Annotated in this window: 46 protein-coding genes, 4 tRNA genes and 1 pseudogene (1 of these 51 cut by a window edge); 28 read left to right on the plus strand and 23 right to left on the minus strand. The window is 58.9% G+C overall.

The features are described from left to right. Window positions 1-139: 139 nt before the first annotated feature. Entirely contained in the window at window positions 140-766 is a 627-nt protein-coding gene (locus B071_RS19850; RefSeq protein WP_438829603.1) for a 4Fe-4S binding protein, read from the plus strand. Between the two features lie 4 nt (window positions 767-770). Here the strand turns inward: B071_RS19850 and B071_RS0105665 are convergent, their stop codons facing one another. Continuing rightward, window positions 771-2,162, minus strand: coding sequence for an MATE family efflux transporter (locus tag B071_RS0105665; RefSeq protein WP_018526138.1), 1,392 nt, complete (start codon window positions 2,160-2,162; stop codon window positions 771-773). 141 nt (window positions 2,163-2,303) lie between these two features. On the opposite strand from B071_RS0105665, the gene B071_RS0105670 reads away from it, so the two are divergent. Beyond that, window positions 2,304-3,428 carry a PQQ-dependent sugar dehydrogenase gene (locus B071_RS0105670; protein WP_018526139.1) on the plus strand — a complete coding sequence of 375 codons (1,125 nt, stop codon included), beginning with the start codon at window positions 2,304-2,306 and terminating at the stop codon, window positions 3,426-3,428. Here B071_RS0105670 and B071_RS18305 read toward each other — a convergent pair. The 3 genes from B071_RS18305 to B071_RS0105685 are packed head-to-tail and all read right to left on the minus strand — an operon-like array spanning window position 3,373 to window position 6,339. Further along, window positions 3,373-4,581, minus strand: coding sequence for a sensor histidine kinase (locus tag B071_RS18305; protein WP_157703047.1), 1,209 nt, complete (start codon window positions 4,579-4,581; stop codon window positions 3,373-3,375). The genes B071_RS0105670 and B071_RS18305 overlap by 56 nt on opposite strands. Then, window positions 4,578-5,255 (minus strand): cobalamin B12-binding domain-containing protein, encoded by a 678-nt coding sequence (locus B071_RS0105680; RefSeq protein WP_018526141.1) that lies wholly within the window; start codon window positions 5,253-5,255, stop codon window positions 4,578-4,580. Before B071_RS0105680 ends, B071_RS18305 begins: the two co-directional genes overlap by 4 nt. Then, entirely contained in the window at window positions 5,242-6,339 is a 1,098-nt protein-coding gene (locus tag B071_RS0105685) for an HD domain-containing phosphohydrolase (RefSeq protein ID WP_018526142.1), read from the minus strand. Before B071_RS0105685 ends, B071_RS0105680 begins: the two co-directional genes overlap by 14 nt. A 406-nt stretch (window positions 6,340-6,745) precedes the next feature. Here B071_RS0105685 and B071_RS16140 point away from each other — a divergent pair, with 406 nt between their 5' ends. Both B071_RS16140 and B071_RS0105695 read left to right on the plus strand, forming a co-directional pair. Then, entirely contained in the window at window positions 6,746-7,459 is a 714-nt protein-coding gene (locus B071_RS16140; RefSeq protein WP_018526143.1) for a CPBP family intramembrane glutamic endopeptidase, read from the plus strand. Between the two features lie 55 nt (window positions 7,460-7,514). Further along, entirely contained in the window at window positions 7,515-8,576 is a 1,062-nt protein-coding gene (locus B071_RS0105695; RefSeq protein WP_040587547.1) for an alcohol dehydrogenase family protein, read from the plus strand. 51 nt (window positions 8,577-8,627) lie between these two features. Here B071_RS0105695 and B071_RS0105700 read toward each other — a convergent pair whose 3' ends face one another. Then, complete coding sequence (locus B071_RS0105700) at window positions 8,628-9,806, minus strand: helix-turn-helix transcriptional regulator (protein ID WP_438829597.1); 1,179 nt, start codon at window positions 9,804-9,806, stop codon at window positions 8,628-8,630. On the opposite strand from B071_RS0105700, the gene B071_RS0105705 reads away from it, so the two are divergent. Further along, on the plus strand, window positions 9,764-10,399 hold the full coding sequence (locus B071_RS0105705; protein ID WP_018526146.1) for a hypothetical protein: 636 nt from the start codon (window positions 9,764-9,766) through the stop codon (window positions 10,397-10,399). The two genes, B071_RS0105700 and B071_RS0105705, sit on opposite strands and share 43 nt — an antisense overlap. A gap of 159 nt (window positions 10,400-10,558) precedes the next feature. Here the strand turns inward: B071_RS0105705 and B071_RS0105710 are convergent. The 3 genes from B071_RS0105710 to B071_RS16145 all read right to left on the minus strand — a co-directional run bounded on the left by B071_RS0105710 (window position 10,559) and on the right by B071_RS16145 (window position 11,741). After that, window positions 10,559-10,632: transfer RNA gene (locus tag B071_RS0105710), tRNA-Arg, on the minus strand. 15 nt (window positions 10,633-10,647) lie between these two features. After that, a tRNA-Pro gene (locus B071_RS0105715) sits at window positions 10,648-10,720 on the minus strand. Window positions 10,721-10,784: 64 nt separating this feature from the next. Further along, window positions 10,785-11,741, minus strand: a complete 957-nt coding sequence (locus B071_RS16145; RefSeq protein WP_083914546.1) for an ankyrin repeat domain-containing protein — start codon at window positions 11,739-11,741, stop codon at window positions 10,785-10,787. 153 nt (window positions 11,742-11,894) lie between these two features. On the opposite strand from B071_RS16145, the gene B071_RS0105725 reads away from it, so the two are divergent. The 3 genes from B071_RS0105725 (at window position 11,895) to B071_RS0105740 (ending at window position 16,566) form a co-directional block, all read left to right on the plus strand. Beyond that, entirely contained in the window at window positions 11,895-12,713 is an 819-nt protein-coding gene (locus B071_RS0105725; protein WP_018526148.1) for a Cof-type HAD-IIB family hydrolase, read from the plus strand. A gap of 1,238 nt (window positions 12,714-13,951) precedes the next feature. Then, window positions 13,952-15,595, plus strand: coding sequence for a histidine kinase dimerization/phosphoacceptor domain -containing protein (locus B071_RS0105735; protein ID WP_438829604.1), 1,644 nt, complete (start codon window positions 13,952-13,954; stop codon window positions 15,593-15,595). Between the two features lie 230 nt (window positions 15,596-15,825). Further along, the gene (locus B071_RS0105740) at window positions 15,826-16,566 is read left to right on the plus strand and encodes a hypothetical protein (protein ID WP_018526151.1); all 741 of its coding nucleotides are present in this window, start codon (window positions 15,826-15,828) and stop codon (window positions 16,564-16,566) included. A 97-nt stretch (window positions 16,567-16,663) separates the two neighbouring features. On the opposite strand, the gene B071_RS0105745 is transcribed toward B071_RS0105740, so the two are convergent. Further along, window positions 16,664-17,518 carry a M15 family metallopeptidase gene (locus B071_RS0105745; RefSeq protein ID WP_018526152.1) on the minus strand — a complete coding sequence of 285 codons (855 nt, stop codon included), beginning with the start codon at window positions 17,516-17,518 and terminating at the stop codon, window positions 16,664-16,666. A gap of 353 nt (window positions 17,519-17,871) precedes the next feature. Here B071_RS0105745 and B071_RS0105750 point away from each other — a divergent pair, with 353 nt between their 5' ends. After that, window positions 17,872-19,950 (plus strand): cation:proton antiporter domain-containing protein, encoded by a 2,079-nt coding sequence (locus B071_RS0105750; protein ID WP_438829605.1) that lies wholly within the window; start codon window positions 17,872-17,874, stop codon window positions 19,948-19,950. Here B071_RS0105750 and B071_RS0105755 read toward each other — a convergent pair. From B071_RS0105755 to B071_RS0105775, 3 genes are all read right to left on the minus strand, one after another. After that, window positions 19,947-20,957 carry a LacI family DNA-binding transcriptional regulator gene (locus B071_RS0105755; protein ID WP_018526154.1) on the minus strand — a complete coding sequence of 337 codons (1,011 nt, stop codon included), beginning with the start codon at window positions 20,955-20,957 and terminating at the stop codon, window positions 19,947-19,949. The two genes, B071_RS0105750 and B071_RS0105755, sit on opposite strands and share 4 nt — an antisense overlap. Before the next feature lie 1,836 nt (window positions 20,958-22,793). After that, a complete protein-coding gene (gene kbl / locus B071_RS0105770) occupies window positions 22,794-23,999 on the minus strand; it encodes a glycine C-acetyltransferase (protein WP_026245021.1) in 1,206 nt (401 codons plus the stop codon). Further along, the gene (locus B071_RS0105775) at window positions 23,977-24,957 is read right to left on the minus strand and encodes an NAD-dependent epimerase/dehydratase family protein (RefSeq protein WP_026245022.1); all 981 of its coding nucleotides are present in this window, start codon (window positions 24,955-24,957) and stop codon (window positions 23,977-23,979) included. The genes kbl and B071_RS0105775 overlap by 23 nt, the downstream gene beginning before the upstream one ends. 123 nt (window positions 24,958-25,080) lie before the next feature. Here B071_RS0105775 and B071_RS0105780 point away from each other — a divergent pair, with 123 nt between their 5' ends. Both B071_RS0105780 and B071_RS0105785 read left to right on the plus strand, forming a co-directional pair. Further along, window positions 25,081-25,677, plus strand: a complete 597-nt coding sequence (locus B071_RS0105780; RefSeq protein WP_018526159.1) for a helix-turn-helix domain-containing protein — start codon at window positions 25,081-25,083, stop codon at window positions 25,675-25,677. 51 nt (window positions 25,678-25,728) lie between these two features. Then, window positions 25,729-26,172 (plus strand): PTS sugar transporter subunit IIA, encoded by a 444-nt coding sequence (locus B071_RS0105785; RefSeq protein WP_018526160.1) that lies wholly within the window; start codon window positions 25,729-25,731, stop codon window positions 26,170-26,172. Between the two features lie 33 nt (window positions 26,173-26,205). Here the strand turns inward: B071_RS0105785 and B071_RS16150 are convergent, their stop codons facing one another. Together B071_RS16150 and B071_RS16155 are read right to left on the minus strand one after the other, a co-directional pair. After that, the gene (locus B071_RS16150; protein ID WP_018526161.1) at window positions 26,206-27,813 is read right to left on the minus strand and encodes a putative glycoside hydrolase; all 1,608 of its coding nucleotides are present in this window, start codon (window positions 27,811-27,813) and stop codon (window positions 26,206-26,208) included. 74 nt (window positions 27,814-27,887) lie between these two features. Next, window positions 27,888-29,210 (minus strand): class I SAM-dependent rRNA methyltransferase, encoded by a 1,323-nt coding sequence (locus B071_RS16155; RefSeq protein WP_018526162.1) that lies wholly within the window; start codon window positions 29,208-29,210, stop codon window positions 27,888-27,890. Window positions 29,211-29,250: 40 nt separating this feature from the next. On the opposite strand from B071_RS16155, the gene B071_RS0105800 reads away from it, so the two are divergent. Together B071_RS0105800 and B071_RS0105805 are read left to right on the plus strand one after the other, a co-directional pair. Then, entirely contained in the window at window positions 29,251-29,775 is a 525-nt protein-coding gene (locus B071_RS0105800) for a YfcE family phosphodiesterase (protein WP_018526163.1), read from the plus strand. Beyond that, on the plus strand, window positions 29,772-31,322 hold the full coding sequence (locus tag B071_RS0105805; protein WP_018526164.1) for a DUF5312 family protein: 1,551 nt from the start codon (window positions 29,772-29,774) through the stop codon (window positions 31,320-31,322). The genes B071_RS0105800 and B071_RS0105805 overlap by 4 nt, the downstream gene beginning before the upstream one ends. A gap of 57 nt (window positions 31,323-31,379) precedes the next feature. On the opposite strand, the gene B071_RS18310 is transcribed toward B071_RS0105805, so the two are convergent. Next, complete coding sequence (locus tag B071_RS18310) at window positions 31,380-32,003, minus strand: metal-dependent transcriptional regulator (RefSeq protein WP_018526165.1); 624 nt, start codon at window positions 32,001-32,003, stop codon at window positions 31,380-31,382. 255 nt (window positions 32,004-32,258) lie between these two features. On the opposite strand from B071_RS18310, the gene B071_RS0105815 reads away from it, so the two are divergent. The 9 genes and pseudogenes from B071_RS0105815 to B071_RS0105855 all read left to right on the plus strand — a co-directional run bounded on the left by B071_RS0105815 (window position 32,259) and on the right by B071_RS0105855 (window position 37,822). Beyond that, a complete protein-coding gene (locus B071_RS0105815) occupies window positions 32,259-32,486 on the plus strand; it encodes a DUF3783 domain-containing protein (RefSeq protein ID WP_018526166.1) in 228 nt (75 codons plus the stop codon). A gap of 31 nt (window positions 32,487-32,517) precedes the next feature. Continuing rightward, window positions 32,518-33,606, plus strand: a complete 1,089-nt coding sequence (gene hisC / locus B071_RS16165; RefSeq protein WP_018526167.1) for a histidinol-phosphate transaminase — start codon at window positions 32,518-32,520, stop codon at window positions 33,604-33,606. Window positions 33,607-33,610: 4 nt separating this feature from the next. Continuing rightward, window positions 33,611-34,177 (plus strand): PrsW family glutamic-type intramembrane protease, encoded by a 567-nt coding sequence (locus B071_RS0105825; protein WP_018526168.1) that lies wholly within the window; start codon window positions 33,611-33,613, stop codon window positions 34,175-34,177. Window positions 34,178-34,195: 18 nt separating this feature from the next. Continuing rightward, window positions 34,196-34,268 (plus strand) — tRNA-Met (locus B071_RS0105830). 271 nt (window positions 34,269-34,539) lie between these two features. Then, window positions 34,540-34,761, plus strand: coding sequence for a transposase domain-containing protein (locus B071_RS16170; RefSeq protein ID WP_018526169.1), 222 nt, complete (start codon window positions 34,540-34,542; stop codon window positions 34,759-34,761). A gap of 697 nt (window positions 34,762-35,458) precedes the next feature. Continuing rightward, a complete protein-coding gene (locus tag B071_RS0105845) occupies window positions 35,459-35,767 on the plus strand; it encodes a hypothetical protein (protein ID WP_026245023.1) in 309 nt (102 codons plus the stop codon). 15 nt (window positions 35,768-35,782) lie between these two features. Beyond that, window positions 35,783-35,926, plus strand: a pseudogene (locus tag B071_RS18985) (IS3 family transposase); the annotation flags it as partial. 565 nt (window positions 35,927-36,491) lie between these two features. Beyond that, window positions 36,492-36,752 (plus strand): DUF3006 family protein, encoded by a 261-nt coding sequence (locus tag B071_RS19560; protein ID WP_157703048.1) that lies wholly within the window; start codon window positions 36,492-36,494, stop codon window positions 36,750-36,752. A gap of 2 nt (window positions 36,753-36,754) precedes the next feature. After that, window positions 36,755-37,822 carry an MBL fold metallo-hydrolase gene (locus B071_RS0105855; RefSeq protein WP_018526173.1) on the plus strand — a complete coding sequence of 356 codons (1,068 nt, stop codon included), beginning with the start codon at window positions 36,755-36,757 and terminating at the stop codon, window positions 37,820-37,822. Between the two features lie 9 nt (window positions 37,823-37,831). Here the strand turns inward: B071_RS0105855 and B071_RS0105860 are convergent, their stop codons facing one another. From B071_RS0105860 to B071_RS16180, 5 genes are all read right to left on the minus strand, one after another. After that, entirely contained in the window at window positions 37,832-39,802 is a 1,971-nt protein-coding gene (locus B071_RS0105860) for a TRAP transporter permease (protein WP_026245024.1), read from the minus strand. After that, on the minus strand, window positions 39,754-40,245 hold the full coding sequence (locus B071_RS20250; protein WP_018526175.1) for a DUF1850 domain-containing protein: 492 nt from the start codon (window positions 40,243-40,245) through the stop codon (window positions 39,754-39,756). Before B071_RS20250 ends, B071_RS0105860 begins: the two co-directional genes overlap by 49 nt. Window positions 40,246-40,366: 121 nt before the next feature. Then, entirely contained in the window at window positions 40,367-41,425 is a 1,059-nt protein-coding gene (locus B071_RS0105870) for a TAXI family TRAP transporter solute-binding subunit (RefSeq protein ID WP_438829598.1), read from the minus strand. Between the two features lie 89 nt (window positions 41,426-41,514). After that, window positions 41,515-42,090 (minus strand): NAD(P)H-dependent oxidoreductase, encoded by a 576-nt coding sequence (locus B071_RS0105875; RefSeq protein ID WP_018526177.1) that lies wholly within the window; start codon window positions 42,088-42,090, stop codon window positions 41,515-41,517. Then, complete coding sequence (locus B071_RS16180) at window positions 42,087-42,899, minus strand: AAC(3) family N-acetyltransferase (protein ID WP_157703049.1); 813 nt, start codon at window positions 42,897-42,899, stop codon at window positions 42,087-42,089. The genes B071_RS0105875 and B071_RS16180 overlap by 4 nt, the downstream gene beginning before the upstream one ends. Before the next feature lie 173 nt (window positions 42,900-43,072). On the opposite strand from B071_RS16180, the gene B071_RS16185 reads away from it, so the two are divergent. Together B071_RS16185 and B071_RS0105890 are read left to right on the plus strand one after the other, a co-directional pair. Further along, the gene (locus B071_RS16185) at window positions 43,073-45,121 is read left to right on the plus strand and encodes a methyl-accepting chemotaxis protein (RefSeq protein WP_018526179.1); all 2,049 of its coding nucleotides are present in this window, start codon (window positions 43,073-43,075) and stop codon (window positions 45,119-45,121) included. A 222-nt stretch (window positions 45,122-45,343) separates the two neighbouring features. Further along, window positions 45,344-47,014 carry a methyl-accepting chemotaxis protein gene (locus B071_RS0105890; RefSeq protein ID WP_018526180.1) on the plus strand — a complete coding sequence of 557 codons (1,671 nt, stop codon included), beginning with the start codon at window positions 45,344-45,346 and terminating at the stop codon, window positions 47,012-47,014. A gap of 572 nt (window positions 47,015-47,586) precedes the next feature. Here B071_RS0105890 and B071_RS0105900 read toward each other — a convergent pair. Then, a tRNA-Val gene (locus tag B071_RS0105900) sits at window positions 47,587-47,659 on the minus strand. A 182-nt stretch (window positions 47,660-47,841) separates the two neighbouring features. Here B071_RS0105900 and fusA (B071_RS0105905) point away from each other — a divergent pair. Next, entirely contained in the window at window positions 47,842-49,872 is a 2,031-nt protein-coding gene (fusA, locus tag B071_RS0105905) for an elongation factor G (RefSeq protein WP_018526182.1), read from the plus strand. Between the two features lie 119 nt (window positions 49,873-49,991). Next, on the plus strand, window positions 49,992-52,070 hold the full coding sequence (fusA, locus tag B071_RS0105910) for an elongation factor G (protein ID WP_026245025.1): 2,079 nt from the start codon (window positions 49,992-49,994) through the stop codon (window positions 52,068-52,070). A gap of 60 nt (window positions 52,071-52,130) precedes the next feature. Here the strand turns inward: fusA (B071_RS0105910) and trmB are convergent, their stop codons facing one another. Further along, complete coding sequence (gene trmB / locus B071_RS16190) at window positions 52,131-52,949, minus strand: tRNA (guanosine(46)-N7)-methyltransferase TrmB (protein ID WP_083914552.1); 819 nt, start codon at window positions 52,947-52,949, stop codon at window positions 52,131-52,133. A 73-nt stretch (window positions 52,950-53,022) separates the two neighbouring features. Next, on the minus strand, window positions 53,023-56,373 hold the full coding sequence (gene mfd, locus B071_RS0105920) for a transcription-repair coupling factor (RefSeq protein WP_018526185.1): 3,351 nt from the start codon (window positions 56,371-56,373) through the stop codon (window positions 53,023-53,025). A gap of 85 nt (window positions 56,374-56,458) precedes the next feature. Here mfd and B071_RS0105925 point away from each other — a divergent pair, with 85 nt between their 5' ends. Beyond that, window positions 56,459-57,421, plus strand: coding sequence for a hypothetical protein (locus B071_RS0105925; RefSeq protein ID WP_018526186.1), 963 nt, complete (start codon window positions 56,459-56,461; stop codon window positions 57,419-57,421). A 5-nt stretch (window positions 57,422-57,426) separates the two neighbouring features. Next, a protein-coding gene (locus tag B071_RS20600; protein ID WP_018526187.1) for a PilZ domain-containing protein crosses the window boundary here: on the plus strand, window positions 57,427-57,671 show its 5' end (the start). Its footprint extends 463 nt past the window's final position; only the first 245 of its 708 coding nucleotides appear in the window; it begins with the start codon at window positions 57,427-57,429; its stop codon lies beyond the right edge, outside the window.

Genomic DNA, 57,671 nt, shown 5'->3' on the forward strand with positions numbered 1-57,671 from the left:
GAGAACGGGGAAACCCCGATACCATATGAAGAAAAACCGGATTTTCTCACGCACCCGACGGGTGGCCTGGCTTCTGGTACCCATCCTCGCCCTGGGATCGCTCTATCAACCCCTGCTTGGCCTGGGCGTGGTGGGAATCATGATTATCATCGCCGGCACCGGCCTCTTCCGGGGAAGNTTTTTCTGCGGNCACCTCTGCCCCCACGGGAGCCTTTTCGACCGGTTCATGCTGCCCCTGTCGCTCAACAGAAAGTTTCCCTCCTTTCTGACCTCACCCGTGGCAAAGTGGGGATTTTTNACNCTTTATATGGTCATGTTTACCCTGCGGCTCGCCCGAATTCTGCCCTTCGTCGGGGACGGCCAGACNCTGGAACGCCTGGGAGCCCTCATGGGGATCCAGTATCTGGCGATGCCCACCGTTGTGGGCCTGACCCTCTCCTTTCTGAACCCCCGAACCTGGTGTACGGTCTGCCCCATGGGAACCTTTGGGGAAGTTCTTCACAAGACAGGAACAACCCTGGGAGCAAGNCGCACCCGGGACCGCCTGCTGACCATCACAGAGCCGGGAAAATGCATTTCCTGTGGAATCTGCGCGCGGGTCTGCCCTATGCAACTGACTCCCCACACCAACTTCAATCAGGCGGGTCAGTTCACCGATCCCGCCTNTATCCGCTGCGGCACCTGTGTTGCCCACTGCCCCCCGGGAATACTGACCTTCGCCAGCGAAGNTGATCTGACGCAGCTGAAAGAAGCTTCCCGGCCCTGACCGGTTACACCAGGCTCGGCATGGCGGGGTCAGTCAGGGCGTTCCGAACCTCAAGACGCTCTCTCAGCATCCTTCTGGCCCAGATGAGNCTGAACAAGGCTGCGCTCCAGTTAACCAGGACCAGCCCCCAGAAGACGCCCCCTTCCTCCATCCCCAGGACAAAGGCAAAAAGAGGAAAAACCAGGAAAGGGGCCGCCACCTGCCGATAGAGCGCAACCCAGACGATCATCCGGGGGCGCTTTAATCCCTGGAGCAGGGAATTACTCATGTTAATGAGNATNTAACTGAAAAAGGTAAGACCCTGTATGTAGAGGTAGGTACGACCGATCAGCAAGACCCTCTCGTGGTCTGTAAAGAGTCTCAGCAGGAAGGGGGCCAGGGCAAGAACCGGNGTGAGCACCCCCACGGTCACCACCAGGGAACAGCGAAGGGACCAGGAGAAGGCTTCCTGCACCCGCTCCAGATGCCCTGCGCCGTTGTTCTGGGCTACCACCGTGGCCAGGGCGATGTTGAGCCCGAGCAGGGGAAGCAGAGCGATCTGCTCTATACGCAGGGCAGCTCCGTAGGCAGCCAGGGGATCCCTGCCGAAGCGGGAGATAAAAAAGTTGATCACGAAGGAGCCCAGGGTCATGACCAGGAAGTTCAGCGTTGCGGGCAAGGCCTGTCTGACCAGATCTCCCAGAAGATCCCGGCGAGGCAGAAAGTCTTTTCCCGTGACGCCCTGAAACGTCCCCCACCTGCGGGCTTCGCGCAACAGATAGATCCCTCCCAGGCCGAAAAGCAGAACCGTCGCCAGAGCCGTCCCCGCTTCTTCAAGGCGGGGAACAACCCTGATTCCCCGCAGGTCCAGACCAAACATGAGGATTGGATCGAGAAGCAGATTTGCCAGGCTCATGCCGATCAGGAGATTTCGCCAGGACCGGGTATTTCCCCGAGCCTGGAGCCCGGCATTTACCGTATTTGCCAGAATGATCAGGAACGAACCTGCCACAATGACACGCATGTACCGGAGCCCTCCCTGGAGGACCCTTCCCTCGGCACCAAAAAAACCAAATATCAGGGGGAGCGTAAAGAACAGCGGCACTGCCACCAGGAGCGTGCTCGCCAGAGCCAGCACAACCGCCTGGGACTGGTACAAAACCGCCCGGGAGCGATCCCCCTCGCCCAGAGAATTGGCGATCAGAGCCGCACCGCCACTCTGAATACCGATAGCGAGACTCAGAATGATGAAATACACCGGGAAGGAGAGGGAAAGGGCGGCGAGAGAGTCCGTGGATAACCGGCCCGCGTAGAATGTGTCCACCACATTGAAAAGCGTATTGAAAAAGTATCCCAGGCTCGCCGNCACCGCGATTCGCCGGATGAGCCCCGGGATCGGGTCCCTTGTAATATCCACACACTCCTCCTGTTGCTAATCTATCCAAAAGAACCGTTGCCGGACCAGTGGAACCGGCACAGAAAAAAGGAGCGGAATGAAGGTGAAGCCTGTACGTTTGCGGAACATCTTTAGTACCCTCTATTTATGAGATTATTTGTAATGTTTTCTACAGCGGTGCTGTTATTCTACGGTCAGGTCGATCTTCCGGGCCAGAACCGGCAGCAGGGATCTCCCGGCGCGAGCGAGGAACACTCCTTCCATCTGGAGACGGTCGCCACGGGGCTGGAGCACCCCTGGGCCATTTCCTTTCTGCCCGACGGTTCTGCCATCGTAACAGAGCGACCGGGAAGGGCCTACCTCCTGGAGGGAAGCGATCTTCACCAGCTCTCGGGCCTCCCCCCCGTCCAGGCGGGAGGCCAGGGAGGGCTTCTGGATGTTCAGCCCCACCCGAACTTCCACGAGAACGGGCTGCTCTACTTCTCCTACGTTACAGCCGGACCAGGGGGTACAGGAACCGCCATCGGCCGGGGACGGCTCCAGGGGCTGGAGATCCGGGAGTGGGAGGAAATCTTCCGGATGAACCGCTTTTCCCGGGGAGGGAGACATTTTGGCTCACGCCTGGCCTTTCTTCCCGATGGAACGCTCCTGGCGACCCTGGGCGACCGGGGTGAGAGCGATCGGGCTCAAGACAGGGACGACCACGCCGGGAGCACCATTCGAATCGGGGAGGATGGATTAATCCCCGGAGATAACCCCTGGCCCGACACGCCGGGAGTACAGCCCGAGCTCTTCAGCTGGGGAAACAGAAACTCCCAGGGAATGGCTGTAGACAGCGCATCGGGACGAATCTGGCAGACCGAACACGGGCCGCGCGGGGGTGATGAGCTGAATCATATCCTGCCGGGACGAAACTACGGATGGCCCGTGATCAGCCACGGCGTAGACTATCGTACCGGCGAGCCTCCCGAGAAGGGAACCCGGCATCCCGGCATGGAACAGCCTCTTCTGCACTGGACCCCTGCCCTGGCACCCTCGGGGCTGGTTCTCTACACCGGCGAAGCCTTCCCTGCCTGGCAGGGAAACCTTTTCGCTGGAGGGCTGGCGGGCAGACAGATCCGCCGGATCGTTCTGGAGGGAGAGCGCATCATCGCCCAGGAGGTTCTTCTGCACGACCAGGCGGGGCGCATACGCGATCTGGCCCAGAGCCCCCAGGGGTTTCTGTACCTGGTTACCGATCATCGGAAGGGCTCGATTCTCCGCCTTGTTCCCCTTGAAGAAGAATAGGATCCAATGAGTCTTTGGGCGGGATAACCGGTGTCAGGGGGAGGGAAAAACAGAAGGAACTCCCCCCACCGTGGCGGGGCTCGTACCAGATCGTTCCCAGATGACCCAGGACTATTTTCTGGGCGATCGAGAGCCCCAGGCCCGTGCTGGTGGCGTTTTCGGGGAGTTGCACCGAGATTTTTGAAAAGGCCTTGAACAATTTGGAGCGATCCTTCTCGGGGACGCCCGGCCCCCGGTCGCTCACGGTAAAGACCACCTGGTCCGCACCACGGAGTGCAGCGATATCCACAGTTTCACCCCGGGGAGAAAACTTGACGGCGTTCGATATCAGGTTGTTCAGGACCTGCTCGATCTTGAGGGGGTCACAGGCGAGCGGGGGCAACTCATCGCAGGCGACGAGACGCAGGGCGACTTCTCTCTGGTCCGCCAGAATCTGATTCACCCTCACTATTTTCCGCAAGAACTGAGGAACCTCAACGGGTTCGATATCAAGGTTGAGTTTTCCCATCTCGATGCGGGCCAGGGTAAGAAGATCGTCCAGAAGACGCAGCATGAAATTGCTCGAAGCCTTGATCATATCCAGAAGCTCGTACTGATCCTGATTGAGGGCATCGACGGAATTATCCAGGAGGAAGGAACTCAGGCTGAAGATGGCGCTGATGGGGTTGCGGAGGTCGTGGGCGGCCATTCCCACGAACTGGTTTTTCAGATCGTTCAGCTTTTTCAGTTCGGCGTTCTTTTTATAGAGTTCCCTGTTCAGATTTGCGGCCTCGGCGTTCAGGCTGGTCAGACTTTCCTGCAAGTTCACCAGCTCTTCCACCGGGAACTCTCCCAGGAGGATCCAGCCCTGATCACCAAGATCCAGCAGCCGAACCTGCACGGTCTGGGGCAAGTTCTCGCCACAGGAGATGGTAAGCCCCTGGGGCGCTCGGGCCAGATCCTTCAGAAAATCCCGGGGATCGTCGTGGCGGGAAAAATCGGGAGTCATCTCGGAAAAGGGCCTCCCCCGAGGGTCTTCGCCGTAGAGCTCCAGGGCGTACCGGCTGGCGTCGAGCACCGTTCCCTGGTTGTCCAGGAGCAATACGTAAAGAGCCCCCTCATTTAGCAGAAATTGAAGGAGTTTCTCCCGCACCAGGGAATCATCGAGGGTCATATCCTGCCCCCGCCAGACTGACACAGCTCGCTCAGACTACCTCCTTCGAGCATGTCTTCCAGTGTCGTCAGGGAATCCACGTAGAGAACGCCAGGCTGATTAAAAACAGAGCTCCCCTCCCCCACCTGAAAGGCCCGACCTCCCAGGAGAACAGGAAGCGAGGGGTAACGCTCGCGAAGGTGTGCCAGCACACCATCAAGTTCTTTCAGATGCGCAGCGACGCTCACGGAGAGAGCCAGAAGATCGGGATCTTTCTCCTCAACGATTGAACAGAGCTGGGACAGGGGCGTGTTGGCACCCAGAAAATAGCCATCCCACCCGTGGAGCTCGAAAATATCAGCCACCATCTTTCCGCCCAGCTGGTGATACTCCCGGGCCAGACAGGAGATGACAGCCTTGCACCCGCAGTGGTCCGCCCCGAAGATACGGGGATAGACCAGGGACAGGAGGTTCTCCGTGATTGCCGTGGCGATGTGCTCCACGGCAACGGAGATCCGGTTTGTCTCCCAGAGGTAGCCAATTTCGTAGAGCGACCGCTGGAACACCGCGAGATACAACTCCCGGACCGCCATATCCCCGGCGAGCCAGGTCTGGACCCAGCCGTAGCACTCGCCCTTCCTGCCCGCACGTAAAGCCTCAAAATAGGATTGATAGTCTTCTTCACGTACCGTCATACCGATAAACCTCGCTGTGGTGGTGTTGATCAGCAAAGGTCCGGCGTATCTCGCAGATCTCCGGGAGGAGCTGATCGAACCAGCGAACCAGATCCGGATCAAAGTGTCGGCCGGCCTGATCGCGGATCAGATCGGCAGCATCCTCCACGGACCAGGCTTGCTTGTAGGGCCGAACCGATGTCAAAGCATCAAAGACATCGACCACGGCGACAAGACGCGCCGAGAGGGGGATAGATTCCCCCCGGAGCCCTCGGGGATAGCCGGTCCCATCCCATTTCTCGTGATGGGCCAGGGCGATTTCCCGAGCCAAATAAAACAGGTCGCTCTCGCCGGAGAGCAGATCGGCGCCAATGAGGGTGTGCCCCTTCATGACCTCCCACTCCTCTGCGTTCAGCGGCCCCGGCTTGAGCAGGATACGATCGGGGATCCCGATCTTGCCCACATCGTGCATCGGAGCGGCGTGGAGCAGCATCTCGCACTCCTCCTCGCTCCAACCCAGGTGCCGCGCGAGCAGAGCCGCTCCATGGCTCACCCGAAGCACGTGCTGGCCCGTCTCGTTGTCGCGGTATTCAGCGGCCCGACCCAAACGGTGGATCACCTGCATTCGGGTCCGCAGGAGATCGGCCGTTCGTTCCTGGACCATCCGATCCAGGAGCTCTTTTCGGGCGTGGAGCATTTTGTGGGCCAGATGAGCTTCCAGCATGTTACGAACCCGGGCCAGCAGTTCATCGCCATCCACGGGCTTTTTTATGTAATCCCGGGCACCGGCCCGGAAGGCCTGGAGCAGAAATTCCCGTTCCCCCCGGGCAGTCAGGACCATCACAGGAGCCATAACCTCAATATCGAGGGATTGCAGAGCAGCCATAACCTCGTAGCCATCCTGGTGAGGCATGGTCAAATCCAGGAGAACCAGGTCGGGCAGAATTTCCTCGTACTGCTCAACGACCCTGCGGGAATCCTGGACCTCGAAAAGATTCCGGTACCCCCTGGACTCCAGTATCGAGCGCAATACCCGCAGGTTGGAAATCTCGTCGTCCACCATCAGAATCCGGGCCGAACTGATCAGGGGAGTCAGGTCAGTCATGGTCCCCTCCCGGCGGAGGAAGCATACGCAAGGAAGAGAACGAGCAGATCTGAGCAGCGCCACCCTGCATCCTGTTTCAGGAAAAAGAACATCATGCCAGTCGTTCCTCCAGTATTCCAAAGCACCCCGTGCGCCCTATCTCTGCAGGGCATCAGTAACCGGCGACTATGCCGTGCAATTTCAATAAACCGCTATGACCAATTTTGGTTACCCCTCTGCCGGTTGTCAAGAAAACCCGGGAGATGCTTTCCCGCTAACACCAATCGGCACACAGAAAATACCCAGCACGCCCATTCTCCAGGAGTCGTCCTCTCTTCATCATTGTTTTCTCTACTCCTGGTCTTCCAGGGAGACCCTGTAACGATGACCTCTTTGGGTGTATAACTACCCTACCAAGGAGCGTACAATGCGGGAAAAACCGGTGTCCCCGGGGAAGTCAGTTCTGGTGTTCTCTCTTTTCACGGCCCTCTTCTATTTTCTCCTGGTCACCCTGCACCCCCTCCTGAGATCGGTCACAGCCTGGAATCCCGCTCTCTACTGGTTCGTGACGGGGTACTTCCTCTTTGTACCAATGGCGGTCTACGCAGTCGGCAGCGTACGAAGAGAGGGGTTCCTCTCGGGGGCAGCAATTCTGCGGGGTCTGGGCGTCAGAAACTTGTCCCCACGGGACTGGAAATATTCAATTATGGGGTTACTGATCCTCTTTCTCTGTACCGGACTGATCTTTGGCGTTTCCCATGTGCTGAGTTCGCGCTTTGGTCTTCGGGAACTATCTACGACGCCCTGGTTCATTGAGATGCACCCTTTTCAGGGTCTCGAGAAATTGCTCCTGCTGATCTGGTTTCCAATGTTTTGCTTTAACATTCTTGGAGAAGAACTGCTGTGGAGAGGGTATATTCAGAAAAGACTTTCCGCGAGATACGCCTGGCCACTCTGCTCCCTGCTATGGTTTCTGTTCCATCTGCCCTTCGGGGTCGACTTGATGATCATGTTGCTTCCAATAACAATTATTGTCCCCTTTGTGTTTTACAGGACCCGGAATACCGCCGTGGCTATCTTCATCCATGGAATGTACAATGGTCCGATCTTTGTTGCCGTAGCGCTCGGCCTGGTATCATAGCATGGCCATTTCCTGCAACCAGCTTTCTCTGAACAGGGGGTCCCGGGAATCACTCATGAAGGCCGTTGTGACCACCGGCCACGGAGGCTACGAAAAGCTCGAGTACCGCGACGTGCCGATCCCGATCCCTGGCCCGGGGGAGGTAGTACTCAAGGTCCTGGCTGCGGGAGTGAACAACACCGACGTCAACACGCGACTGGGGTGGTACTCATCATCCGTACAGAGCGGGACCAACCGTCTATCCACCGCAGGAGAGGGTTCCCCGATTGAGAAGGGCGGCTGGAACAGCACAACTCCCTTCCCCTTAATCCAGGGAACCGACTGTTGCGGAGAGGTGGTCTTGCTGGGCGCTGGTGTCACAGGCCCGAAAGCAGGCACCCGGGTATTGGTGCGCCCCTGCATGCGGGTGAAGGGCTTCTCTTCGCCCGAGAATATCTGGATGGGCTCTGATTTTGACGGCGCCTTCGCGCAATATCTCAGGGTACCNGCACGCGAAGTCTTCGAAGTCTGCTGCGAATGGACCAGCATTGAGCTCGCGACCCTACCGTGCGCCTACGGAACCGCAGAAAACATGCTGGAGAGAACCGGGGTCGGGACCTCGGANCACGTACTCGTGACCGGAGCGTCGGGGGGTGTTGGGTCAGCGGTGGTTCAGCTTGCCAAGCGACGGGGAGCCCGGGTCACTGCCGTGGCGGGAGATACCAAAACAGGTTCTGTCAGGAATCTGGGAGCTGACACCGTTATTCCCCGGGGAAGCGATCTCTGCGCCGAGCTCGGCGGAGCGGGCATTACCGTCGCCATAGACAACGTGGCAGGGGAGAACTTCGGCACGATCCTGAAAATAATTGCTCGGGGCGGTCGCTATGCCTCATCGGGCGCAATCGCCGGCCCGATGGTCACCCTGGACATGCGTGACCTCTATCTCAGGGACCTGAACCTGATCGGCTGCACNGCCTGGGATGAGCAGGTCTTTCCGAATCTGATCGGATATATTGAGAGAGGCGAGATCAGACCNCTGGTCGCACAGACCTTTNACCTGCAAGAGATAGCGATCGCACAGCAGAAGTTCATGCAGAAACGCCATTTTGGAAACTTTGTGCTGATACCTCCCCCGTGATTCGATGAGNCACCACAGGAAACACCGGCGCGAGAGCCAGCCTGCCCGGGGCTACCGGTATCGGGCGGCAACCTGTTCTGCCGATTCCCGAATGATGGTACGGATATGCTCCGGTTCCAGAACTTCCAGATGGGGGCCAAAGGAGAGCAGATATCCGTAGAGCCAGCGATCTTCGGGCATGCACAGCGTCACCAGAGAGGTTCCGTCGGGCAGGAATTCCACCTGGTCACAATCGTAACACTCCTCCACCACCGGACGCAGAGGCGGAGAAAATTTCAGGGAAAGCTTCACCGAGCCCGGAGGCGTGTCTCCCTGGACCTCNCCAAGAAAGGCTGCCAGGGTCTTCTTCTTTCGGACGAAACGGGGCGACAGAATCTCGGGGTCAACGATTCGGGAGATCTTGAAGAGACGGTAGTCCTCCCTGAGCCGGCAGTAGCCGTAGAGGTACCACGAGCGCCACCGGAAGGCGATTGTCAGGGGTTCTATCACCCGGAGAGAGGACTCGAGCTTGTTGCTGGTATAGGAGAATCTCAGGGGGCGTTCCTCTTCCACGGCGCGCCGGACCAGGCGGAAGAGATCTCCCCTCCGGGGATCTCCGCCGAGCATGGTAAAGTCGATGGAGAGCTTCTCGCTCCGTTCGGCCAGCAGATCCATGCTGCGGTCCGGCAGGAGCGCTCTGATTTTTTCGAGGGTTTCCCCGAAGGTCTGATCCGATATGGAGGCCCCCACGCTCTCCAGGGCGGTAATGATCCGATAAAAATCATCAACCGTGATCAGCTGCCGGTCCAGCTTGTAGGAGTCCATGATCCCGTAGCCCCCACCGGGCCCCTGTACCGCGTAAATCGGGATCCCTGCCAGTTCCAGGGTCTGCATATCACGCTGGATCGTTCTGACGGTGACCCCGAAACGCCGGGCAAGCTCACGAGCACAGAGGCGATCGTGGTTCAGGAGACACATTATTATGGCAAGGAGCCGGTCTATCTTCACAGGGACAAGTGTAGCACTCAAGACACAGCCCGACAATTTTGGCAGGCCCATGCGGAGAGCTGTGGTGGCTCCTGGATCTGGACAACGCAGCACGAATGCGTTGGAATAGGAGCGGGANGAAATGGCTCCTCCACTCAAGTTGAGAGTATCGCAGTGCTTGAGACAATTGGACACACACCGTTTTTCAAAAGGATGCGCCCATGACCTTTTATCGAATTCTTTTTTTACTGATTGCAATCGCATCGACGGCGCAGGGAGCAACACAGGGAGAACAGACCCATCAGTTACTCTTTAAAAGCGGAAGCACCATCTGGATTGCTGAAGACATCGGCGGGGCCTATGAACTGTCGGTCCTGCATCAGATCGTGATTAGTGATAGCGGTGCCGTCGGCGGAGAATCGCTACGGAGCAATCATGCCGACTGGTCGTTTGTCGACAAACTGAAAGAACATTTTCAGATTGATCCGGTGATTGAACTGACATCGCAAGACCATACGCAATGGGGGAATCCCAGGCTGGACTGGACAGTGCACCCCCCTGCCGGGAATGCTTCGCTTGAGCAGGCCTTCGTCGCTCACGTCCATGATGGGGGAGATAATGCCAAGACCTTTTACGCCACGCACGCCGGAGAGGGTCGACATTCACCGATCGTTAAATCCATGAACACCAGGCCGCTGCTGTTCTCAGATCGCGGGCTGTTTTTTAATTACACCATCAATACGGCCTGGTACTTTCCCCGTAGCCGACTGTTGCTGGTCTTTACACACCAACCGACACGAGCCGTTGGATTGGATACCATGCACGGCTTTGTCCTGATGGAAGTCTTGTCTGAATAATGAGTCATACCGGCGTTTCCGGGAAAGCAGAGCCTCTCAATCCAGAGGAAAAAAGGGATTGCCGTGACTCATGTCAGATTTTTGTGCGATTTTTGTGCGACTCCGCCGCACCCGCTCTTTAAGTTTCTTGCAGATCGTTGTCCTTAAACAACTTACAAACGCGCCCAACAGGACTCGAACCTGTGACCCTCGGCTTAGAAGGCCGATGCTCTATCCAGCTGAGCTATGGGCGCACGAAGAGGGAACCGTCGGGGTGGCCGGACTCGAACCGGCGGTCTCCTGCTCCCAAAGCAGGCGCCTTAGCCACTAGGCTACACCCCGTATCTGCGGTGGCCGATTATAGAAAGCATTGGAGGCCCCCGTCAAGCGCCTTGTGCAGCTCTCGTCACGGGTCCTCTTCATCGGGCAGATCGGCTTCGGTCTCTCGGGCTTCCTCTCCGGTTTCGTTCCTGGCCTCGCTCTCCCGGGCATCGATAAGATCCAGGACCAGCTCCAGCCGAAAAAGCTCGGCGTATTTGCGCGCCGACATCCCCAGCTGATCCTTTATGTGGGGGTCCGCGCCACCCATCAGCAGAAGTTCCGCCGTCTTCTCCGCTCCCTGCCCCACAGCAAGAACCAGCGCCGTCTGGCCGTTCTTGCTCTGTCCGTCCAGAGCAGCCCCGGCGTGAAGGAGGAGCCCCGTGAGCTCCGAGTTTCCATCGGCGGCGGCGTCCATAATAGGAGTGTTTCCCCGGTCCTCGCTGACGGCGTTAACATCGGCCCCATGGCTGACAAGAAACTGAACCATACCGGTATGGCGGTTCCGTACCGCACAGCAAAGAAGCGGGACCCCCTTGTTATCCCGTGCGTCGGGGGAAAACCCTCCCTGAATGTAGCGCTCTACCGCTACCAGCACACCTTCGGACACGCAGTCTGCCAAGGCCTGATCGGTGAGCGCATAGCCGAGGTTCGTCAGCTCCTCCCTGGCACGCTGGCGATCACGCTGAGCGGTCCAGCGTGCCCGCTCTTCCGTGAAAAACTTTATCAGCGCCGGAACGGCGGATATACAGGTCTGGTCGCTCAGATAATCGGGGAGTTCAAGGTTTGCAGAGGAATAGATGATCCAGGGGATATTGCGCCCGCAGAAAAAACCCAGGGCGTAATAATAATCCTTCGAAAGGAGGCAATCCTCCTGCATCAGCACGACAGCGTGAGTAGCCTCGTTCAGACTCGTCGTGAGCGTGCGAATGCCCTCCTTGCCAAGAAAGGCCATTCCGGTCTGAAATGATTCCCGGGCAAGTTCTGCGCAGAGCTCCCCGGCGAGAGTTTCCTCCGAGGGGGGGGCAAGCATGACTATTTTCATGACAATCCTTTGTCCATAATCGTGATCCTACTCTATTGGTAATCATCGGCCGGAAAAATTACTTTCTGAACAGGGCCCTTCATCCTCATCACTACAGGCGGGGACCTCCGACGGCTGGAGCTTTGGGGAGAAATAGCGTACAGTCCTGGCGCCATGTTTAAACTTTTTGCGTCAGATATTGATTACACCCTTCTCCCCCATCAGGGAGAAATTGCTGCTGATGATATCGCCGCCCTGCAACGGCTCCACGAGGCGGGGATTCTGGTCGTTCTGGCAAGTGGCCGGGCCACGGGCAGCACACAAAAAATTCTGGACCATATCTTCCCCGAGGCTCCTCCCGAATATTTTATCTCCTATAACGGGGCCAGGGTCATGACTGCCGGTAACCCCACCCCCCTGGTGGCGCGCAATATTGCTCCCGACCTGGTAACAGAGATTCGCACCTGGTGTCTCCAGGAAGGGGTAACTCTTCAGGGCTACGAAGGGTCCACCATCCTGGTGGAGACAGACAATCCCTACGTCGGCCGCTACGCCGCTGCCTCGGGCATGGGCTACGAGGTCGTCACCAACATTGCCGAAGCGGTACACTCCCANGGTGGAAGCCCCAAGCTCGTCTGCCACGACCGGCCCGAACGGCTGGCCGGCCACATCGAGAATCTCAGACAGCTCGGGCGGGGGCGCTGGACCGTGGTGACCTCCATGCCCCATTTCATCGAGATCGTGGCAGATAACACGAACAAGGCAACGGCCCTCCAGGCACTGGCTTCACACCGGGGGATCTCCATGCAGGAGGTGATCGCCATAGGAGATAACCTGAACGACATGGAAATGATCCAGGAAGCGGGGGCCGGTGTTGCTGTGGCAAACGCTGTGGACGAACTCAAGGCTGTAGCCGATTGGGTCACCCGGCGAACCGTTTCGGAGGGCGCCGTGGCCGAGACCGCACACAGAGCTTTCCCTGACCTGTTCTAGAGATTCCACGGAGGAGGAATACGAGAGGGTTTAAGGTTCGTTTAAGATTCATCCCTCATAATGGGTCTGTCTGTCCAGANCGCCCCCGGAAGAGAAACTCTGGGGGCGCGCCAAAACAAGAATGGACAGAGACACCCAGAGGAGGAATGGATGAACAGAAGAAAAACCCGTTTTGTTGCGATCATAGCGACCGTGACAACAGTTCTGGCCCTTGGAAGCTGCGCCATGATGGAAGGACTTGTCCAGGCTGTCGCCGATAGCTTTTACTTTACCCCGGCCCAAAGCTTGAATAGCTGGTTCAGTAGCTTGGGGGATGATGCCGATAGCGTCAAAGACAATGCCATGATCGCCCACACCTTTGATCCCGATTCTCCGGCAGCAGAGGCGGCTATCAACCCCGATACCTACCGGGGCACCATTATGGATCCCGCCTCGTCTCCCAAAATCAGCGACGTCAAGGTCGAGGGGAACACCGCCACAGGATCCTTCACGAGCGACGCCGCCCAGGGCACACACTCCTTCAGGGCTACCTTTACGAACGCCGNCGAGGGGGAGACTGCCAGCGACGGTTCTCCCAGAGAGCACTGGGTTATAACCTCGTTCCAGATTTTTTCAGGTTCCAGGCCCTCGGGAACTCCCGTTTTCAGCATGTGATCCACGAGGGGGGAGTTCCCCCCTCCCTTCTTCTGCGGATCTCTCGATAAATTTCGGGTTACATTTGCTCCGCTCCTCCCAGAGCACTACACTGGGGTAGGATGGGACAGCAAGAACGGCAGCAAAAGCCCCGGGAGTCCAGAGTTCTTCTGGTGGCACAGGATCCAAAACTGATCTCTTTTGTCAGTCGCGTGGTGGATTCGCTGGGGCATCTGCTTTCGGTGGTGGCCACCGGGGAGGCCGCCCGGGAATTCCTGGCTGCCCACCCCGATCCTCCCCTGGTCCTGATCGATCAGGACGAGCCTGTCGTCGGGGGGCACAAAGTCTGGGGTCAGGAAAGGAACNGCTTCTCTCCGGGGAGGGGGGGCNCNGATGAGGCGGCCACCCGACTGGATCTCCTGACCACACAGGATATTCCCCTGGTCTTTCTTTCTTCCCGGGATCGATCCCCTGATACTACCGGGGTACCTGATGCCACCGAGGCAGAAAAAGCATCCCTTTCCGGCCCCNCTCTCCCGGGGTCGTTCCCCCGAACCTCGATTCCCAGAATGGGCGATCACCAGACCTATGCAGCAGCTATTACCATGGCTCTGCAGCTGTTGCGGGCTCAACAGGAGTTGCTCCATTCCCGGCAGGCTCTGAGCCGGAGCGAGCATCAGTATCGNTTGCTTTTCCAGCACATCCCCCTGGCCTTCGCCGTTCACGAAATGATCTACGGCAGCGACCAGGAACCCCTGGACTACCGCTTTATCGAGATAAACCCCGCCTTCGAGGANATCACCGGCCTTCGCAGAGAGCATCTTCTGGAGAAGACGGTTCTGGAGGTAATGCCCGACACAGAACGCTCCTGGATAGAGACCTACGCCGAAGTGGTCCGCACGGGCGAACCCACCCTGGTCGAGTCCTACTCCCGGGAACTGAAAAAATACTTCTCCGTTCGGGCTTTCCGGATTCACCCCGGGCACTTTGCCGTGATCTTCACCGATGTAACGGCGGAGACGCGCAAACGGAAGGCTCTTCAGGAACAGGCCCGGGTACTGGGGATTCTGGCCGAAGCATCGGAGCGGTTTCTGGAACTCGATCTCGGTGATTTTGATTTTCAGGAAATTACCGAGACGGTCCGCTCGATCTCAGGTGCGATCTTTGTGATGTATAACGCCTTCTCCCGGGACGGCTCGCGCACCATAACACGGGCCGTGGCAGGCCCGCCCGAACTGGTTGCCGATGTCTACGAGACCCTGGGGCATGCCCTGCCGGGGCGCACCTGGACGTTCGACACGAGCCGCCGGGACCTTTTTCGGGAATCACCTTTCCACGTGTTCCACCGCGTCTCGGAGTGGACGGCCGACCTGGTTCCTCCCAAGCTGGTGATCGCCCTGGAGGCGCGGTGGAACCTGGGAGAGACAGTAAACCTGCTTCTCCGCCACGAGGAGCAGCTTCTGGGAGATATCAGCATGGTCATGCCCGCAGGGCAGGCCCTGCGCAANCGCCCACAACTGGAGATCTACGCACGGAATGTAGCCCTGGTGATCATGCGCAAACGCTCGGAGGAACGCATCCAGCGTCTTCTCCAGGAAAAGGAGCTACTCCTTCAGGAAACACAACACCGTATCAAGAATAACCTGAACGTTACGGCGAGCCTTCTGAGCATGCAGGCCCTGGCAACGAATCAGCCCGAGGCGGTGAAGACACTTCTGGACGCGAGTTCCCGGGTAAAGACGATCCGCCGTCTCTACGAAGAGCTGCATCTCTCGGAAAATGCCCGACAGTTGGCGGTACGAACCTACCTGAGGCCTCTGATAGACGAGATCNTGGCAATTTTCCCCGATGCCGGGAACTTCCAGGTCCAGACAGATCTGACCGATTTCAAGCTCAGCACAAAACTTCTCTCATCAATCGGCCTTATCGTCAACGAACTGATCACCAACGCCATGAAGCACGCCTTTCCCCGGGAGTATTTGGAAAAAACGGGGATTACCCCCAGCCTCAGGATCAGCGCCACAGAAGACGGCGGGTTTCTCTACCTCTCTGTGGCCGATAACGGTGTGGGTCTCTCCGAGAGCGCCCGGAAATGGTTCAGGACCAGGGATGATCATCGCTCCTTTTCGGGAAGCAACTTCGGCATGCTTGTTATTCACTCCCTGGTAGAACAGGTTGATGGACTCCTGGACATTGAGAGNGGGACGGGCACCACCTACCGCATTACGGTTCCCCTGGTGGTTTTCTAGGTCTCAATGATTCGAACCCCTCATGCGTAGATGCATCTTTCACTCCTCCCGGCCTTGAGAGGGAACTCTGCTGGTTGGTGAAGTTTTCCAGACTACCTCAGGATCATCTTTCGTACTGCTCCTGCGTCCGCAATACTCCATTATGGTTATTAAATTCACTTGTGATACAGAAAAAACCATATTATTCTATAGATAATAGGGTTGTACGTATTTTTAAAAGGAGTCGATTCATGAATATTCTTACCGTTTTTAAGGAAACCATCGCAGCCTCACGAGACAATCCGTTGCTTTTTGTCCCAATGCTCGCCTCCCTCGTCTTTTCGGCGATTATCAATCTCATTTTTGCCGGCTCGACTATCCCCATGCTGGGCAATCTCTCCGGAGAGCAGATTGCTGCCCACCCGGAACGGGCCTTGGCCGGAGCAGGAGCGGCTATCGGCACCATCATGGTAGTCAACGCAATCAGCAGCTTTGTCGGTTTTTTGGCCCATGGCATGACGATCGGGATGGCCGATATCGCCCTGAAGAGAGAATCGGTGACACTGCAAACCGGATGGGAGCGCCTGGTATCACGTATCGTTCCTCTTGTCATAACCTCTGTTATGGTGATTGTTATTGTAATGTTCGGGTTTATCCTGCTGGTTATTCCAGGACTGATTGCAGCTTTTTTCCTCATGTTTGCTCTCATTGCCGTCATGGTGGATGATTTATCAGCTGGTAAAGCCTTAGGCCAGAGTGTTAACACTGTCAAAAAAAACATTGGCGCCGCGTTGATCACGTTGCTACTGATTCTCGGACTCACATTCCCGGTGCTGGTTCTGAACTTCACTATTGTGTTTATCCCAATATTAGGGGTGATTCTCTCCACCTTGCTGTTTTCAATCTACACGGCGTTTATCACGATTTTACTGGTGCGTGTCTACCACAGTCTGAATGTACAGGGCGATGCTTCCCCGGAGGTTGATGTCTGATACCCTCAGGAAGGGGTTTTCCATTGATGTAGTGATATCTAAAATCACGTGAACGAGCGGGCTGACCACAGGGAAGCAGAGGGATCAGGCAGTTCATTCACTCTTCGATTGCCTCTTCGGCCATCAGGAGAACCTCGGGGCGATACTCGAAGTGGATCGAATCAAAGTAGAGCCATTTCCCGCCCCAGACAAACCCCTCGGCCTCGAAGGCCTCCACCACCGCCCAGGGAACGGTCCAGCGCTGGTAGGGGGCCAGGTTCCACCATTCCTCGATACCGCTNTTCACCGCCCAGCGCCAGTAGGCGTGGCGCCCCCGGAACGACCGGGGAATCAGGTCCAGGGCCACGCCGTAACTGTGGTAGCTTCTCCGGGGAGTCCCGGCAATGGGACGCCAGTTGTACCCGTGAACCTGGGCCAGGTCCCGTACAAAGGCCCGGGTCTCACCGTCTGTCAGCATGGCGAGACGCAACCTCTGATCCACGCGNCCCAGGGGTCCCTCGAGCAGGGGGTGCAACCGTACCGGTCTGTCCAGAAAGGTGAGGTTCACCATGGTCCNCTCGGCCTCGTGTTGCGAGGCAATCCCGTAGAGGCGGTCGAGGAAGGCGTTGAATCGAACCTCTCCNTCATTGTCNAAGCGGGCCATCCTCTGACGCAGGCGCTCCTCCACGTCGGGAGTGATCTCGGGGGGCGTGAATGGACCGGGAAAGTAGCGATAGAATCGTATCGGCANGTACTCGTGCCACCGCTCCCTCCTGGATTCCGGCAGAATCCTCCCCTGGGCCCAGTAGAACCACTCACCGTCCATGGAGAGAGCCCAGTCACCCCGACGATGCTCCACCGCCTCTATCCGGCCGGGATAGGCCCGGGCGAGGGCCTTCATGACCTCCTCTCCCGATGCGGAGACAACAAGACCGGGTACCAGAAGAAGAAAAAGGGCCGTCCAGACTCTCATAGANACGAAACATACTCATCTTTTCCCCGCCGGGGCCAGACCCGGGGATACACGGGTCTGCGATCTTGCCTCTGGCCTTGCCTTCCCTCTGGTTTTCCCCCATAGTCATATACGTGTGGTGGCACCGTCACCCGCCCGGAGCAAGGCCCCGGCCGAAGCCGTGGCCCGGCTGGAAACGTGAGAATGAAACACGCGACCCGAGAGAACGCGCAACAGAGAACACACCGATGCGACTAAAAACAACTACCCTCAGACCCCTTATGCTTCCCCTNATCTTTCTCGCCTTTGCCCTGGCCCCTGCCCTGGCGGNCCCGGGCAGCTCCTCCTATGCTCATACCCTGGAGCACCGCATGATGGTCCTGGCCCTCCAGATCGGGATCATCCTCTTTGCGGGCCATTGGGGGAGCAGGCTGGCCCGCCGCGCGGGCATCCCCGCGATCATGGGAGAGCTCCTGGCGGGGATTCTCATCGGGCCCTACCTGCTGGGGGCCCTGCCCTTGCCCGGGTACCCCTCGGGACTTTTCCCGGTGGCCGATACGACCCTGGCGATCTCACCGGAACTCTACGGCTTTGCCGTGGTGGCCTCGATTGTTCTGCTCTTTCTCACGGGCCTGCAGACAGACCTGCGGCTTTTTCTGCGCTTTGCCTTCAAGGGAAGCGTTGTAGGTCTGGGAGGGGCAACCTTCTCGCTGCTGGCGGGTATCACCGTNGGNGCAATCATGACCGGCACACCGCCGCTGGCACCGGGGAACATCTTCCTGGGTGTTGTGGCCACGGCAACATCGGTAGATATCTCGGCCCGCATCCTGAGCAGCCGCAAGAAGATGGCCAGTCCCGAGGGGGTGACCATTCTCTCGGCATCGGTGATCGAGGATGTNGTGGGCATTACCCTTCTTGCCGTTGTTCTCAGCGTGGAAGCCATGGAAGGGACCCTGGGCAACGGGGGTGGCACCTGGCTCTTTATGGTACCTATCGCNGCCAGGGCTCTCTCGGTCTGGCTCGGTTTCACGGCCCTGGGCATTCTCTTCTCCCGCCAGATCGGCAACCTGCTCAAGGGTGTGAAGAACCAGTCCCAGATCGCCGTTCTGGCCNTGGGTCTGGCCCTGATTCTGGCTGGTCTCTTCGAGAGTGCCGGCCTCGCCATGATCATCGGAGCCTACGTGATGGGCCTTTCCCTGGCAAACACCGATATCGCCTATGTGGTGCAGGAGAAGATCGAGGTTATCCATCACTTCTTTGATCCCATTTTCTTCACCGTCATCGGCATGCTGGTGAATCTCTTTGTGATCACCTCCCTGGAGGTGTTGCTCTTTGGGGTGCTCTTTGCCCTNCTTGCCACGGCGGCAAAGATNATCGGTTGCGGCGGGGCATCGCTTCTGCTGGGGTTCAACAGGGCCGGGGCTATCAGGATCGGCACGGGCATGGTTCCTCGCGGCGAGGTAGCGCTGATCATGCTCGCCATTGGTCTGAGCTCGGGGGTGCTGGAGGACCGGCTCTTTGGCGTCGCCATCGTAATGACTCTCATCACCACCCTCACGGCACCGCCTTTTTTCAGCAGGCTCCTCTCGCGAACCCTGCAAACTACCCGACAGGCCCTGACAGATCACGAGACGGCCACAACGGATTTTCATTTCGGGTCGGAGGATCTCACCAGATTCCTGCTGTCCGATGTGATCCAGACGATGCGCAACGAGGGGTTCTTTGTTACGGGCTCAGAGGCGGAACACAAGGTCTTCCACATGCGCAAGGATTCGGTCTTCATTGCTCTCATGGCGACTCCCGTGAGTCTCCATTTTACCTGCCGGAAAGAAGATGTAACCCTGGTAAACAACCTGGTCTACGAATCGATCCTGAGTCTGCAGCAGCAGGTGGGTCATATCAAGACCGTTGCCAGGCCCCAGGAGCTGCGCAAGACCCTGGTAGAGAAGACCAACCGCGCCGTGGTGGACTGGCCCAAATACCTTCCCGTGGAGTGTATCCATCTCCGCATGGAGGTGGAGAACAAGGAAATGGCGATCCACGAGCTGGTGGAGTCCCTGGCCCACGGGGGGAAGCTCAAGGACCCCGAGGCGGTTCTGGAGGCGATTCTGGAACGGGAGAAAACCATGAGCACCGGNATGGAACACGGNATCGCGATTCCCCACGGTCGTTCCGAGGGGGTAAAGGAGCTTTCCATCGCCGTGGGTATCGTCCCGGAGGGGGTCGATTTTCAGTCGCTCGACGGNGAACCGACGCGCATCATCTTTCTTGTGGCCTCGCCCCGGGATAACCCCGGACCCCACCTGCAGATTCTGGCGGGAATTGCCGGTATTGTGAACAGCGCCGAGGCGCGGGAAGAGATGTTGCGAATCTCCTCCCGGTCCGATCTGATCCAGTACATGGTGGAGAACTCACGATCCAGAAACCCGGGCACCAGAAAACGAACGTCCTAGCGCGTTGTCTCGCGTACCATGATTCGGGGGGTCACCGAGAGCTCGTCCGTGCCCAGGTGGTCATCGCGGCCGGAGATACGCCGTTCCAGGTAGGTTCGGGCAAGCCGGGCTTTCTCGTGAAAAAACTGTTGCATTGTGGTNAGCCCCACCACGGGAGCGATCGCTATGTCGTCNAATCCAACTACCCCCACGGCGTCGGGGATGGCGATTCGCCGTTCCCGGAAAAACCTGAGCCCNCCCACGGCCATGGTGTCGCAGGCNTAGAAGACAGCATCGGGAACGGGCCGTCCCGATTGGCGGGGCTCGAAGATTCTCAGCGTGGCAGCGTGCCCCCCCGCCTCGGAGAGGCTGTCCCGCTCGATGATCTCCTGGGCCCCGCTCCCCCGGCACGCGGCGATCGCGCTTCGGTACCCGGCAAGGCGCGCCTGGACGCGCTCGTCATCCTCGTTCCAGCCGACAAAAGCGATCTGATGGTACCCCCGGCTGAGCAGGTACTCCGTGGCGTCCTGGCCCCCCAGATAGTTGTTGGTGCTGATCGACCGCACCGAGGGACAGCGTGACTGCATTAAAACGATGGGCAGGTCCAGGGAGTGGAAGAAGGCCGCCCCCTCTTCATCGAGCTTCATGGAGAAAGCAATGAGGCCGTCGATCGTTCTCCGGTAGGAGCTGTGATCCCGGAAGAATTTTGCCACATTCCGCTCACCGCAGGTGTTGATCAGCATCAGATTGAAACCATGCTCGCTGAACTCCGTGCTCAGGGCACGAATCACCTCGGCCACCACGGCAAGCCCCACGTCGTGCAGGGCCAGACCGATGACTCCCTGCTTCTCCGCCGGGGGGCGGGCCGCCGCAGGGGGGACGTAGTTGTTCTCGGCCATGGCGGCGTAGACGGCGTCTCTCGTCTCNGGCTTGACCAGGTTGGGTTGATTCAGAACCCTGCTCACCGTAGCTTGACTAACACCCGCATCGCGGGCCACCATCTTGATTGTGGCTCGTTCTCGTTCCATATACCTCCATGGTACGGACCATCTCCGGCGTGGTCAATGATTTTCTGAAAAAACNCTTGNAAAACCGNGATTTTTCAGAAATTTTTCTTTACNCTTCCTTCGTCCGGGGCTCTTGCCCCTGTTTCCTCTCTTCTGGTCGTGATACACTTCAGCTATCATGAGAAGACGAATNGCGCCTTTTCTGACAGCTCTCGCAGCGTCAGCACTGCTGGTANTGCTTCCTTCGTGCCGCACCGCGCCCGAGGAGGTGCTCCTGCCGGAACCGCCCCCACCNCCGGCGACAGCGCCAGNTCCCACTCCCCCGCCAGAACCGCCCCCGCCGCCTCCCCAGGCTCCTCTGGAGGGNCCCCGGTGGATCCTGCAGAACCAATACGGAACGTCCCGAATGCCGCATCCACCGGAAGGAACGCTCTGGGTCCAGTTTGACTCCCGGGAGGGCCTGGTCCGCGGTAGCAGCGGTGGGTCCGCGCTCCAGGGGGCCTACCAGAAGACACCTTCATCGGGGCTCNCCATTACCCCGGGCAGNCCTCCTTCTCNGCCCGAGCGTTTTGCGCGCTACTACACCCAGACCCTGGAAAACCTCTCACTGGTGAAGGGGTACTACATCCAGGGCGATACCTATTACGAGAGNACCCTCACCCTCTACGGGGGTGTAGGCCGGGAGGAGATCATCCTGGCTGAGTTCCTGGTCGATCCCGAGAGCCCCCTGGTGCTTCCATCGGNGGAACCCGATTCCGGGAAGCCCCCACGATGATACGAAACAAAAGATCCTCCGGAAGCGCTCCGGCGCGGNTAGCGCTNCTGATGATTGCGCTGGTNCTTGCGCTNATCACGGTGGCGGCCCTGCTGGAGTTTGCCTGGTCCAGCCGGGTACAGCGGCAGCTCACCCGCTCCCTGAACGATCAGGGAGCACGGGGGGANCTGACCCTTCACCCACGCCAGGGCCTTCTGAAAATCAGGGACCTCTCCTGGCCCCTGGAAGAGCGAAACCTCCGATTCAGCGCCAGCTCCGTGGAGGTCCACATGGACCNGGGGGAACTCCTCAGAAAACTTCTGATCAGTTCTGCCCTTCCTCTCTCGCGGGTCTCCCTCCACCTCCGGGAGGGTCGAATCCTGAGGACTTCACAGCAGGAACCGGCTCCGGTTGCCGGAAACGGATATGACCGCTCCTCCACTGCAGAACCGCTCTTGGGAGAACTCCACCAGGCCCGCCTCCTCCTGGAGGGATCAATACTTGAACCGCAGGCGATGGCGAGCCTCTTGCAGGGCACCCTTCCGGCTCACAGTCTGGAAGATTTTCTGGCCGAGGGAGAACTGGAGGTCCTGCGCGCCCTCCAGCTCCCCGGAGAGGCGGGGGAGCTCGAGGCAGAGAAGATCCGATTCACCCTGCGGGGAACGGGGGTCATCCTGGAGTGGCCCCTCCCGACGGAGAAGAGCGAGCTGCTTCTGGTCCACCTTGAGGGAGATAGGGGGAATTTCCAGCCGGGCCGGGGGCTTCATCGGGCTCTTGATTCCCGCTGGGGAGGGCTTTCGGAGCTCCTTCCCCGGGGCGGGGTCAACTTCTCCCGAGCCGAGGTGGGGGCCCGAAGCGAGGAGCAGAGGGTAACCCTCGAAAAGGGGTACGTGCACGCGGACTCTCTCCGGGGGACCCTCTCGGGCAGCGCCCTGCGCACTGCCCCAAGCAGGTTCGAAGACCTCCAGGGGAGTCTGGCCATGGAGGACCTGGATGACGATCTGCGCCGCCTGGCCGCACCGCTGATCTTTCTCTTTACCCGGGGGCGGCTTATCCCCCGCAGGGGACCCTTCACCCTCTCCTTCGATTCCCGGGGGCTTTCCCTAGAGTAGGCCCATCTCCCGGGCCGTCTCGATGAAGGCCCGGGAAGCCTGATCGACCTGGTCCTCCGTATGGGCCGCCGAGAGCTGAACCCGAATCCGCGCCCGCCCCCGGGGAACCACGGGGTGAGCAAAGCCGATTACGTAGATACCCTTCTCAAAGAGCTTTTCTGCCAGCGCCAGGGCACGGGGCTCGTCGTAGAGCATCACCGGGACGATCGCCGTCTCACCCGGAAGAACATCCAGCCCTGCCTCTGTCAGGGCAGTGCGAAAGCGCCGGGCCAGTTCCCGGGGACGCTGGCACCACCGGGGATTTTCCTCCACCATTTGCACCGCCCGCAGGGTAGCCCCCGTGATGGCGGGGGCCAGGGTGTTTGAAAAGAGGTAGGGTCGGGATCGCTGACGGAGAATCTCGACGATCTCCCGATGGCCCGAAACGCACCCCCCCGAGGCACCCCCCAGAGCCTTTCCAAAGGTAGTGGTGATGATGTCTATCTCGCCCTCCAGCCCGAAGTGCTCGGCCGTTCCCCGCCCGGTCTTTCCCAGATATCCCGTGGCGTGACAGTCATCGACCATCACCAGCGCTCCGTACCGGCGAGCGAGTTCCACGATCTCCGGAAGGGGCGCGATATCTCCGTCCATGGAAAAAACACCGTCCGTCACGATCAGGCAAAACCGGCACCCCTCCTGTCGGGCCTCCCGAAGTCGCGCTTCCAGATCGGCCATATCGGCGTGGGCATAGCGGTATCGCCTGGCCCGGCAGAGTCTCACGCCGTCGATGATAGAGGCGTGGTTCAATTCATCGGAGATGATGGCGTCTCCGTCTCCCAGGAGAGGTTCAAAGACGCCTCCGTTTGCGTCAAAGGCGGCGGCATAGAGGATCGTGTCCTCTGTGCCCAGAAAGGAACTCATCTGTTCCTCGAGTTCCTTGTGAAGCTCGCTGGTGCCGCATATGAAGCGCACCGAGGAATAGCCAAAGCCGTAACGATCCATGGCCTGGCGGGCGGCGCCGATAATCTCGGGATGATTTGCAAGCCCCAGATAATTATTGGCACAGAAGTTGATGACCTCCCGGGTTTTTCCATCGCCTCCCCGGGCGTGGATAACCCCGCCCTGGGGCCCCAGGAGAACCCGTTCCTCCTTGTACAATCCCTGGTCCCGCAAGGACTGGGCCAGGGCACTCAGTTCATCCTTCATCGTTCCATACATATCGGGCATCCTCCAGTCGTTGTGAGAGAACCCGCAGCATATCGCGGGTTGTGGCTTCCAGATCATACTGCGGTTCCCAGCCCCACTCCACCCGGGCTGCGTAGTCTTCCATGGCATTGGGCCAGGAGTTTGCGATGGCCTGGCGCACGGGGTCGACCTCGTAATCTATCTCGAACCGGGGAAGGCAGGCCCGGATATAGGCAGCCTGTTCCTCGGGACAAAAGCTCATGGCTGTCACGTTAAAGGCGTTGCGGTGACGCAACCGAGAGGGATCGGCCTCCATCAGGGAGATGGCGGCCCGGACGGCATCGGGCATATACATCATGTCCAGGTAGGTATCCCCCTTCAGGAAACACCGGTACCGGCCCGTGCGCAGGGCCTGGTAATAGATGTCCACGGCGTAATCCGTCGTTCCTCCACCGGGAGGAGTTTTGCTGGAGATGAGCCCGGGGTAGCGCAACCCCCTGGTATCAACGCCGTATTTGAAATGATAATAGTCGCACAGCAGTTCACCCGCAACCTTGGTCACACCGTACATGGAGGTAGGCCGCTGGAGCGTGTCCTGGGGTGTCCAGTCCCGGGGGGTGGTAGGCCCGAAGGCGCCAATAGAACTGGGAGTAAAAACCGCCGCCCCCTGCTCGCGGGCAACCTCCAGAACCGTGAGGAGACCGTTCAGGTTCAGGTCCCAGGCCTCCTGAGGGCGATCTTCGGCGGTAGCCGAGAGAAGCGCCGCCAGGTGATAGATCGTGCCGATGCGGTGTTTCTTCACAATCCTCGACAGTTCCGCTCCGTCGCGCACGTCGGAGCGGTAGAACGGCCCTTCCTCGACAAGATCCCGGTTAATTGTATCCCGCACATCGGTGAGTACGACCCGATCAGGACCGTGGAGGCGTCGCAGTTCCGTGGCGATCTCGCTCCCCAACTGCCCCAAGGCCCCTGTTATCAAAATACCCTTCACGCTCCCTCCAATCTTGACATTGTGTCATCACGATAATACACTATATCAAACACTCGTTCAACATAGTGTACTTCACTGCACGAGGGTTTGTCAAAACAAGATATCAGGAGTATGGTTAGGATCATGACAGGCACCCAGCATCACTCCCAGGAACCTCCCCTGATCGGGGGGAACATCAGACGAATGAGAAAAGAGGCGGGCCTCACCATGGACGTCCTGGCAGAACGGAGCGGCGTTTCCAAGGCGATGCTCTCCCAGATCGAGGCAGAAAAGGTGAACCCCACGGTGGCCACGGTATGGAAGATATCCCAGGGGCTCCAGGTGGAGATCAATCGCCTGCTGGAGGGAAGCGAGGAGCCGGTCAGGAAGTTCCATGTCACCACTAGAGACGATATCGTAGCCCTCGATACCGATGAGGAGGGGTTGCATATCGATGTCTTAACCCCGATCCAGATGGTCGAGGATCTGGAGATGTACCTCCTCACCTTCGCCCCGGGGGGCGCCCTGCGTTCGGCTCCCCATTTTCCCAACACCGAGGAGTTTCTCACGGTTATACGGGGGAGCATCCACGTCCGGGCCGGGGACCGCGACGCCCGCCTGGGTGAGGGTGATTTCATCCGCTATCAGTGCGATGTGGAACACGATATCGAGAATACCAGCGGGGAGGCTTCGCTGGTTCACATGGTGGTGCGATTTCACAAGCGTTCTCTGGGGCATTAGCCCCGGGATCGCAACCTTGACAGAGCCCTCGAGAGAGCCTATTTTCTCTCCATGCTCAAGGAAACGCTCACAGTCGATCTCGTGACGACCGACCTCCCCGGATCGGACAAAGACCAGGTTATCCGGGCCCTGCTCGATCTGATCTGTACATCGGGAAAGGTACACAACCCTGCCCTGGCCCTGGAGGACGTTCTGGCCCACGAGACGGGCATGTCCACGGGGATGGAACACGGGATCGCAATACCCCACGCAAAAACCGATGCCGTGGATTCCCTGGTGGCCTGCGTGGGCATATCGCGCAGGAAGATCGACTTCGAGAGTCTGGACCGGAAACCCGCCCAGATCTTTATCATGACCCTCTCGCCCCGGGGTGGGACGGGACCCCATGTGCAGTTTCTTGCAGAGATTAGCAAGCTTCTCAAGGACGCCAGGATGAGGAAGCAACTCCTCAAGGCAAAGAGCGATGAGGAGTTGCTGGAATTGCTCACCAGCTAGGGCTGTGCGGAAGGCACGCCGGGAGCGACCTCTTTACCTGGGGGCGCTCCGCTCGTCGTCGTCGAACCAGAGTCCCCGCGAGACCATGTAGTAGCGTCCGGAGAAGTTCCAGAGGGTAAACCCGCTTGCTCCAGCCGCGAGGCTTCCCCGAATCTGCCGCTTCAGGTACTCCGTGTAGGTGTCTTCGTCAAAGCGCAGCTCCCCCCCAATCAGGAAGGACTGGATGTAGGGGCGAATCAGGACCGTGTCACCGGTAATGCGCCTGCCCCGGGCCGTACCTTCCTCGTAGAGATACTCTGCCCACTCCAGGTAGGGCATGTCCCCCATGAAGGCCCGGGGAAAGTGCGAGGGATAGAGCATGGGAGATATCACGTCCACGTACTGAGCCAGGGCTGCGATGTCCTGTCCCAGATAGCTCATGCGGTACCAGCCGTTGAAACCAAAGACATCGATACTGATCGGGATGGATATCTGCTCCCGGGCACGCCGGGCGAATTCCGTGAGAGCCTGTACCCGGGGGTCGCCGTAATCGATTCCGCGGTTCAGGGCGGGACTGTCCTCCTTGTAGCGGTAGACAATATCCTGACGCCGTCCGTCGGCGGGAGTTCTGATGTAGTCGAACTGTATCTCGTCTACCCCCATCTCCTGCAACTCCCGGGCGATCGCGATGTTGTAGTCCCAGACAAACTCCGAGAAGGGGTCAACCCAGTATTCCACTTGGCGCGAGCGGGTTTCGCCGTCGTCGGTTGTCTCCTGCCGGAAGACCCCCCAGGGAGCGTTCCGGCGGCTGTCCCACAGGGCATAGCGGTTGTTCTGGTAACGGTAGAGCTGTTCGTCCTTGAAGACCACGATCCGGGCGATCAGGTACAGGTCGTTCTCATGAACCGTACGAATCACCCGCTGGGCATCAAAAAACCGGCGAACTGCCCCTACCTGACGGGGCAGCTCCAGGGAGGTCTCGTAGGCGATCCTGCCGTTGTCGTCCTTGAAGTCGATCACCACGGCGTTGAACCCCTGCTCCCGGGCAAACTCCATGTGGCCGGGAAGAGAATCGGGCCCCACGTGCCAGGGAGCAAGAAAGAAGGAGACCTTGTCGGCAGCCCTGGCCATACGCTCTTCCCGGGCAGGATAGAGACGCGCCAGGGGCTGATCTCCGGCGATGACAGCCGCCTCCAGAGCCCGTTCGCCCCGGGAGGAGGGCAGATTTACCACCGCTCCGCGACGGCGATCGATCGCCACAAGATCCCCCGACTGGGCCCGATGCAACCAGAGGATGTTCCGGTCCGAAGCATCGTATGCGACCCGGGCAATGTCATCGTAAAAACCGTTGCCTTTGTAAATTGTTCGCAGACCGTTCCCGCGCCCCAGGGCGTTCCAGGTCTCACCGTCATCCTCGCTCTCGAAGATTCCGTGAAACGTGGTCGAGACTAGGAGCCGTTGCTGGTCCCAGGGAGAGCGGGCGGCGCTGGTAAGGTAGGTGTTGCTTCCCGTTGCCTCGCGAAGCGATCGGGCAACGCGCACCTCGTCGGAACCGTTCTGTACTAAACGAAGCTCGCTGGAAGTCAGCTCGAGCAGCCCGGCAGGCGCGGCGCCCAGGGCCACAGAAAAAACGCAGAAAAAAACGAGTGTTATACCTTTCATCACCGGCGGAGCCTACCACAGCACAGCAGGGTTGGAAAACACCCGCACGAGGCGGGAGCCCTATTGGAGATACCCTAATCTACCCGGAGAGCGAACCCTTTCAGGTACTCCGCTTCGGGGAAATGGAGGGGTACGGGGTGGTCCGGCCCCTGGGTGAATTGCCCCTCGATCCGCACCGTTTTGCCTGCGTCGGCGGCTGCCCAGGCCAGGGCGGTCCGAAAATCATCGCGGCTTATGGCCCCCGAGCAGGAGAAGGTCACCAGAAGCCCCCCCTTTCGCATCCCCTGAAGCGCTACCAGGTTCAGATCCTTGTAGGCACGAAGCCCCGCATCGCGGTGCTGCCGGGCCGGCACGAGCTTGGGAGGGTCCAGAACCACCAGATCGAATGATTCAAGCCCCTGAGGGAGGGCGTTGTTCCGAAGCAGCTCGAAGAGGTCGCCCCGGACTGTGTGGAGCCGCTCCGCAGGAGCCTGCTGGAGATCGCGGTTCGCCTCGACCAGCTGCAGCGCGGAGGCTGAACTGTCGGCGCACACCACCGAGGCGGCGCCCCCCGCCAGGGCGGTGAGGCCGAATCCCCCGTGATAGCAAAAAGCGTCCAGAACGCGCAGACCCCGGGCCTGACCGGCGACCCATCGGCGGTTCTCGCGCTGGTCGCAGTAAAATCCTGTTTTCTGACCCGTCCCGGGAAGGGCGTACCAGGAGAGGCCGTTCTCCTCCACGATGCCCCGGGCATCCCCGCCCTCCTCCTGGGGATTGCTCCACTGCCCCTGTAGCGGAGCTGTCACGCCTTCGCGCCTGAGCATCTCCCGGTCCGGCGCAAGATAAACCCGGAGGGGGTCCGTCAGACGGACCAGCTCCTCCTGAATCCATTGGCGATTATCCCAGGCAAAGGCACTGGAAATTTCCAGAACCAGGGTACGACCCAGCAGATCCGCCACGAGACCGGGAAAGCCGTCGGCCTCGCCAAAGACAAGGCGGAAGGCTCCCTCAGAGTGATCCCGGCGGAGGTTCTCCCGCCGATCCACGGCGTCCCGCAAAAGCTGGAAAAAGGTTTCTCCCCGTATCGGGATCTCGGGATTTCGGGTTATCATACGAAGGGCGAGGCGTGAAGAGCCGTTATAGATACCCCACCCCAGAGGACGCCCCGAGGGGTCACAGGCCAGGGCGGGCCGGGTGTGGTGCCACACGAGAGGGGGGGCGTGCACCATCTCGATGACCGCCCCGGGGAGGCCCGCTGCCCGGGGAGCTGTCCCCAGGGCGTTGCGAAATACCCAGGGGTGGCCGTTGCGGACGGGTTTGATCCCCTTGGGCGAGAGCCGAAGCTCCAGAATCTGTCGGGCACTCTGGTCTTTCGGGGTCGTATTCTGTACGCTCTGGTTTTGCGCGTGTTTGTTCACGGAAGAAAGCCTACTACACCTTTGCCAGGAGGAGGAACCGATGAAGATTGCAATCATGAGCGATATCCACGACAACATATGGAACCTGGAGCGAGCCCTGCAGCAGGTACAGGAGCAGGAGGCCCAGGCCCTGCTCTTTCTGGGTGATTTCTGCGCGCCCTTCACCCTGGATCAGCTGGCCCGGGGGTTTTCAGGCCCGATTCACGCCGTCCTGGGCAACAACGACGGAGACCCCCTGCTCCTGAGCAGGATCGCAGGAGAACACTCCCAGGTGACCCTCCACGGGCACTTTGCAGAACTCACCTTTGAAGGGGTGAAGATCGCCCTGAACCATTACCCCGAGATCGCCCGAGGCCTGGCCCACTCCCGCCTCTACGACGCGGTCTTCAGCGGCCACGATCACCAGCGCTACCAGCACACTCTGGACCAGACCCTCTGGGCAAATCCTGGTGAGGTCATGGGCCGGTTCAGCAAACCCTCGTTTGGCCTCTTCCACACGGGAGCACGATCTTTCAGCCATATCGACATCGACCTCTCCCGCCGGGTCGCCGGTCAGGGACAGTGAGAAAGAGCGAGCGTTACACCGTCCCCTACCCGCCGGCAGAGCCGGCACCGGAGGGGACCTACCGACAGCGCTTTCAGGAGTTCCCTCCTTGGTACCGCTGGTACCTGCGGGTCCTGGCGCTGCTCCACGGGGCGTCGGTGGAACAGACCGTTCGGCGTCACGAACTGCAGGAACTCCGGCGAAACCTGACATCCCTTGCCCGGGATGTTCTGGACCCCTCGGTGCCGGCCCTGTTGCCCGGCTTTCATCTCCGTCTGCGGAGTCTGGAGGTAAAACGACGGCGTTTGATCCCTCTGCTGCGGGAGGTTCAGGGCGGGAACAGGGGCAGGTTTCTGGCAGAGACCCTGGCGAGGCAGGACCAGAAAACCCATCAGGCCCTGGAAGAGGCATCGGCCATACCCGAGACGCTTCTGGATAGCACCGAGACGACCCTCGCCGTAGCCCGCGAGGCGGTACAAAACCATCTCCAGGAAGAGTTGGAGGTCCGGCGGCACCGGATCGAGGAGACTCTCTCGCCCCTGTGGAGCGCCATCACCGCCCTGAGTATCCTGGTCAGGGTCGATCTGGAGTCCCTTCTCCCCCCGGCCGAACAGGGCATGGTCCGGACACCCCTGCGGGTGGTCCAGACACCGCTTCAGGAGCTCTACCAGACCATGGAACTTCTCCGGCGCGAACGGAATCTGACCGCCACGGAGGAGCTCTGCGATTTCGCCCGTCGTCGTGCCCGCCTTCCCTCGCCGCCCCCCCGGGAAATATGGCAGGAACTGGAGGAGTTCCGGGGTGCCGTGCCGCTTCTGGAAATCACAAAACTGGCCTGGGAAGAGCCCTATCTGGAAATCAGACCCCTGCTGGTCCGCAACGAGTGGTGGCAGGTCTTCCACCAGACCTGGATCGCCAGGGCCACGGAACGAACGGGAGCCCTTCTTCTCACCCACCGGACCGAACGGGTCAGGGAACGGCTCTCGCAGGTCTTCCAGGCGGGCGGGTCGCCTCCGTCGTGGCTTCCTTCTGAACTCTACCCGACCACGCTCGGTTTTGTCCTGCTTCTTGGAGAGAGCGAGTTTTTTCACGATACACGGCGCGTGGTGACCCAGGTTGTGATCGATGCGGTCTTTCAGCACCTGGATGTTCGCAACGCCCTGCACCAGGCCGCACTCCAGATCGATCAATCCCTGGACCGCCTCTCGTCGCTCATGGGGAAAGGAGAAAAGCGGGGAACCCTGGGAGAGGAGCTCCTGAGAATCCGGCGCAGATCGGGCACCTCTTCTCTGGCCCGGCGGCAGCTCTCGGAGCTCTACGAACAGCACCGGCACCGGATACGGACAGCTCTGGAGGGTTTCATGGAGGCCCTTGTCACGGGGAGCGTTCTCATTGACCGAACGCTCTCGGGCGCAACCCCGGCCTTCGACTACCAGATGGTACAGGCCCAGAGCTTCAGCGGGGACTTCCCCGCCCGGGAACTGCTCCAGACCGTGGCGACCCATTGGGCTCCCCTGGGCAGGGAACTGCGGGCACTCTACACCCTGGAGGCCACGGCGGGCCCCTAACCTGAAGCACCCGGATCTGCCCGAGGCCAGGCAGAACGGGAGAGGAAAGCGCTCGAGCTAATCGATCCCGTTGGGAAGCCTGGAAACGGGAGATTTGGGGCGTGACGAGGCCCTCTGCCGGGGCGTTTGCTCCGGACCCTCGCCGGCGGTGGGGACAGGGCCGGTATTATGAGAAACAGCCTCCTGGAGGGAGACATCGTCGCCTTCATCGGCGCAACGCCCACTCGGGCCGTGCATGCCGTAGAGATGCTCGCAGAGGTGGCGGCAACCGGGGTCCCAGTCAAAACGCTTTCCGGGATTGTTGCGGTAGAAGTTGTTGAACTGCACCAGCCTGCAGAGCACATCGGCAGGCAAACTTTGTTCGATCTGGGCCGAGACCTCCTGGGCCCGCTCGTGGGGAAGCCCCAGGGCAAGCTGGAGGAAATCCTGGGTTGCCCGATGCTTGAGAAGGAGCTTGCGGGCAAGGCCGTCCCCCGCGTCGGTGAGGCTTACGTAGCCGTAGGGCTCGTAATTAATCATGCCCGCCTTCTCCAGTTTCTGGAGCGCCCCCGTCACGGAGGGCCGACTCACCCCCACCACCTCGGCGATATCCTTGGAGCGGGCGACCCTGTTCTCGGCAGCCAGGTGGTAGATCGCCAGCAGGTACCGGCCAAGACTCTCGGTAATCTGTTCTGTCTGCATGAAAGCTCCTTATTCCAGTACCTGCCCCGCAGGGATACCAGGGAAAGATCGGCCAAAGGCCATAGCAGGCCTCGGGAACGCCCCGGAGGCGGACATATATAGTATATCACGAAGGAAACAAAATTTGTTAGTCTGAACCGACACCGGCCTGAGGGGTCTAAAATAAGAACGTTTCCGAAAAAAGTCAAGAACGCAGGCTCTTGCGGGCGCAGCCCCCCCTTGGCGGAGGCTACCGGTTCTGCGTACATTTTCAGCATGAGCGAACGAGTCATTATCATGCACGGCTTTGAGTACACAGAGATAGACCTGATCATGCGGGCAGTAAAAAAAACCCTGGAGTCACCCCGGGACGTGATCTTCGCAAAATCCACGGAGAACTCCCTTACCATGAAACTCTCCGACCTGATCGAGGATCTCAGCCAGGACCACGCCTACCTGAAGGAGAACCCGCCCCCCATCGCCAAAGACCCTTCCGGGCGTTGACCGGGGCCCTTCCAGAGCCTACTATAGAACGGTGAAAACACGACAGATCCTCGCTGATATTCCCCCCTATGTCCCCGGGGAACGACACCCCGGGGCGATCAAGCTCTCGTCCAACGAGAACCCGCTGGGCTGCTCGCCTGCAGCGCTCGAGGCGATCGCTCGGGCCGCAACGGAGGCTCATCTCTACCCCGATGGATCGGCGCAGGCCCTGAAGCAGGCCCTGGCGGAAGAGACGGGCCTGTCCCCGGAGCAGATCATCCTGGGCAACGGCTCCGATGAGGTTCTCACCCTGATCGCGGCCGCCTACATCAACCCCGGAGACCGCGTCCTGGTGGGGGCCCACACCTTCTCGCAATACGCCTTCGCTACACGGCTCTTCGATGGCCGGGTGGAGGCTGTGCCGATGCCGGAGCTCTCCTTCGATCTGGACCTGATCATCGGCCGTCTTGAGGAACCGGGTCAACCGCCCGTCAGGATCGTCTTCCTCTGCAGCCCCAACAATCCCACGGGGCTGACCATCTCCCAGGACGATCTGGAGCGCTTTCTGGCGCGCCTGCCCCCCCGTGTTCTGGTGGTGGTTGATCACGCCTATCTGGAATTCCAGGAGGATCCCGCCAGCTGCGACGCCCGGCGGTGCCTGAAGGACTACCCCAACCTCGTGGTACTTCAGACCTTCTCGAAGCTCCACGGCCTGGCAGCGCTCCGCGTGGGCTACGGGCTGGCCGCACCCGAAATCATCCGTGCCCTGCACCGCGTCCGCTCGCCCTTCAACGTGAACAGTCTGGGCCAGGCAGCGGCTTGTGCCGCGCTGAAGGACCGGGACTTTATCCGAACCTCCCTGGAGACAAATCATCAGGGTAGGGCTCTGATGAATGCCTTCTGCGAGCGGAGCCACCTGCCCCACACTTCGTCGGAGGGGAACTTTATCATGCTCCGTATCCCCGGCGAGGCCCGGTTCTACGCCAACCTCCTGGCTCAGGGGGGTGTCACGGTGCGGCCCCTGGGCAGCTTTGGCCTGCCCCAGTGGTTGCGGATCACCATCGGAACCCCTGAACACATCGCCACCCTGGAGGCCCTGATGAAGCCGCTCCTGACAGACCCTCCGGGAGTCCCCGGGTAAAACCGTGAGCGGGACCTCCCTGGGAGTCAACATTCCGGCCCTCCTCTGTTCCGTGATGGTGGTGGTGTGGCTCGTGCCGGGGGGGTCCTGGAGAGACTTCCTGACGGGCGCTTGTGCTGCAGTGGGGGCACTGCTGATTTTTCTGGCGGTGCGCCGGTTATTTCCGGGGACGGGGCTCTGGCTTCCTCGGGAAGAGGCCCTGATGCGGCTTTTTTTGATCGCGCTGGTAGAAGAGGGTGCCAAGTACTGTGCGGTTGCCCCCTGGCGGCGTCCTCTTTCCCCGGCACGGAGCGCACTGCGCGGCTTTGGTTTTGCTTCGGCGGAGAACCTGCTGTTTCTGCTGCTCTCTCCGGGGCTCTTCCTGCGCCGCCTCTTTTTGGCGGGAGCGCTCCATTGCAGCACGGCCCTTCTCTACGGCCGTCCCTGGGCCTGGACAAAAAACGGACGCCCACGCCCCTCTACCCGGGGAGCAGCCCCCCTGGTGGATTCGCTTCTTCTGCTTGCCGGAACGGGTATCCACTTTTGTTACAATCTTCTGGTACTGGGGCTTGACGCATATCTGCCGATTTGATACCTTCTGCACACACGACGCAGGGTAGAGCAGTTGGCAGCTCGTCGGGCTCATAACCCGGAGGTCGCAGGTTCGAGTCCTGCCCCTGCTAAATACAGGTTCTTTCCAAAAGAACCTACGAAGACTCCCGGTATAACCGGCGCTCTTCTCAATTCATCTTACAGATGGCTATTATAGATAGTCGCTGTCAAGGAGGCTGAGATGGGACGTCGGTTTTCTGTTTTTAGACGCAGAGGGAGCAAAATTTACTACGCTCAGATGAGGTTCTTGCAAAATACGCTAATACGCTATGACGCGGGCAAGTGACTCCCTTTTCCACGCGGCGGCGTAGCGGCGAGTGGCCTGTTTTCCGGAAAAACTGGATGATGAGCGGCAGTCCTGCCGGGGCGGCGGCTTCCTGTGCAATCTTCTCGCTGGTTGAAACCGCGAAGGAGAACGGCCTTGAACCCTTCAGTTACCTGCATTACATCTTTCAGCGGGTTCCTCGCATCACAAGCCCTGCAGGCTGGGACGAGCTTCTGCCCGGGAATTTGACCCGGGAACAGCTTGCTGTCACGCTTCCCTCTCCCCTGAAACACTCCTGAGATCGTCTTTATTCTGACCCGGCTCTGGCAGTCCAATAACCCTGCCGGGGTGGGGAGAATTGTCGCTTACGATGCCGCTGGCCGTTCAACGTATTACGTGCTCCCGGAGGCAGCACTGAGGAAGCATCTGGCAAACAAGGCGTCGCGCCAGTGGCGCACAGACGCTCAGGAATAGATTGATAGTCAGCATCCAGCGACCGCAAGGGCTCGGCAAAGAGCATCAGCGCCTGCGCAACAGAACTCGCCGGATACCGGAGCAATTCCCCGTAGACCAGGGCGTCATTGCCGCCGCTGGAGAGGATAAGGTGCGTCGTTTCTTCCGGGAGCTCGCACACCTACCCGAAGAAAACAGGTTACCAAGGGACCTCCAAGGAAGATTCGATAGTAATCGAACCTAATAATGTATTGACATAAGGCGACGTACCGCTCATTCTTTTACGGTGGAAGTTCGTTGGAACACCGAAAAGAATCGGGAGCTATTGAAATCTCGCGGGGTCTGTTTCGAGATGGTTCTGGAGAAAATCGTTACGGGTGACTTTATCGGACCTCAGAAGAATCCTGTCAGAACCGACCAGATGCGCATTCTGGTATTGTTGAACGAATACTGGCATGTCGTTCCTCTGGTGGTTGATCAAACTGGATGCTGGTTCCTGAAGACCATTTTCCCTTCGAGAAAAGAAAACAGGAGGATGAATCCATGAAAAAAACAAACGCTTTGCAGTCTCTGGACCAGGAAGAGCAGTGGTACGAGGACCACGCAGATGAGTTTACTGATATGCCCGAACACGTTCGAGAATCGCTTGTTACCGCTGCTGCGAGATCTGTCCGAAAGACTGAGCGAATGAACATCCGTATGACAAAGACGGACATGGACGCCCTTCGAGCTCGAGCGTCAGCGGATGGGATCCCGTATCAATCGCTGGTGACCAGCGTTCTTCACCGGTACAGTGTCGGAACGCTGGTGGATATCAACGAAGCCCGGAAGATACTGAAATCTGAGTCGTAGGCCAGCGGGACGAATTTGTCCGACGGAGAGCGCCCGATAGTCCATTCAGATCGGGGGAGCCACTACCGCTGGCCGGGATGGATTCGCAGAATGGAAAAGGCGAAGTTGACCCGCTCCATGTCGAAGAAAGGGTGCTTACCCGATAACGCGGCGTGTGAAGCTGTCCCTCGGGGGTCTGAGCCCGGTTGAATACCGCCAGGCCATCGGAAAGGCAGCGTAAAATCAGTCCAAGGAAAGGTCCGCACGCCCGTCCGCATCCCCCATTCTACAAGAAAGCCGGGCACTAAACATAACACGGCGTAATGCGCTGCGCTCACTACGTTCGCTTGGCCTTCGGCACATTTTCACCTTCGCTATCGCTACGGTGAAAACGTCGCATACGCCGGGAACGTTACACGAAATAAGGGTGAGAATAAAAGCAGGGCCGTTGCTCAGGAGGCCCTAATTCAGATAATGCCGTCCTGGATACTCCCACGTCGTTGGCTACTCCTGTTACAGCCACCCCGAGCTCAAGCACGGGGGCTCCTCGGGCCGTACCATCCTTGCAGGAGGCCCTATGCCCGCACAACCGAGTCACACCGTCTGCGTCGTCGCGTCCCTCTGGCTGCTCTCCCTGCTCCCGGGATACCAGGCCGAATCCAGCCCCGTCGGGAAGCCCCCATCCTCCCCGGCATCATCCCGGGAACACCCTTTCGCCCTGTTTCCGAACGTGGTATTCTTGACTATGCACCAACCGGAGACCCTCATTACGATAGACGCCATCTCCCGGGAAACGGCCCGGATTGAGACCGCCAGCGGCATCTGTTACGAGATCCCCGCTGCCTGGCTCCCCGCCACGGCCAGGGAAGGAACGGTTCTGACCCTCTCCTGCACGACAGAAGGGGAAACCTCGGCCCTCACCTTTGCCTGCGACCATATCCGTACCGGCGATACCCGCACCCGCATCAGCTCCAAACTGGACGAACTCCGATCGAGGAGCCCCTGACCATGAAAAGCCCCCTGCGACCAGCCCTGATCCTCGTGGTGGTCCTCGGTCTGTTCCTCGTGGCCACACCCGCAACAGGGCTGGAGCCTCCCCTTCTGGAGATTCACTGTATCGATGTCGGCCAGGGCGAAGCAGTCCTCCTGCGAACAGAGACAGCGGCCATTCTCGTTGATGCGGGAATCGACGGGACCGTAGCCGCCTACCTGAATGACCGGGGGGTCCAGCGACTTGATCTGGCGGTGGCCACCCACGCACACGCCGACCACATCGGTGGATTTCCTGCCATTCTTGAACAGTTTCAGGTGGACCGGATCTGGTACAACGGACAGACCCACACTACCCGGACCTTCGAGCGCTTTCTTGACGCACTTCTGGAATCTTCGGCGATCTACCAGGAACCGCTCCGGGGAGAACAAATTCGGTTTGGAGAGCTGATTATCACCGTTCTGCACCCCGAACGATCGGCAGCAGACTACTCCGGGCACCTGCACGACAAGAACATCGTTCTCCGCGCCGATTTCGGGAACTTTTCGATCCTCATCACCGGCGACGCCGAGGTCCATGCCGAGAAGGATCTCCTGGTCAGCGGAATGCCTCTGGCAGCCACAGTGCTCCAACTGGGCCACCACGGGTCACGGACCTCATCGAGCAAAGCCTTTCTGAAAGCCGTATCCCCCGAACTGGTCTTTTACCAGGCGGGCCGGGAAAACCGCTACGGCCACCCCCACGGGGAAGTTCTGCTCCGGGTACACCGATATCTTCAGGCCCGCCTCTACGGCACCGACACGGGGGGAACGCTGGTAATTACCAGCGACGGCTCATCCTGGGAGATATCCACCTCTCGCACAGCAGGAGAGACGGCCCGGCCCCTGTGCATCGACCTCAACACCGCCACCATAGCGGAGCTCTCCCGACTCATTCATGTCAGCGAGACCAGAGCCCGGCAGATTATGGAGCGCCGTCCCTTTCGTTCACGGGAGGATCTTCTGGATATTCCCGGGATCGGATCCGGACGGCTGCAGGAGATCGAGGAACAGGGGCTCATCTGCCCCCTGCCGGGGGCAGAGTAACGGCCCCACTTATGGAGCCAGGCTCTCTGCCTCGGCCCGCTTTGCCGCCGACACCAGGAGCAGCTGCCCCATCACGGCCAGCCCCAACAGGCCGATACCAACCAGATCCATGCGAACATTCGGAATGATGAGCAACAGGGCGGCGGCAAGGAAGCACGCCCGTTCCCAGAGTCTGGTGGGCAGCAGAAAATACCCCTGTACCGCGCTGGCAAAGGCCACCACGCCAAGACACGCCGTGGTCACCGCGATAACCGCCTGCAGGGGCGCAACGTTGATCAGGAGCAGTTCAGGGCTCATGGCAAAGATGAAGGGTATCAGAAACCCCGCCGATGCCAGTTTGAGAGCCTGCACCCCCGTCTTGAACGATTCCCCCCCGGAGATGCCGGCGCCGGCGTAGGCAGCGAGCGCCACAGGAGGGGTCACGTCGGCGATCACGCCGAAATAGAGGATAAACAGGTGCGCTGCGATCAGGGGAACACCCAGCTGCACCAGGGCGGGAGCAGCCATCGTAGCCAGCACGATATACTTTGCTGTGGTGGGCAGCCCCATCCCGAGAATTATCGAGGCAAACATGGTGAGGAGCAGTGTAGGAAAGAGCCGCCCCCCCGCAAGACTCACCACCAGATTTGCAAAGGTCAGGCCCAGGCCGGAGAGCGTTACGATCCCCACGATTATTCCTGCGCAGGCGCAGGCCGCAGCAACGCCGATCGCCTTGATCGCCCCGTCCTCGAGAGCAAGAAAAACATCACGCCACCCTATGCGCGTATGCTTGCGGAGCATACACACCACCAGAGCCAGCAAGATACTCAGAAAGGCCGCGCGCAGGGGAGAATAGCGCATCAGAAAAAGCACCACCGCCACCAGAGGCACCAGCAGATGAAAGCCCTTGAGGAAGGTCTGCTTGCACTGCGGCAACTCTTCCCGGGGGATTCCCTCGAGCCCCCGTTTGGAAGCCTGGAGGTGAACCATAATCATCACACCCAGATAATAGAGCAAGGCGGGGATGACGGCGCTCCCGATTATCCTGATGTAGGGTATATTGGTGAACTCCGACATTATGAAGGCCGCAGCTCCCATTACGGGAGGAAGAATCTGGCCACCCGTGGAGGCTGCCGCCTCGACAGCACCGGCAAAGTTGGCGTGGTAGCCCACCTTCTTCATGAGTGGAATGGTGAACGCCCCGGTGGTGACGGTGTTGGCAATGGAGCTGCCCGAGATGGACCCCATGAAACCACTTGCCAGGACAGCCGCCTTTGCAGGCCCCCCTTTCTTGTGACCAGCTGCGGCAAAGGCAAGATCGATAAAGAACTTGCCCACGCCGGTCACGTCCAGAAAGGAGCCAAAGAGGATAAACATGAAGACAAAACTGGCAGAAACCCCCAGGGGCGTTCCAAAGATACCCTCGGTTGTCATGTAGAGCTGATTGATTACTCTGGCCGCGCTGTAGCCCCGATGGCCCAGCGCGCCGGGAATATAGCCCCCAAAGAGGGCATAGGCGATGAAAGCCAGGGCAATAACGGGCAACTCGGGACCGATACTGCGTCGGGCGACCTCCAGCACCAGGAGAATCGTGATCAAGCCGAAGACCATGTCCACCGAGGTCGGCATCCCACCCCGCCGGACCAGGCTCTCGTAGTTTAGAAGAATATAGCTTGTCACGATAACCCCGGCCGCGGCCAGAACCCAGTCCAGGAGAGGAATGCGGTCTATCGCCGACTTGCGGGTAGGAGGATACAGGAGAAATCCCAGAACAAAGACAAAGAGGAGGTGGACAGCCCGCTGCTTCATGGTGAGAAGTGAGCCGAACCCTGCCGTGTAGAGATGAAAGAGCGACATCGCCACAGCTCCCAGGGCGATCACCAGAGCCAGCTTCCCCGCCAGCTTGCGCATATGCGACGAGGCCTCGAACTCGGCCAGGGTCTCCTCGATATCTATCTTTTCGTCAAAACTGTCATGAATACTTGTTGGACGTTCTTCCATACGCTGCTATACCCCCCGAAAAAAAGAAAATGCCAGAAAAAACTTCGTGTCGGCTTCACAAGAACCAGCGAGCCCGGCGGAACCATCTCGATGAGCCTGAACGCCCCCCCCTCTCCCGTCAGAATCCGATGATCTGCGGTTCGGCCAACCCTCAGAGGCAGTTCAGACAGCTCCAGATCAATGGCGTCGAGGACAAACATCCCGTCACGATGAGTGAACCCCCCGGCTTCCCGGGCGGGTAACCCTGCCCCAAAGTCACGGTAGATTGTCCGCTGCAGGCGCAACAGACCACAGGGGGTGATGATAAAAATCTCCGAGACGAGACTGCGCGCCACAGAATGGCGATAAGTCAGGTGGATCTCGCTGCCTGCGGCGACCGGCAGGAACCTGGCAACCCCCTGCTCGGGCTCCAGCCGGAGCCCTTCCAGCGGCCACAGGAGCAAGACCCCTGCTACGATTCCTGCCAGGCCTGCGANCCTCGCCAGACACAGACCGGCCCGGGAAGCGGTAAAACACCCGCCCGATGGCCGAAGCCACCCTCCCGGGCGCGCTGGAGCTGCTGCTCTAGAGCCCCATCTCGGAGTAATAGCGGGCAGCCCCGGGGTGCAGTTCCAGCGACATTCCGTCCTTTGCGGTCTCGAGCATTACATCACCACCCCTGCTGTGCGCAGCGGCCAGCATATCGAGGTTCTCGAAGAGTGCCTTGGTTATATTGTACACCAGATCATCGTCCAGCCCCTTCCGTACGGTGAGCATGGCCATGACAGCCACGGTCTCCACATCATCGCTCTGATTCCGGTAGGTTCCGGCGGGAATACTCACCTGGTTATAGAAGGGAAAATCAGCGATAAGACGCTGGGCCACTGCAGGGTCGATAGGGACGATCCGGACGGAATGGGTAGTCGAGAGGTCGGTCACTGCGGCCGTGGGCGTACCCGCTGTGAGGAAGGCCGCCTCGACATTACCGTCTTTCAGGGCATCGGCTGCCTCGGCAAAGGAGAGGTAGTCGGCCCGAATATCGTTGTAGCCGATCCCGTGAGCAGCCAGGACCTGCCGCGCGTTCGCTTCCACTCCGCTGCCGGGAGCTCCAACAGCTACACGCCGTCCCCTCAGATCCTCAACGCTCGTGATATTGGAGTCCAGGGTAATGATCTGGACAACCTCGGGATACAGCGTGGCCACACCCCTGAGATTGGTCATGGCAGCTACATCGGAGAACATCTCCGTCCCCGTGAAAGCGTAGTAGGAGATATCGTTCTGGATAGTGGCAAAGTCAACGTCCCCGTTGTTCAGGAGGTTCACGTTTTCCACCGAGGCACCCGTGGATTCGGCATTAGCCGTAACATCGGAGACCTTTTCGTTAATAATGTTGGCAAAAGCCCCGCCCAGAGGGAAATAGACCCCGGCGGTTCCTCCCGTTGCAACGGCCAGACGGGTCGGACGCTGACTCGTGCGGTCGTCTCCGCAGGCTGTGGCAAAAATTACCGTGATCAGGGTGAGGGCGGCTAGAAGACTGATGGTACGGGTTNCTTTCATTGGATCTCCAGAATTATTGTGTGTGTGATATGCATAAAAGACCCCCATGCATGCATAAAATGCCGGGGACGACGGAAAATTATGCATTGCGTTTGGCCGTCTTGTCAAGTGTTCTGTCGATTAATAAATATATCCATTCGTTCTTCTTTCTCACCCACTGTGGCAGGAGCGGGCTCTCAGGCCAAACCGCCGAGCCTGCGGATTTCCCGGAGCCATTTCCGGCGCTTCTCCGGAGCCGACATTTTTACCGATCCAAAATAGCTCCGTGCAACGGGCCGGACCCCGCAAAAGTGCATGATATCTTTCATCATTTTATACCCGGGATCACCAGCCACCATCCTGTAGTACAGGGGAGGCGAGTCCATGGTGCTGATTACCCGTGCCGACCTGTTACAGAGCAGCTTGTCCCAGGAGACGACCTTGGCGCCCTTCTTGTATTGAAAGGCGAACCCCGGGAGGAAGACCCGCTCCACAAAGGCCTTCATCAGGGCAGGAGGGGCGGCCCACCAGGTGGGATAGAGAAACACCAGATGGTCGGCCCAGAGAATACTCTCCCGGGCCATCGCGAGATCGGGTTCGAGGGGCTGATTCCCGGCGTAGCCCTGGTGCAATACGGGATCAAACGAGAGCTCACCAAGATCGATACGACGGAGTTCGCTCCCCGATTCGATCGCTCCCGCGCAGTATTCGTCGGCCAGGGCATTGCAAAAACTCTCCCGCGAGGGATGGCCAAATATCATAAGCTGTTTCATGGGTCTCTCCTTCTTTCCGGTTCTTCTTCAGCTCCGGGGTCTTCAGAACCAGGATCTGCAGGATCGGGATCCACAAAAAAGAATGGGTCTTCCCGGAGTTTTTCCAGGACCAGCCTCTTCAGTCCCGGCCCGTCCAGACGAACAGCAGAGGCCCCCAGGATCGGGCCGGTGCGCATACAGGAGTGTATATCGAGATCCATGATCCGGTCGTATCTGTGGGAGTAGCCGTGAGCGATAAACCCGTGGGTTCTGTATTCTTTCCGATACACTCTGCCCTGGGGGTCCCTGATTGTAAAGAGACAGTCCTCTCCGTACAGATAGGGGGGCTCCAGGTATTCCTCAAGCGCGTGCATGGTGGTATTGGGCCGCACCCCGCAGCCAATCATGAGGATCGACCCTTCGGTCTCCACCAGCTTGCGAAACGGTGAATGACGGCCGCAGGGGGTGTGATCCTTCTCGTGGTCGGCCAACAACTCCAGGGCACGCCTGCCCGTGGCGCACACCGAATGGGTTGGATGGATACTCCGGAGAACCCCCTCCATGGTGCGGAAAAACTCCGGGACAGCCCCCACATTTACCGGTGTCCGCCGGGGATCGAAGATATCAGGAGGTCTCAGAGTCCAGCTCAGAGCGGGCATGAGAAGCGTTCCCCGCTCCCCGACCGCCCCGCGCAGCCCCCGGATCACCTCCCCGATCCCCCCGGGCACAGGCCCCAGGGATTTGAAGGAGGAATGAACCAGGATCGTCTCCCCCGGAGAAACCCCCAACCTCTCGAGGTCTTCTGCTATCCGCTCGCAAAACTCCGGCATCGCAATACCCCCAAACAGGGAACGGACCAAATTTTGATCTTTCCATCCCCTTGCCTTACAGTGGATATAATATCCTAACCGGAACAGGGAAGGCCCGGGAAGATCCCGCCATCGACAGCCTGCGGGGCACCGTTCCCTGTCCCGGGGGGAGACCCATCTGAAGGGGGGACAGTGTGCTCAAGAACATGAAACTGGGAGCAAAGATAGGAACCGGCTTTGCTATCGTTCTGACCATCGCAGCAGCCATAGGGATCTTTGCGGTAATCAACATGATGCAGATCCAGGACGACAGCATCGCCCTGGCCGAGGGGTATGTCCCGGAATGGGTGCTGGCGGGAGAGGTCCTCGAACACCAGCTCCTGGCGGGATACTACGCCGGATCGTACAGCTTCAACTACCAGCGGGAATGGCTGGAAAACGGCCGCGGCGAGATAGAAAACCTGAACCGCGTTCTCCGATCGGGACGCCAGGCCGCACTCGAATCTGCCCATCAGCAGGAGCTGGTACCGGTACTCGACGAGGTCACGGGCCTGGTTACGCAGTATACCCGGGCCCTGGACCTCACCGAGGGGGCCGTAGACGCAATTCTGGCGGCCAGGGAGAGGATTCACCGCGAAGGGATCCGTTTCGAGGAACAGATCATGGCCTACGTAGACTCCCAGACCGATGCGATGTACCGGCAGATCGAAGCAGCCGATACGCAGGCTGAACTTCGCATCCGACAGGACCGGATCAACGCGGGTAACGACATACTGGATCTGGGGAACCGGATCCTTCTGAATACCTGGCGAGCCGAGGCGTACCAGGACGCAGAATCAGTGCTGGAAGCATCGCAGGATGCCGACCGGCTGGTCTACCTGGTGGAGGACCTGATACGAGTCACCCGGCAGGAGGTTAACCTGCGTCAATTGGCTCAGGTGCAGGGAGCGATAGAGGAGTACCGGGCTGCTGTGCTGGGCCTCGTCGCTGCTGCTGAAGAGGCCCACGAGGCGCGACAGGAGCGGATGGAAGCCTACTATGCCGTTCTCGCCATAGCCCAGGATTTTCTCGATGAGGCAGCGGAGTCTACAACCGGTGTAGCCCGCGCTGCGGTGGAACGGATAGCTACCGCGATCCTCGTGCTGATCATCGGCCTTGTTCTTGCGCTTCTGGCGGGAATGATTATTACCGTCACCATCACCCGACTCATCACCGGCCCCGTCTATAAGGGCGTTACCTTCGCCCGGGAACTCTCGGAGGGCGATCTGACCACCCGGCTGGAGATCGACCAGCGCGATGAGATCGGAGTTCTGGCTCGATCCCTTCAGGACATGCGTGAAAAACTTGTCCGTGTCGTGGGCGAGGTGAAGGCTGCCGCATCAAACGTCGCCACCGGCAGCGGAGAGATGTCCAACTCGGCCCAGCAGCTTTCCCAGGGGGCTACCGAGCAGGCTGCAAGCGCCGAAGAGGTCTCTTCCTCCATGGAACAGATGAGCTCCAATATCAGACAGAACTCGGATAACGCCGAAGAGACCGAGAAGATAGCCCGCAAGGCGGCAAAAAATGCCGAGGAAGGTGGTCTGGCCGTGACGAAGACCGTCACAGCCATGCGGGATATATCCGAAAAAATCGGCATAATCGATGAGATCGCGCGAAATACAAACCTTCTGGCCCTGAATGCGGCGATCGAAGCAGCTCGAGCTGGCGAGCACGGCAAGGGCTTTGCCGTTGTGGCAAGCGAAGTCCGCAAACTGGCGGAGCGCAGCCAGAAGGCGGCTGGCGAGATCGCAGACCTGTCACGAAGCAGCGTGGACGTGGCTGAACAGGCCGGGCAGATGATCAGCGCGATCATCCCCGATATCCAGAAAACGGCCGAACTGGTTCAGGAGATCGCCGCTTCGAGCCGGGAACAGAACTCCGGGGCAGACCAGATTAACCAGGCCCTGATGCAGCTTGATCAGGTAGTTCAGCAGAACGCTTCGGCCTCGGAGGAGATGGCGAGCATGTCCGAGGAACTGAACGGCCAGGCCGAACAGATGAAAAGCAGCGTAGCCTTCTTCAGGATCGACGAGGGCGTCACCAGGCCACGGACGCTCCCTGCGCCGGGAAAATCTGCCGAATCACCCGGCCAGGCCGGGAACCGGACCGGAAAGAGCACGGGCCTTGCCCTGGCAGAGGAGCCCTCCCTCTCCCGGCGAAAGACGATCCCCGATCACGACGATGAGGAGTTCGAGACCTTCTGATGTATGCCCCCGGTTCTCCGGAAATGCCCTGCCAGCGGGGGGACAGAAAAAACGCCGTGACCCCCCTGTGTCAGGATTGTTGTGCGTAGACGGGAGGGAGGAAGAGCTCGACTATGCAGTCGAATACAATCCATTGTATTATATATAGTACACTAAAGCTTTGAGAGCTAATATTTTGAAGGAGGTACTGTGCGACCAGAGAAAAACAGCAGAAGTAGCAGAATGGGTATAATATTGATGGTGGCCACCTCGTGGCTGGTGCTGCTGGCATTGCTGGCGGCGTTTGTGGGAGTGTTGCCGCTCTGGGTGGCTCTGATTCCGGCTGTGCCGGCTGCGCCTGGCTCACTGGTAGTATTAGGTCGGCGCCGGCGCCTTGACGGGAAGCAGGAGCAGGAGATCGCTGCCGGACATGCGGCGTCGGAGACCTATGAGCGGTTACGTGACAGAATTGTCGAGCTGGTGAAGGACAATGATGACCAAGCCCAGGATTTGATTGATGGCGTTCGGCATGCGCTGACCATGAACCAGCGCATGCAGAGTGGCATAGATGAAATCAACGAACAGACCGAGACTGTCAATCAGCGTTTGCGGGATACCACGGCAGCGATTGAAGAGATCAATGCCACAACCGAGAGCTTTACGCAACGAGTTGAATCCCAGTCTTCGGCCGTCGTTCAGACCTCATCTGCCGTGGAGCAGATGAACGCCAATCTTGGAAGTGTTTCCAAGATAGCCCGCCAGCACCGGGAAAAAGCCGCTCAGCTGGCCGAGCTGGCCAATTCTGGCGAGTCCCAGGCCGAACAGACCAATGAGCTGATCAAACAAATTGCCGGACATATCGATGCTGTTCAGGCCGCCATCGAGGTTATCAATGGGGTTGCCGGACAAACAAATCTGCTCTCAATGAATGCAGCGATAGAGGCGGCTCATGCCGGAGATGCAGGCCGGGGCTTTGCGGTGGTGGCGGAAGAGATCCGCAAACTGGCCGAGTCGACTTCCTCGAATGCCGTCAGCATTGGCTCAACTCTGAAACAGATTGTCAGTGGCATCCACGAGGCCGAGGAATATGTGGGACAAAATCTCGGATATTTTGTGCGGGTTCGAGAAGATGTCGACCAGACGGCCAGTGCTTTTTCCGAAATAGATCACGCCACTGATGAGATTTCCCAAGGTAGCCAGGAGGTGGTCAAGGCGACCACAGAACTGGTTACGATTACCGAGGAGATTCAGACTGGCAGCCGGGAGATCGCTGAAAGCATGTCAGAAATTACCGGAGCCATGATGGAGATCCGACAGGCCAGTCAGACCACTAATGTGCGCAGCGAGCGAATTGATGAGTTACTGGCCAATAATAACGGGATTCTATCAAAACTAGCCAATGCCAGCATGCGTGGGGTGCAGGCGGTACAGGACCTCGAAGAGGAATTGTATGGCGAAGAAAATGTCAGCATGAATTCCAACATGGTCGCCCTGAATCATTTGCAGTGGCTGACGCGTGTGCGCCGCCTGATTGATGGTGGCGATTACCGGTCAACATGGAAATCATCCAGTTCAGGGGCCTGCTGGCTGACGAGATGGCTGCAAAGCGATGAAGGACGCCAGTACAGCCACCAGCGGGTTTATTCTGAGCTGGTTACCATTCACAGCGACTTCCACGGCAAGGTAGAGCAGCTGGTCGAACTGACACGCAACCAGACACCGGCTCGTCGCAGTGATGAGGACGAGGAAGCGCTGGAGGTGAGGTACAAGCAATTGCTGGAAGCTGCCGAGAAATTTATCGAGGTCCTTGATCGACTCGGCGATGAGGTCGACAGGCATGCCGAGGAGACTAAGCAGGAGGCGTTGGCCGAGCAGGACGAAGAACTGGCTGTGGATATCGAGGAGGCCGACTGAGATCAGATCCAGCCAGTGCGTGGTGACCGGAGACAGGGCTTTGGATCTGTCTCACCACTACCTGCGAGTAGCCGTGTAGACATACAATACTTTAGGTCTGAATGCCTCGAGAGAGAAAACACGTCTTTATAGGAGGCAATCCCATGAAGACTGGGTATGCCACTCAGTTGGGACATTTCCATCTGCCACGAGCTGCTTCACATGAGGACACCGGTCCCAAACGAAATACGGATCAAGGAACTCCCGGAGCGTGAGTCCACGTTTATTGTACAGGATTGCTCGCTGGTACTGTTCTGCCGCGTAGTGATTGGCGTCTGAGCGGTTTGTTGCCTGGCCTTTGGAGTTGCGTTTGATCTTGATACCGGTCGACTCGTAGTCGCGCCAAAAGCGAAGCCGGTAATACCAAACCCCCGTTCCACGATCAATGACAGACCATTCTTTCGGGGGTCTTCCCATACGTGCCATGCTTTAAATGATACTCGGTGAGATGACTTTATTGCAACTTTATTGCATCTGGCTAAAAAAGAAAAACCCTTACAAAGCTAATTTCTTGCTTTGTAAGGGTTTAAACGTGGGCGAAGAGGGATTTGAACCCCCGACATCCTGCTTGTAAGGCAGGCGCTCTCCCAGCTGAGCTATTCGCCCGTAACGCCGGGAATATAGCACACCCCCGAGGGCGCGTCAACAGGTTCTGCAGATTGTCAAGGCAGGATTGTCAAAACTCGATTGAAATCTCCCCGGGCCCTCGCCCTGGTCGCCCTCTGGATCCCGGCTGTTCCCTGGACTGTAACAAAAGCATCCACCTGTGATATTATCTGCGGCACGTTATGACCGAAAAAACACGAAACATCGGCATCATGGCCCACATTGATGCAGGCAAAACGACCACAACGGAACGCATCCTTTATTACACCGGCAAGTCCCACCGCATCGGTGAGGTCGACGACGGCGCCGCAACCATGGACTGGATGCCCCAGGAACAAAACCGGGGAATCACGATCTCTTCGGCCGCCACCACTACCTACTGGAACGATCACCGCATTAACATCATCGATACACCGGGACACGTGGACTTCACCGCCGAGGTGGAACGGAGCCTCCGTGTACTGGACGGAGCCGTGGCAATCTTCTGCGCCGTTGGAGGCGTCGAACCCCAAAGCGAGACGGTCTGGCGCCAGGCCGATTCCTACGAGGTCCCCCGGATCGCCTTCGTGAACAAGATGGACCGCATCGGGGCCGACTTCTTTGCCGTAGTTCAGGAGATCCGGGAAAAACTGGGGGCCACCCCCGTTCCCCTGACGCTCCCGGTGGGTTCTGAATCGTCCTTTTCCGGCACGATCGACCTCATCACCATGAAGGAACGTCGCTGGAACAGCGATGATTCGGGCAGGACCATCACGGAACACCCTATCCGGGAGGACCTGATCCTTCTGGCCGAGGAATGGCGGGAAAAGCTCCTGGACGCCGTTTCGGCCCATTCTGACGAGATCACGGAACTGGTTCTGGATGACCAGGAGGTTCCCCCTGAACTTATCCGCACCATCCTGCGCCGGGAGACCCTGAACCGCTCTCTGGTACCTGTTTATGTGGGGGCCAGCCTCAAGAATATCGGCGTTCAATCGGTCCTGGACGGAGTGATCGACTTTCTTCCCGCCCCGGAGGAGCTCCCCCCCCTTCAGGGAATGCATCCGAAAAAGGGAGAACCTGTTCTGGTTGAGCGCACAGACCAGGGGCAGGCCCTGGGGCTGGTCTTCAAGATCCAAACCGATCGGGAGGCAGGGAACCTCTGCTTCGTCCGTCTGTACCAGGGGGCACTCAAATCCGGTACGGCCGTTTTTAACCATAACCAGGGCAAACGGGAGCGGGTAAACCGCATCTTCCGGATGCACGCAAACCGCACCGAACAGGTAGATCGCCTGGTAGCAGGCGAGATCGGCGTGATTGTGGGGTTCAAGATTGCGCAAACGGGAGACTCCTTCGGCAGCGAGGGCTTTCCCGTGATCCTGGAACGGATGCACTTTCCCGAGCCCGTTATATCCGTCGCCATCGAACCGCGGACCATGAGCGAGCGGGACCGCCTTCAGGAGGTGTTGCAGCTCCTGACCCGCGAAGATCCCACCTTTCTCTGGAAGGAAGACGAAGACACGGGAGAACTGATCATCTCCGGCATGGGAGAGTTGCACCTGGACGTGCTGGTTACCCGGATCGTGGAAGACTACAAGGTACACGCCAAGATCGGAAATCCCCAAGTCACCTACCGCGAAACGATCACCTCCGCCACCGAGCATACCGAGGTGTTCCACAAGGTGATCGGCGGGAAGGAGAACCACGCCGAACTCACCCTGGCCGTATCTCCCCGCAAGCGAGGCGAGGGGAATCACTTCGAAAGCACGGTTCCCCTCTCAAAGCTGCCCGAGCCCTTTGCCTCGGCAGCAGCCCGGGGGATAACAGGGGCCTTCAACTCCGGGATCAGCCTGGGCTATCCCACCGTCGATATTCGGGTAGAACTGGTCGATGCGGTTTATTCGGACCTCACGGCCACGGAGTTCGCCTTTGAAGCGGCAGGGGCAATGGCCTTCGACAGCGCCTGCCAGAAAGCGGGAGCAGCCCTGCTCGAACCGGTCATGAAGGTGACCGTTCTGGTTCCCCAGGAGTTCATGGGAGAGGTCATCAACGGGATCACCACCCGAGGGGGGCTGGTCCATGCCGTCGAAAGCAGACCGGGGGTGGAACACATACTCGCCGAGGCTCCTCTGAAAAAGATGTTCGGTTACAGCACAGCCCTGCGTAGTGCTACCCAGGGGCGCGGCAACTACTCCATGGAGTTCTCCCACTTTGCTCCCGCATCGGCGCGCTGAGGCCCGGAGCAGATCGGGGGGAATGACGCCGGAGCTATAACTTTTGCTTGACAACACCCGGGACCGACAGGAGAATTGATAGCTAAATAACAGTCCCAGACAGGAAGGATGTGTTCATCATGGCGTACACTACAGATCAGATCAGGAACATCGCGGTTGCCGGCCACGGATCGACTGGCAAGACTTCTTTTGTCGAGCAGCTCCTCTTCGCAGGAAAGGCGATAGACGCCCCCGCATCGGTGGAGTCAGGCAAAACCGTGAGCGACTACACGCCCGAAGAGATCGAGACCGGCATCTCTCTCCACACATCCCTCTCCCACATTATCTGGCAGGAGTGCAAGGTAAACATCCTGGACACACCCGGAGCATCGGATTTTGTCGGCGAGGTTGTCACGGCCTTTCGTGCGGCAGAATCGGCCGTGATGATGGTAGGCGCCCGGGCCGGGGTTCAGATTGAAACGCTGAAGCTCTGGCGCCGTCTGGACAACCGGAACAAGCCCCGCATGGTCTTCATTAACAAGATGGACGAGGACCGGGCAAACTACGAGAANGTTCTTGCGGACCTCCAGGAAAAGTTTGATATTACCCTGGTGCCCGTTGCCATCCCCCTGGGCGCTGAGGGCTCCTTCTCGGGAGTTGTGGATCTGGTGAATCAGGAGGCCTGGTTCCCCGGAGAAAACGACGGCCCGGAAAAACCGGGCCAGATCCCCCAGGACGCCACCGACTCGGTTGCCCGCTACCGGGCGCAGCTTATCGAAGCCGCTGCNGAGGGCGACGACGAGCTCACAATGAAATACCTGGAAGAAGAAAATCTCACCGAGGAAGAGATCCGGAGAGGAATCTCCGAGGGGCTCCGGGCAAACAAGGTGGTTCCCGTTTTCTGCGGTTCGGCGCTCAAAAACAGCGGAATCAAGATATTTCTGGATTTTCTCTCCTGGGCAGCCCCCTCCCCTGCGGGGGTCACGGAGATCGCCGTAGACAAGGAAGGGAACGAATCACCNTACACGATCAGTCCCGACGAGTCCTTCGCTGCAATGAACTTCAAGACCACCCTGGATCAGTTCTCGGGGAAACTCTCCTTTGTCAAGGTCATGGGCGGCTCCCTTACAGCAGGCGCCGAATTCGTCATCGACCGGGACGGCAAAAAGATGAAGGCCGGCAAACTTCACTCCGCCGTGGGCAAGAAACTCATCGAGACCAGCGAAATCTGCGCTGGCGACCTGGGAGTTCTTACAAAAATTGCCGACGCTCACACGAACGACACCTTCCACGCTCCCGATGTGTTTATCCATTTTCGTCCCCTCGCCCTGCCGCAGCCAGTCTACGCCCTGGCCATCTCGGCCAACAGCAAAAAGGACGAGGACAAACTGAACGAACACTTGGTCAGGACAACCGAGGAAGACAAAACCTTTACGGTCACCTTCAATCCCGAAACCCACGAGACGGTCATCGCCGGCATGGGCGAGCTTCACATCACAACAATTCTTGATCGCATAAAAAAGAACCAGAAGATCGAGATCGAGACACGCCCTCCCCGCGTGGCCTACCGGGAGACGATCACCAAGTCAACCGAGGTGAGTTACCGCCACAAGAAGCAGTCCGGCGGTCACGGTCAGTTCGGCGAGGTCCATATCCGTGTCCGGCCCCTGGAACGGGGCGAGGAATACCACTTTGCCAACGAGATAAAGGGAGGGTCCGTGTCGAAGGGCTATGTTCCCGGCATCGAGAAGGGGCTCCACGAGGCGATGGAGCATGGTGTTCTCGCGGGTTATCCCGTAAAGGATGTGGGGATTGTNCTCTTTGACGGAAAGGAACACCCCGTAGACTCCTCCGAGATGGCCTTCAAGATCGCCGCCAGGGGGGCTCTCAAGGAGGCCATGAAGAAATGCGGGCCGGTCCTGCTGGAGCCGGTGATGAAGCTCGCAGTATTTATCGAGGAACAGTACTTGGGAGACGTTCTCTCCGACATGAGCTCAAAGCGGGGCCGGGTTCTGGGCCAGGACCAACTGGGAGGGGGGATCATCGAGATCGATGCCCTGGTTCCCCAGGCCGAACTGTTGCGCTACGCCATTGACCTCCGGTCGATTACAGCAGGAACGGGGAGCTTCGAGATGGAGCTGGACCACTACGATCCGGTGAGCGGAAAGATTGCCGACGAGATCGTGGCCAACTCGCAGTACGAGGAGCGGGAAGACTAGGATTGAAGGCACTGCCGGGGGTATCTCCGGCAGTGCGCGTTTCTTTATTGCTTTTCTTTATTACTTTCCGCTATCACTCTTCACCGTCTCCGGATTACCCGGGGATGTTGTCCCGGCGTAATCGTCGCAGGTGCGGCCGTCGCGAACATAGTAGAGTTCGAAGATCCCGTGGCCCTTCCGGAGGCCCTTCCGCTCGAAGGCCGTCTCGGGTCTCCATTCCCGGGGTGGCGCAAAGCCGTCAAACTCATTCCTGAACAGTCGNGAAGAATCCATAACGCGTCGCATCTGCCAGGCGTAGTCCTCCCAGTCCGTGACCATATAGAGATACCCGCCAGGATGCAGCACCGCCGCCACGAGTTCAGGAAACCCTTCCCGCACGATTCTTCGCTTCTGGTGCCGTTTCTTTGGCCAGGGATCGGGAAAAAAGAGATGGACCCCATCGACGCTTCCCGGGGGAATGAGGTGCTTGCACAGGGGCACCGCATCACACCGGGCGATCCGCAGGTTATGAAGATCCTGCTCTTCGATCTTGCCCAGAAGCTTGCCCACTCCCGGCTTATGCACCTCGATCCCCAGAAAGTCGCGATCTCCCTGACTCCGGGCGAGTTCGGCCAGGGAGTCGCCCATACCAAAGCCGATATCGATGATAACCGGCCGCCGGGGATCGTCTTTCCGGTGAGGAAAGACACCCTCCCAGGCGATCTGTTCCGGAGGAGCATCCTCCCCGGATGGTTCTGCCAGGGCGGGAAGAGAGATGCAGTAGCGATCACTCAGCCGCTCCCAGGCGTCTTTCTGATGATCGCTCATGCGGGCGGCCCGCAGAACGTAACTACGAATATTGTTCATCCTGTCTCCTTGCTGGTATCTGGTTGATAGCATCTGGCTGGTAACATCTGGTGGAGTATCAGGGCCGGGGCACCCGACCGTGCCCGCCAGATCACGGGCNCCGTGGCTAGAGCAACTGTGCCAGGCGCCCGCGGATAAACTCTGATTTTTCCTTGAGCCCGACCCGGCCCGTTTCCATGATGATCACGTTGGGACGTTGCGGATCCAGCGAGACGGCGCCGCCGGAGTTCTTGATCAACGATAATACCCGGTCCACCGAGACCGAGGCTACCTTGCCGAACTCCACCGCAAGGCGCCCCTGACGTTCACGCAGGGATGCCACGTGGAGGCGCCGGGCCAGAATGCGGATCTCTGCCAGGGCAAGCAGGCTCTGGATCTCCTCGGGCATAGGACCGAAGCGGTCTTCGATCTCACCGATCAACTCTTCAAACTGGGCGTCGGTGGTGACGGAGGCGATCTTTTTGTAGACCTCCATCTTCTCCATGGGTTCCTCGATGTATTGATCGGGGATGAAACCCGTGTATTCGAGTTCCAGATAGACCTCTTCGCCCTGATCGTCCCCGGAAGCGGCCGGTTTCTCGGCGCTTCTGATGGCGTCGTCAAGAAGCTTCAGATAGAGGTCAAATCCGATGGAGCCGATATCACCGCTTTGCTGACTCCCCAGAAGGTTGCCAGCACCCCGGACTTCCAGATCCTTCATGGCGATCTTGAAACCGCTCCCCAGCTCGGTGAAATCATTAATAATTTCCAGGCGCTTCATGGCAAGTTCCGAGAGCGCACGCTGATCGGGATAAAAGAGATAGGCAAAGGAGGTCCGGTCGCTCCGGCCCACGCGCCCCCGCAGCTGATACAGCTGCGAGATCCCGTACATGTCGGCCCGATCTATGATAATGGTATTGACGTTGGGGATGTCGATGCCGTTCTCGATGATCGTCGTTGCCACCAGCACGTGGAACGCTCCACTCACGAAGCGGTGCATGATATCCTCGAGCTGCCGCCCCCCCATCTGTCCGTGAGCAGATTCCACGATAACCTCGGGGACCAGCTGCTCCAGAAATTGCTGAACGTTTTCCAGGGTTTCCACGCGATTATGGAGAAAGAACACCTGCCCTCCCCGCTCGACCTCGGCCCGAATCGCCCTGGCGATGGTCTCATCGCTGAACTCGGCGATTACGGTCTCTACGGGTTGTCTGTTGTGGGGGGGCGTTCTCAGGAGCGACATGTCCCTGATTTTCAGAAGGGACATGTGCAGGGTTCGCGGAATGGGGGTGGCCGTCAGGGTGAGGCAGTCCACGCTATGCTTCAATTCCTTCAAGCGCTCCTTGTCCTTCACACCAAACCGCTGTTCTTCGTCCACGATGATGAGCCCCAGATTCTGGAACTCCACCGTCTTCTGGAGGATACTGTGGGTCCCGATTACCGCATCGATCGAGCCCGAAGCAAGCCCCTGAAGGACCTCCTTTTTCTCCTTGTTTTTTACAAACCGGGAGAGCATCGCCAGCTTTACAGGAAAGCGATCGAACCGCTCCAGCATGTTTTCATAGTGCTGCTCGGCCAGAATGGTGGTGGGGGCAAGAAAAGCCACTTGCTTTCCGCTGGCCACAGCCTTAAAAGCGGCACGGAGAGCGAGCTCGGTTTTTCCGTAGCCCACATCACCACAGACAAGCCTGTCCATAGGCTGGGGACGCTCCATGTCCTGCTTGATCTCGGCCAGACACCGCAGCTGATCTTCGGTCTCTTCGTAGGGAAAGGTCGACTCAAATTCCATCTGCCATTCCGTGTCAGGAGGGAAACCGTACCCCTGGACCTTCTTCCGCCGTGAATAGAGGGCGATCAACCGATCTGCCAGGTCCTCCACGTTCTTTCGCACAGCGCCCTTGCGCTTCTCCCAGCTCTTCCCCCCAATCTTGTCGAGTCTGGGTGGCGTCCCTCCCGATCCGATGTAGCGCTGAATCAGGTTGACCTGCTCGATCGGGGTGAAGACCGACTCCTCGTCGGCGTATTCAAGCTGTATGTAATCCCGCTCGTTGCCCGCTGCGGTCATCCGCTTGATTCCGCAGAACCGCCCGATCCCGTAGTTCATGTGAACCACGTAATCGCCCTCATCGAGTTCCACAAAGGTGTCGATGGGTGCGCTCTCGGTCTTTCGCAAGCTGGCGGGAGCCCTCCGGCGACGACCGAAGATCTCGTTCTCCTGGATAACCACCAGTCGCTGTTCCGGCAAGGCAAAGCCCCCGGTGATGTGTCCCAGGACCACGTCCACTGCGTAGTCCCGCAGAAGAAATTCGATCCGTTTTTGCTGCGCCTCTGTATCGGCCACCACGATAACCCGGTGACCCGAGCCCGTCAGGGTCGAGAGTTCTTCTTTCAGGTAGTTGATGTTTCCAAAGAAGGATCTCGGGGGATCGCAGGAAAAACGGATCCCCCCCGCCTCCCGGGCAGAGGCGAGGGAATCAAAATGAACCGAGGAATTCTGCACGCGCTCCATGAGATCCTGGCAGGAGAGGAAAACCCTCTCGGGCCTCGGCAGGGGCCTGCGAAAGTGTTCTTCGGCAAAGATCGATTCGTACTCTTTCCGGAAGCTCTCACCCAGAGCGATCGTTCGCTGCGGGTCGATCCAGATTACCCTCCCGTGACGGTGCAGGTAGTCAAAGACCGTAGCGCTCTGCCGGAACTCCTGCGAAAAGGCTGCGGTCCAGTAGGGAGGTGCGGTCTCCCGTTCCGCCAGATCCAGCACCTGATTCTTCACGGCTCTCATTTCGGGCCACTGAAGAGCCTCCTGAAAGAGAAGATCCCGCTCCTCCCGGGTCCAAAGGGATTCCCTGAGGGGGTAAACCTGAAGGGTCGATATTTTTTCTCTCGATGCCTGGGTGACAGCGTCAAAGAGGCGTATTCCGGAAATCTCGTCGAAATCGAAGACAGCCCGACACGGGAAATCCCACCCCGGCAAAAAGATATCCAGCACCTCCCCCCGGAGGGCAAACTCGCCGTGGACACTTACCTTGGGGACCCTCCAGTAGCCCATCTGAATGAGTTGCTGCGCGATCCCGGCGGGATCGAGAGGTGCGCCCGTCTCGAGCGTAATTACCTGCTCCAGAAGATCCCCGGGAGAGGCGGTGCGCATCATGATCGCCCGCATGGGAGCGATTACAACCCGGCGGGCTCCACGGTTCATCTCCACCATGGCTCGCATTCGTTCACCCCAGGCCGAGGAACGGGAAGAGGGTTCCGCATAGGCGCTGGTCCCCCAGGAGGGCAATGCGATCGATTCGACGCCAAAGAGCGCAAGATCACCCTGGAGGGGGAGGACTTCGCTCTCGTTGGGGACCACCACAAGAAGGGGGCCGGCCATGTCGCCAAAAATCCGCGATACCAGATAACTGGCGAAGGTTGTCTTTGCACCTCGTACCGAGAGGGGCAAGGGACCGTTTTTAATGGCGCGCGAGAGCTCAAGCATCGCGGGGTTTCCGCCGAAACGGGAGGTTAACTGCTCTTTGAGTAAGGTTTTGCTGGAATTTGTCGACATTATTGATTGAGGTCCTATGTTGCAAAATCGCCGAACGCTTGGTCTGGCTTGTCTGCTAGTTTGTCTCGTCTCCCCTCTCCGTATCGGGGCTCTGACGGTCTCGATCCGGCTCTTTGACGAAGAGATATATTTCCCCGACAGCTCCGTTTATGTGGCCGTGGCGGTAGAAAACCAGACCCCTGAAAGCGTCCAGTTCAAGGTCGCTGACAACCGGCTCTTTAATCTGGATTTCTCCGTTACCGATCCCTCGAACCGGCCCCTGGGAAGCTCTGGAGAATTTATCATAGGGCGGACAACGAATCAAGTTTTCTACCGCACCGTTACTCTGGAACCGGGAGAGCAATTCCGGTTCATCGAGGCTCTCACCGATTACGTCTCGCTGGAGACTCCCGGGCAATACCGGGTGCAGGCGACGTTTTACCCCGGCCTTTTCCGGGGTAATTCCAGTCAGGGAATAGCATCGAATACGATCCCCCTTTCTATCCGGCCGGGCCATTCCCGGGAAATTCGACAGGAAATGCGCTTTCAGGCCATTACCGAAGAGCGACTCCAACGGGAACGGAAAAGCCCCGATGAGGTTGTAGAATACTTTCTGGAGGCCCGGCGACAGGAAGTGTGGGACCGGTTTTTTCTCTATCTGAATCTGGAGAAGATATATCGTCAGAATCCCGAACGGGACCGGCGGTTTCGCCTGCTGAGCGAGGCAGACCAGCTCGACACCATTCAGCGTTTTCGGGATGATCTTGTGCGACAGCCCTCGGGTTCGGACGCCGCTCTCGTTCAGGTTCCCAGCAGGTACGAGATCCTCCAGACCAGCTATTCTCCCGATGAGGGACGGGTGGTGGTGCTCCTCTCCTTCGATTACGAACGGTACCGCGAACAAAAGCGGTATACCTTCCGGCTTGAGCGGCGAAATGGCTTCTGGGAGATCATCGGATATAACGTGGAGAACCTTCCGAATAAGGCGATACATGAATGACTGTGATGCTTGTAAGCGNGAGCGCCGAACTGCGACCCTATATTGAAGAATCCTTGAGCCATCGGGATACGAACGTCATTTGCTACGATAATCCGATCAAGGCCATGGATAATCTCGAGGAGATCGAGCCTCAGATCATTCTCTTCTCTGCAACCGATTATCCGAGGCACTGGAAGCCCTTTATTGCTTATCTGCGTAGTACCTTCAGCCGTCGGGAGACGATTTTTATTTTGACCGTCAGCGAGGCCTT

Origin of the sequence: Alkalispirochaeta alkalica DSM 8900, from assembly GCF_000373545.1 — a bacterium.
GTDB lineage: Bacteria > Spirochaetota > Spirochaetia > DSM-27196 > Alkalispirochaetaceae > Alkalispirochaeta > Alkalispirochaeta alkalica.

What these genes read in the sequence shown, in the direction of transcription:
- B071_RS18310 (WP_018526165.1), bottom strand. Translation starts at nt 32,003, where the DNA reads ATGCAGACAGAACAGATTACCGAGAGTCTTGGCCGGTACCTGCTGGCG.
- B071_RS0105890 (WP_018526180.1), top strand. Translation starts at nt 45,344, where the DNA reads ATGGGTATAATATTGATGGTGGCCACCTCGTGGCTGGTGCTGCTGGCA.
- B071_RS0105740 (WP_018526151.1), top strand. Translation starts at nt 15,826, where the DNA reads ATGAATATTCTTACCGTTTTTAAGGAAACCATCGCAGCCTCACGAGAC.
- B071_RS16145 (WP_083914546.1), bottom strand. Translation starts at nt 11,741, where the DNA reads ATGAAAATAGTCATGCTTGCCCCCCCCTCGGAGGAAACTCTCGCCGGG.
- B071_RS0105670 (WP_018526139.1), top strand. Translation starts at nt 2,304, where the DNA reads ATGTTTTCTACAGCGGTGCTGTTATTCTACGGTCAGGTCGATCTTCCG.
- B071_RS0105860 (WP_026245024.1), bottom strand. Translation starts at nt 39,802, where the DNA reads ATGGAAGAACGTCCAACAAGTATTCATGACAGTTTTGACGAAAAGATA.
- B071_RS0105855 (WP_018526173.1), top strand. Translation starts at nt 36,755, where the DNA reads ATGAAAAGCCCCCTGCGACCAGCCCTGATCCTCGTGGTGGTCCTCGGT.
- B071_RS16170 (WP_018526169.1), top strand. Translation starts at nt 34,540, where the DNA reads ATGATGAGCGGCAGTCCTGCCGGGGCGGCGGCTTCCTGTGCAATCTTC.
- B071_RS19560 (WP_157703048.1), top strand. Translation starts at nt 36,492, where the DNA reads ATGCACCAACCGGAGACCCTCATTACGATAGACGCCATCTCCCGGGAA.
- B071_RS0105785 (WP_018526160.1), top strand. Translation starts at nt 25,729, where the DNA reads ATGCTCAAGGAAACGCTCACAGTCGATCTCGTGACGACCGACCTCCCC.
- B071_RS16180 (WP_157703049.1), bottom strand. Translation starts at nt 42,899, where the DNA reads ATGCCGGAGTTTTGCGAGCGGATAGCAGAAGACCTCGAGAGGTTGGGG.
- B071_RS0105875 (WP_018526177.1), bottom strand. Translation starts at nt 42,090, where the DNA reads ATGAAACAGCTTATGATATTTGGCCATCCCTCGCGGGAGAGTTTTTGC.
- fusA (WP_018526182.1), top strand. Translation starts at nt 47,842, where the DNA reads ATGACCGAAAAAACACGAAACATCGGCATCATGGCCCACATTGATGCA.
- B071_RS16140 (WP_018526143.1), top strand. Translation starts at nt 6,746, where the DNA reads ATGCGGGAAAAACCGGTGTCCCCGGGGAAGTCAGTTCTGGTGTTCTCT.
- B071_RS18305 (WP_157703047.1), bottom strand. Translation starts at nt 4,581, where the DNA reads ATGACCCTCGATGATTCCCTGGTGCGGGAGAAACTCCTTCAATTTCTG.
- B071_RS0105680 (WP_018526141.1), bottom strand. Translation starts at nt 5,255, where the DNA reads ATGACGGTACGTGAAGAAGACTATCAATCCTATTTTGAGGCTTTACGT.
- B071_RS0105685 (WP_018526142.1), bottom strand. Translation starts at nt 6,339, where the DNA reads ATGACTGACCTGACTCCCCTGATCAGTTCGGCCCGGATTCTGATGGTG.
- B071_RS16150 (WP_018526161.1), bottom strand. Translation starts at nt 27,813, where the DNA reads ATGAAAGGTATAACACTCGTTTTTTTCTGCGTTTTTTCTGTGGCCCTG.
- B071_RS0105845 (WP_026245023.1), top strand. Translation starts at nt 35,459, where the DNA reads ATGAAAAAAACAAACGCTTTGCAGTCTCTGGACCAGGAAGAGCAGTGG.
- B071_RS0105780 (WP_018526159.1), top strand. Translation starts at nt 25,081, where the DNA reads ATGACAGGCACCCAGCATCACTCCCAGGAACCTCCCCTGATCGGGGGG.
- B071_RS0105800 (WP_018526163.1), top strand. Translation starts at nt 29,251, where the DNA reads ATGAAGATTGCAATCATGAGCGATATCCACGACAACATATGGAACCTG.
- B071_RS0105925 (WP_018526186.1), top strand. Translation starts at nt 56,459, where the DNA reads ATGTTGCAAAATCGCCGAACGCTTGGTCTGGCTTGTCTGCTAGTTTGT.
- mfd (WP_018526185.1), bottom strand. Translation starts at nt 56,373, where the DNA reads ATGCTTGAGCTCTCGCGCGCCATTAAAAACGGTCCCTTGCCCCTCTCG.
- kbl (WP_026245021.1), bottom strand. Translation starts at nt 23,999, where the DNA reads ATGTATGGAACGATGAAGGATGAACTGAGTGCCCTGGCCCAGTCCTTG.
- B071_RS0105705 (WP_018526146.1), top strand. Translation starts at nt 9,764, where the DNA reads ATGACCTTTTATCGAATTCTTTTTTTACTGATTGCAATCGCATCGACG.
- B071_RS0105815 (WP_018526166.1), top strand. Translation starts at nt 32,259, where the DNA reads ATGAGCGAACGAGTCATTATCATGCACGGCTTTGAGTACACAGAGATA.